This is a genomic window from Salinivibrio sp. SS2 (assembly GCF_001722075.1).
GTDB lineage: Bacteria > Pseudomonadota > Gammaproteobacteria > Enterobacterales > Vibrionaceae > Salinivibrio > Salinivibrio proteolyticus.
The window spans coordinates 57,672-115,342 of sequence record NZ_MEBP01000098.1 but is presented as its reverse complement, the minus strand read 5'-3'; the positions used below and the strand labels follow the sequence as shown (position 1 = coordinate 115,342).

At 51.5% G+C, this 57,671-nt stretch carries 51 protein-coding genes and 4 tRNA genes (2 of these 55 cut by a window edge); 41 read left to right on the top strand and 14 right to left on the bottom strand.

All coding sequences use genetic code 11. The features are described from left to right. Positions 1-756: the 3' portion of an elongation factor P--(R)-beta-lysine ligase gene (epmA, locus tag BGK46_RS12505; RefSeq protein ID WP_069589730.1), read on the top strand. Its footprint begins 222 nt before the window's first position; only the last 756 of its 978 coding nucleotides appear in the window; its start codon lies off the left edge, out of view; its stop codon occupies positions 754-756. Between the two features lie 54 nt (positions 757-810). On the opposite strand, the gene BGK46_RS12500 is transcribed toward epmA, so the two are convergent. The 5 genes from BGK46_RS12500 to rsgA all read right to left on the bottom strand — a co-directional run bounded on the left by BGK46_RS12500 (position 811) and on the right by rsgA (position 8,598). Continuing rightward, entirely contained in the window at positions 811-2,688 is a 1,878-nt protein-coding gene (locus BGK46_RS12500) for a methyl-accepting chemotaxis protein (protein WP_069589729.1), read from the bottom strand. Positions 2,689-2,867: 179 nt separating this feature from the next. Then, a complete protein-coding gene (locus BGK46_RS12495; RefSeq protein ID WP_069589727.1) occupies positions 2,868-4,754 on the bottom strand; it encodes a methyl-accepting chemotaxis protein in 1,887 nt (628 codons plus the stop codon). A gap of 236 nt (positions 4,755-4,990) precedes the next feature. Beyond that, entirely contained in the window at positions 4,991-6,397 is a 1,407-nt protein-coding gene (locus BGK46_RS12490) for an SLC13 family permease (RefSeq protein WP_069589726.1), read from the bottom strand. Between the two features lie 182 nt (positions 6,398-6,579). Beyond that, positions 6,580-7,443 (bottom strand): archaetidylserine decarboxylase, encoded by an 864-nt coding sequence (gene asd / locus BGK46_RS12485; RefSeq protein WP_069589725.1) that lies wholly within the window; start codon positions 7,441-7,443, stop codon positions 6,580-6,582. Positions 7,444-7,545: 102 nt separating this feature from the next. Next, on the bottom strand, positions 7,546-8,598 hold the full coding sequence (gene rsgA / locus BGK46_RS12480) for a small ribosomal subunit biogenesis GTPase RsgA (protein ID WP_069589723.1): 1,053 nt from the start codon (positions 8,596-8,598) through the stop codon (positions 7,546-7,548). A gap of 79 nt (positions 8,599-8,677) precedes the next feature. Here rsgA and orn point away from each other — a divergent pair, with 79 nt between their 5' ends. From orn to BGK46_RS12455, 5 genes are all read left to right on the top strand, one after another. After that, the gene (gene orn, locus BGK46_RS12475; RefSeq protein ID WP_069589722.1) at positions 8,678-9,223 is read left to right on the top strand and encodes an oligoribonuclease; all 546 of its coding nucleotides are present in this window, start codon (positions 8,678-8,680) and stop codon (positions 9,221-9,223) included. A 132-nt stretch (positions 9,224-9,355) separates the two neighbouring features. Beyond that, a tRNA-Gly gene (locus BGK46_RS12470) sits at positions 9,356-9,431 on the top strand. Positions 9,432-9,469: 38 nt separating this feature from the next. Further along, a tRNA-Gly gene (locus BGK46_RS12465) sits at positions 9,470-9,545 on the top strand. 30 nt (positions 9,546-9,575) lie between these two features. After that, positions 9,576-9,651: transfer RNA gene (locus BGK46_RS12460), tRNA-Gly, on the top strand. Between the two features lie 18 nt (positions 9,652-9,669). Further along, positions 9,670-9,745: transfer RNA gene (locus BGK46_RS12455), tRNA-Gly, on the top strand. 472 nt (positions 9,746-10,217) lie between these two features. Here the strand turns inward: BGK46_RS12455 and queG are convergent. Then, positions 10,218-11,345: a tRNA epoxyqueuosine(34) reductase QueG gene (queG, locus tag BGK46_RS12450; RefSeq protein WP_139130780.1), complete on the bottom strand. Its 1,128-nt coding sequence runs from the start codon at positions 11,343-11,345 to the stop codon at positions 10,218-10,220. A gap of 81 nt (positions 11,346-11,426) precedes the next feature. On the opposite strand from queG, the gene BGK46_RS12445 reads away from it, so the two are divergent. The 14 genes from BGK46_RS12445 (at position 11,427) to rlmB (ending at position 27,744) form a co-directional block, all read left to right on the top strand. Beyond that, a complete protein-coding gene (locus tag BGK46_RS12445; RefSeq protein WP_069589719.1) occupies positions 11,427-12,899 on the top strand; it encodes an NAD(P)H-hydrate dehydratase in 1,473 nt (490 codons plus the stop codon). Positions 12,900-12,929: 30 nt separating this feature from the next. Next, positions 12,930-13,400: a tRNA (adenosine(37)-N6)-threonylcarbamoyltransferase complex ATPase subunit type 1 TsaE gene (gene tsaE, locus BGK46_RS12440; RefSeq protein ID WP_069589718.1), complete on the top strand. Its 471-nt coding sequence runs from the start codon at positions 12,930-12,932 to the stop codon at positions 13,398-13,400. 1 nt (position 13,401) lies between these two features. After that, entirely contained in the window at positions 13,402-15,093 is a 1,692-nt protein-coding gene (locus BGK46_RS12435; protein WP_069589716.1) for a LysM peptidoglycan-binding domain-containing protein, read from the top strand. A 1-nt stretch (position 15,094) separates the two neighbouring features. Continuing rightward, a complete protein-coding gene (gene mutL, locus BGK46_RS12430; protein WP_069589715.1) occupies positions 15,095-17,053 on the top strand; it encodes a DNA mismatch repair endonuclease MutL in 1,959 nt (652 codons plus the stop codon). Then, positions 17,046-17,987 (top strand): tRNA (adenosine(37)-N6)-dimethylallyltransferase MiaA, encoded by a 942-nt coding sequence (gene miaA, locus BGK46_RS12425; protein WP_069589714.1) that lies wholly within the window; start codon positions 17,046-17,048, stop codon positions 17,985-17,987. Before mutL ends, miaA begins: the two co-directional genes overlap by 8 nt. Positions 17,988-18,064: 77 nt before the next feature. Next, positions 18,065-18,343 (top strand): RNA chaperone Hfq, encoded by a 279-nt coding sequence (gene hfq / locus BGK46_RS12420; RefSeq protein WP_069589712.1) that lies wholly within the window; start codon positions 18,065-18,067, stop codon positions 18,341-18,343. 27 nt (positions 18,344-18,370) lie between these two features. After that, positions 18,371-19,663: a ribosome rescue GTPase HflX gene (hflX, locus tag BGK46_RS12415; protein ID WP_069589711.1), complete on the top strand. Its 1,293-nt coding sequence runs from the start codon at positions 18,371-18,373 to the stop codon at positions 19,661-19,663. 49 nt (positions 19,664-19,712) lie between these two features. Next, the gene (hflK, locus tag BGK46_RS12410) at positions 19,713-20,879 is read left to right on the top strand and encodes an FtsH protease activity modulator HflK (RefSeq protein WP_069589710.1); all 1,167 of its coding nucleotides are present in this window, start codon (positions 19,713-19,715) and stop codon (positions 20,877-20,879) included. Between the two features lie 2 nt (positions 20,880-20,881). After that, positions 20,882-21,772: a protease modulator HflC gene (gene hflC / locus BGK46_RS12405; protein WP_069589708.1), complete on the top strand. Its 891-nt coding sequence runs from the start codon at positions 20,882-20,884 to the stop codon at positions 21,770-21,772. 98 nt (positions 21,773-21,870) lie between these two features. Further along, a complete protein-coding gene (locus BGK46_RS12400) occupies positions 21,871-22,056 on the top strand; it encodes a DUF2065 domain-containing protein (RefSeq protein ID WP_069589707.1) in 186 nt (61 codons plus the stop codon). A 125-nt stretch (positions 22,057-22,181) separates the two neighbouring features. Beyond that, positions 22,182-23,480: an adenylosuccinate synthase gene (locus tag BGK46_RS12395; RefSeq protein WP_069589706.1), complete on the top strand. Its 1,299-nt coding sequence runs from the start codon at positions 22,182-22,184 to the stop codon at positions 23,478-23,480. Between the two features lie 201 nt (positions 23,481-23,681). Next, positions 23,682-24,302, top strand: coding sequence for a flagellar protein MotX (motX, locus tag BGK46_RS12390; protein ID WP_069589705.1), 621 nt, complete (start codon positions 23,682-23,684; stop codon positions 24,300-24,302). A gap of 208 nt (positions 24,303-24,510) precedes the next feature. Further along, positions 24,511-27,006: a ribonuclease R gene (rnr, locus tag BGK46_RS12385; protein WP_069589703.1), complete on the top strand. Its 2,496-nt coding sequence runs from the start codon at positions 24,511-24,513 to the stop codon at positions 27,004-27,006. A gap of 3 nt (positions 27,007-27,009) precedes the next feature. Continuing rightward, positions 27,010-27,744 (top strand): 23S rRNA (guanosine(2251)-2'-O)-methyltransferase RlmB, encoded by a 735-nt coding sequence (rlmB, locus tag BGK46_RS12380; RefSeq protein ID WP_069589701.1) that lies wholly within the window; start codon positions 27,010-27,012, stop codon positions 27,742-27,744. Between the two features lie 77 nt (positions 27,745-27,821). On the opposite strand, the gene BGK46_RS12375 is transcribed toward rlmB, so the two are convergent. From BGK46_RS12375 to BGK46_RS12365, 3 genes are read right to left on the bottom strand one after another with little or no spacing between them, the layout of a single operon-like run. After that, complete coding sequence (locus BGK46_RS12375; RefSeq protein WP_069589700.1) at positions 27,822-30,452, bottom strand: glycosyl hydrolase family 18 protein; 2,631 nt, start codon at positions 30,450-30,452, stop codon at positions 27,822-27,824. A gap of 9 nt (positions 30,453-30,461) precedes the next feature. Then, positions 30,462-31,634 carry a lytic polysaccharide monooxygenase gene (locus BGK46_RS12370; protein ID WP_084781447.1) on the bottom strand — a complete coding sequence of 391 codons (1,173 nt, stop codon included), beginning with the start codon at positions 31,632-31,634 and terminating at the stop codon, positions 30,462-30,464. A 52-nt stretch (positions 31,635-31,686) separates the two neighbouring features. After that, positions 31,687-34,512: a glycosyl hydrolase family 18 protein gene (locus BGK46_RS12365; protein ID WP_069589699.1), complete on the bottom strand. Its 2,826-nt coding sequence runs from the start codon at positions 34,510-34,512 to the stop codon at positions 31,687-31,689. Between the two features lie 600 nt (positions 34,513-35,112). On the opposite strand from BGK46_RS12365, the gene rpsF reads away from it, so the two are divergent. From rpsF to rplI, 4 genes are read left to right on the top strand one after another with little or no spacing between them, the layout of a single operon-like run. Beyond that, on the top strand, positions 35,113-35,529 hold the full coding sequence (gene rpsF, locus BGK46_RS12360; protein WP_069589698.1) for a 30S ribosomal protein S6: 417 nt from the start codon (positions 35,113-35,115) through the stop codon (positions 35,527-35,529). A gap of 8 nt (positions 35,530-35,537) precedes the next feature. After that, on the top strand, positions 35,538-35,840 hold the full coding sequence (gene priB, locus BGK46_RS12355; protein ID WP_069589696.1) for a primosomal replication protein N: 303 nt from the start codon (positions 35,538-35,540) through the stop codon (positions 35,838-35,840). A gap of 16 nt (positions 35,841-35,856) precedes the next feature. Then, positions 35,857-36,084 carry a 30S ribosomal protein S18 gene (gene rpsR / locus BGK46_RS12350; protein WP_069589695.1) on the top strand — a complete coding sequence of 76 codons (228 nt, stop codon included), beginning with the start codon at positions 35,857-35,859 and terminating at the stop codon, positions 36,082-36,084. A 32-nt stretch (positions 36,085-36,116) separates the two neighbouring features. Beyond that, positions 36,117-36,566, top strand: coding sequence for a 50S ribosomal protein L9 (gene rplI, locus BGK46_RS12345; RefSeq protein WP_069589694.1), 450 nt, complete (start codon positions 36,117-36,119; stop codon positions 36,564-36,566). 72 nt (positions 36,567-36,638) lie between these two features. Here rplI and BGK46_RS12340 read toward each other — a convergent pair whose 3' ends face one another. Continuing rightward, the gene (locus BGK46_RS12340) at positions 36,639-37,400 is read right to left on the bottom strand and encodes a DUF481 domain-containing protein (RefSeq protein WP_069589692.1); all 762 of its coding nucleotides are present in this window, start codon (positions 37,398-37,400) and stop codon (positions 36,639-36,641) included. Positions 37,401-37,578: 178 nt separating this feature from the next. On the opposite strand from BGK46_RS12340, the gene BGK46_RS12335 reads away from it, so the two are divergent. Together BGK46_RS12335 and alr (BGK46_RS12330) are read left to right on the top strand one after the other, a co-directional pair. Next, entirely contained in the window at positions 37,579-38,970 is a 1,392-nt protein-coding gene (locus tag BGK46_RS12335) for a replicative DNA helicase (RefSeq protein WP_069589691.1), read from the top strand. Continuing rightward, entirely contained in the window at positions 38,960-40,090 is a 1,131-nt protein-coding gene (gene alr, locus BGK46_RS12330; protein WP_069589690.1) for an alanine racemase, read from the top strand. The genes BGK46_RS12335 and alr (BGK46_RS12330) overlap by 11 nt, the downstream gene beginning before the upstream one ends. 9 nt (positions 40,091-40,099) lie before the next feature. On the opposite strand, the gene BGK46_RS12325 is transcribed toward alr (BGK46_RS12330), so the two are convergent. After that, positions 40,100-40,531 (bottom strand): secondary thiamine-phosphate synthase enzyme YjbQ, encoded by a 432-nt coding sequence (locus BGK46_RS12325; protein ID WP_069589688.1) that lies wholly within the window; start codon positions 40,529-40,531, stop codon positions 40,100-40,102. Between the two features lie 230 nt (positions 40,532-40,761). Here BGK46_RS12325 and pgi point away from each other — a divergent pair, with 230 nt between their 5' ends. Continuing rightward, on the top strand, positions 40,762-42,417 hold the full coding sequence (gene pgi / locus BGK46_RS12320) for a glucose-6-phosphate isomerase (protein WP_069589742.1): 1,656 nt from the start codon (positions 40,762-40,764) through the stop codon (positions 42,415-42,417). A gap of 69 nt (positions 42,418-42,486) precedes the next feature. On the opposite strand, the gene BGK46_RS12315 is transcribed toward pgi, so the two are convergent. Beyond that, complete coding sequence (locus BGK46_RS12315) at positions 42,487-42,951, bottom strand: chemotaxis protein CheX (RefSeq protein ID WP_069589687.1); 465 nt, start codon at positions 42,949-42,951, stop codon at positions 42,487-42,489. A gap of 29 nt (positions 42,952-42,980) precedes the next feature. Continuing rightward, on the bottom strand, positions 42,981-43,424 hold the full coding sequence (gene zur, locus BGK46_RS12310) for a zinc uptake transcriptional repressor Zur (protein ID WP_069589686.1): 444 nt from the start codon (positions 43,422-43,424) through the stop codon (positions 42,981-42,983). 283 nt (positions 43,425-43,707) lie between these two features. Between zur and azu the strand changes: the two genes are divergently transcribed. The 13 genes from azu (at position 43,708) to BGK46_RS12245 (ending at position 56,430) form a co-directional block, all read left to right on the top strand. Then, positions 43,708-44,154 carry an azurin gene (gene azu / locus BGK46_RS12305; protein ID WP_069589685.1) on the top strand — a complete coding sequence of 149 codons (447 nt, stop codon included), beginning with the start codon at positions 43,708-43,710 and terminating at the stop codon, positions 44,152-44,154. A gap of 231 nt (positions 44,155-44,385) precedes the next feature. After that, entirely contained in the window at positions 44,386-44,706 is a 321-nt protein-coding gene (locus BGK46_RS12300) for a hypothetical protein (protein ID WP_069589683.1), read from the top strand. A 30-nt stretch (positions 44,707-44,736) separates the two neighbouring features. Beyond that, positions 44,737-44,865 carry a hypothetical protein gene (locus tag BGK46_RS17950; RefSeq protein WP_256388324.1) on the top strand — a complete coding sequence of 43 codons (129 nt, stop codon included), beginning with the start codon at positions 44,737-44,739 and terminating at the stop codon, positions 44,863-44,865. A 262-nt stretch (positions 44,866-45,127) separates the two neighbouring features. Next, entirely contained in the window at positions 45,128-46,156 is a 1,029-nt protein-coding gene (dusA, locus tag BGK46_RS12295) for a tRNA dihydrouridine(20/20a) synthase DusA (RefSeq protein ID WP_069589682.1), read from the top strand. A gap of 162 nt (positions 46,157-46,318) precedes the next feature. After that, a complete protein-coding gene (gene pspG, locus BGK46_RS12290) occupies positions 46,319-46,582 on the top strand; it encodes an envelope stress response protein PspG (protein WP_069589681.1) in 264 nt (87 codons plus the stop codon). Positions 46,583-46,751: 169 nt separating this feature from the next. After that, a complete protein-coding gene (locus tag BGK46_RS12285; protein WP_069589680.1) occupies positions 46,752-47,396 on the top strand; it encodes a TIGR04219 family outer membrane beta-barrel protein in 645 nt (214 codons plus the stop codon). Positions 47,397-47,608: 212 nt separating this feature from the next. Beyond that, positions 47,609-49,117 carry an acetaldehyde dehydrogenase ExaC gene (gene exaC, locus BGK46_RS12280; RefSeq protein WP_069589678.1) on the top strand — a complete coding sequence of 503 codons (1,509 nt, stop codon included), beginning with the start codon at positions 47,609-47,611 and terminating at the stop codon, positions 49,115-49,117. A gap of 122 nt (positions 49,118-49,239) precedes the next feature. Beyond that, positions 49,240-49,470 (top strand): thymidylate kinase, encoded by a 231-nt coding sequence (locus BGK46_RS12275; RefSeq protein ID WP_235608138.1) that lies wholly within the window; start codon positions 49,240-49,242, stop codon positions 49,468-49,470. Positions 49,471-49,625: 155 nt separating this feature from the next. Next, entirely contained in the window at positions 49,626-51,431 is a 1,806-nt protein-coding gene (locus tag BGK46_RS12270) for an assimilatory sulfite reductase (NADPH) flavoprotein subunit (protein ID WP_069589677.1), read from the top strand. Further along, positions 51,431-53,146 (top strand): assimilatory sulfite reductase (NADPH) hemoprotein subunit, encoded by a 1,716-nt coding sequence (cysI, locus tag BGK46_RS12265; RefSeq protein WP_069589676.1) that lies wholly within the window; start codon positions 51,431-51,433, stop codon positions 53,144-53,146. Before BGK46_RS12270 ends, cysI begins: the two co-directional genes overlap by 1 nt. After that, the gene (locus tag BGK46_RS12260) at positions 53,139-53,912 is read left to right on the top strand and encodes a phosphoadenylyl-sulfate reductase (RefSeq protein ID WP_069589674.1); all 774 of its coding nucleotides are present in this window, start codon (positions 53,139-53,141) and stop codon (positions 53,910-53,912) included. Before cysI ends, BGK46_RS12260 begins: the two co-directional genes overlap by 8 nt. 253 nt (positions 53,913-54,165) lie before the next feature. Beyond that, complete coding sequence (gene alr, locus BGK46_RS12250) at positions 54,166-55,404, top strand: alanine racemase (protein ID WP_069589669.1); 1,239 nt, start codon at positions 54,166-54,168, stop codon at positions 55,402-55,404. A 198-nt stretch (positions 55,405-55,602) separates the two neighbouring features. Beyond that, a complete protein-coding gene (locus tag BGK46_RS12245; RefSeq protein ID WP_069589739.1) occupies positions 55,603-56,430 on the top strand; it encodes a transporter substrate-binding domain-containing protein in 828 nt (275 codons plus the stop codon). 47 nt (positions 56,431-56,477) lie between these two features. On the opposite strand, the gene BGK46_RS12240 is transcribed toward BGK46_RS12245, so the two are convergent. Then, positions 56,478-57,098, bottom strand: coding sequence for an FKBP-type peptidyl-prolyl cis-trans isomerase (locus tag BGK46_RS12240; RefSeq protein WP_069589667.1), 621 nt, complete (start codon positions 57,096-57,098; stop codon positions 56,478-56,480). Between the two features lie 125 nt (positions 57,099-57,223). On the opposite strand from BGK46_RS12240, the gene BGK46_RS12235 reads away from it, so the two are divergent. Then, positions 57,224-57,671, top strand: partial view of a LysM-like peptidoglycan-binding domain-containing protein gene (locus BGK46_RS12235; RefSeq protein WP_175418659.1) — the 5' portion only. It continues 161 nt past the right edge of the window; only the first 448 of its 609 coding nucleotides appear in the window; it begins with the start codon at positions 57,224-57,226; its stop codon lies off the right edge, out of view.

The window sequence follows — 57,671 nt, the reverse complement described above, 5'->3', positions numbered from 1 at the left end:
ACCAGCCCAGAATTTCATATGAAACGATTACTGGCGGCGGGTAGCGGCGCCATTTATCAAATCAGTAAGGCATTTCGTAATGAAGAGGCGGGGCGTTATCACAATCCAGAATTTACCATGCTCGAGTGGTATCGACCGGATTTTGACCATCACCAGTTGATGGATGAAATGGATGCGCTGTTGCAAGCGGTACTCAGGTGCCAAGGTGCGACGCGAATGAGCTATCAAGCGGCTTTTCAATCATGCACTGGACTTTGTCCATTACGCGCGGATATTGACCAGCTACGAGCCCTTGCTGCCACCCAAGGGCTTGCTGATATCACTGAGGATGAAACCGACAAAGATACCTTGTTGCAACTGCTTTTCTCGGTGATGGTTGAGCCAAATATTGGTCAGCAGGCGCCGGCGTTTGTTTACGACTTTCCGGCATCTCAAGCCGCGTTAGCCAAAATCAGTGAGGCGGATCCACGTGTTGCACACCGTTTTGAGGTGTATTTTCAAGGCATTGAACTCGCCAATGGATTCTATGAGCTTCAAGATGCCCAGGAGCAGCGCCGCCGCTTTGAGGCGGACAATGCGATGCGAGTGGCAAGAGGTTTGCGCCCACAACCTATCGATCAACACTTACTCGCCGCCTTGGATGCGGGGCTGCCGGATTGTGCAGGGGTCGCGCTAGGGATCGATCGCCTTGTGATGCTCGCGCTCGGTTGTGATCACATTGATGCGGTGACCGCGTTTCCTGTCTCACGCGCGTAGCGCCGTAAGAAAAACGCCACCTTGCGGTGGCGTTTGAAAGGAAAGGGCATTCACCTAGACTTTAAATTTTGACAGGTCTTGGTGCATGTCACGTGCTGCTTGCGCCATGCTTTCGCCTTGGTCTCCGGTTGCACTTGCTTGTTGGTGGATCTCGTAGGAGAGATCTTTCACCGCTTGGGTGTTCCGGTTGATATCGTCAGTCACCGCACGTTGCTCTTCCGCGGCGCTGGCAATTTGGATCGCCATTTCAGAAATCGTACTGATTGCTGTGGTGATCTGATTGAGTCGCTCGCTGGCCGCTTCTGCCCGCTCAACACTCGATGTCGCCATATTATTACTTTGCATCATGTCATCCACCGCACGTTGGGTGGTGTGCTGCAAGGTCTCAATCATGTTGCGAATTTCTTCGGTCGAGTCATGGGTGCGCTGGCTGAGCACTCGCACTTCATCGGCCACAACGGCAAATCCACGCCCTTGCTCACCCGCGCGTGCTGCTTCGATGGCGGCATTCAATGCTAACAAGTTGGTCTGTTCTGCGACACCTTGAATGGTCGCAATGATTTGGTTGATGCTCTGAGCATTTTCATCCAATTCACGAATGACATTAGTGGCCCGCTCCACTTGATCGGCCAATTGGGTGATCGCATTTCGATTATCGCTTACCACACTTAACCCTTCTTGGCACGATTGTTCGGCTTGTTGGGCGGAGGTAGCGGTGTCTTCAGCGTGACTGGCCACTTCATTGGCGGTGGCGGACATCTCATGGATAGCCGTGGCAATCTGGTCAACATCATTTTGCTGCTTATCGACCAATTGGCTTGATTGCAGGGCATGCGTGCGACACTCTTCTGCGCTTTGCGACAGCGTCATGCTCTGATTGACCGCTTTACCGACCATTTGCTGAAGCTGGGCGAGAAAGGCGTTCATGTATTCGGCCAGTTCACCAATTTCGTCCTGACGAACAATATTAATGCGTTGGGTCAGATCGCCTTCACCCGCGGAAAGGGCATGGACGGCGCCGGTTAACTCGCTTAATGGCTTCAGGAGCTGTTTGATTAAGGCACCGGCAATAAAAGCGATCACGATAAAGAGGATCACGGAAGCGACCACCACAAAGGTGATTTGCTCCGATACGGAGGCATAGGCGTCGCTCTTATCTTCGACAATCCCCAAGGTCCAATCGGTATTCGGCACGTCAATGGCTGCGAGTAACTTGTCTTCACCTTTTAAATCAAAGGTCACCAACTTGCCCTGACGACTGGCACTGTCTATAAACGCTGGCGTCAGTTCCGCATCGAGCTCGGTGAGTGGCTGTCGACTGAGTTCGGTATCACGGTAAGCCACAATACTATTGCTGCCATCGACTAAAAACGCAAAGCCATTACTGAGCTTAAGGTTTAGGACCTGATCGACAATGTCGGTGACGGTCACGTCAGCGGCAATCACCCCTTGATAGCGGCCATTAAAGGATTTCGCTAAGCTGACCACCAGACTGCCATCAAAGTCTTGATAAGGCTCGGTAATAATCAGCTCGCTGCTCTGATTGGCGTTCTTATACCAAGGGCGAGTGCGAGGATCGTAATCTGCAGGCCAATCTTCGCTTTTGTCGCCATATGCGATACGACCATCACTGAACCCTGCATAGACAGACAAAAAGTGCCCAGCGCGCTTGGTGACGAGCAACTCACGGTCAACATTGGGTTGATTGGCAATCAAGGATTCATTGGCCAACAACATATCCGCACGGGTGCTTAGCCAGCTATCGATGAACTGTGCGGTAGCATCGCCGACGTCTTGCATCTGTTTAGTGATGCTGCTGGTGGTCTCGTTTTGTAATTGTCTGACTGAAATGGTGGCAAGCACCGCACTGACCAAGGCCACGATCAAGGCGATGGCCACAATGATTTTCAGTTTTATGGTTGGTTTGGGCATAGACACATTTCCACATCTAAGAGATTAGATTGATTGTAAACGTGTCATTTGCAGTAAAATCCGATCAGTTATGCAATTTGTGTCAGTGCGCAGTGAAAAGAAGCAGGGAGGTGTGGGATTTGTGATCTTACTGCCAGTGGATGGAGGAGGCAGCCTACGAGGATAGGCTGCCGTTTGGACTAGACTTTGAATTTGGACAAGTCGCCATGCATTTCTTGCGCGGCGTTGGCCATGTATTCCCCTTGCTCACCGGTGTCGGTCGATTTTTGATGGATCTCCAGTGACAAATCACGCACGGCTTGGGTATTCCGGTTGATATCTTCGGTAACGGCCCGCTGTTCCTCTGCAGCACTGGCAATTTGTGCTGCCATTTCGGAAATGTCCCCAATCGCACGGGTGATCTCGTTCAGTTTGTCACTGGCTGAAGCAGCCCGTTCGACACTGGAGGTCGCCATTTCGTTACTTTGTGTCATGCCATCTACCGCACGCTGTGTTGTACTTTGCAGCGTTTCAATCATGTTGCGGATCTCTTCGGTGGAGTCATGGGTACGCTGACTCAGCACGCGCACTTCATCGGCGACGACCGCAAAGCCTCGCCCTTGTTCACCGGCACGGGCGGCCTCAATCGCGGCGTTCAAGGCCAACAAGTTGGTTTGCTCGGCGATATCTTGAATGGTGGAGATAATTTGGTTGATGCTTTGTGAGTTGGTGTCTAGTTCGCGAATCACATTGGTGGCTTGATCAACGTGTTCAGCCAGCTGGGTGATCGCCTTACGGTTATCTTCCACCACGGAGAGCCCATCACGGCAGGCACTTTCTGCATCTTGTGCGGAGCGTGCCGTCAGCTCGGCATGGCTGGCGACTTCATTCGCGGTAGTGGACATTTCGTGAATGGCGGTGGCAATTTGATCCACATCGCCTTGCTGCTGACCGACTAAGTCGCTTGATTGGTGCGCCAGTTCTCGACATTGCTCAGCACGCTCTGAAAGCGCCACACTTTGCGAGACGCTACGACCAATCATGGATTGCAGTTGTTCTAGAAACGCGTTGACGTGACCAGCCAGTTCACCAATCTCATCATGACGCACAATATCGAGACGTTGAGTGAGGTCACCGCTCCCTTTCGACAGTGAGCTGACCGCGTGCGTCAACTGGGTTAGCGGCGCCAACATGCGATGGATAAGCGCACCGGCAATCAGGGCAATGATGATAAACAGAATCACAGACGTGATGAGGGTCGAAATAATTTGTTCAGACACGGATGCAAAGGCAAGCTCCCTGTCTTGCACCACCCCTAAACTCCAGTTGGCCCCTTCGACATGAGTGACGGCGACCAGTTTTTCGCGACCATCACCATCAAAATCGATGGTCTGTAGTGAATCGCTACTGCGCGCCTGTTGGATAAAAGCAGGCGTGAGTTCATTATCGACTTGGGTGAGTGGCTTATTACTGAGTGCGGTATCACGGTAGGCGACGACGTTATTGTTGCTGTCTACCAGAAACGCGAAACCGTTATTCGGCATTTTGACGTTGAGCACTTCTTCAACAATGGCATTGACTGATAGATCGGCTGCTATTACACCTTGGTAACGGTCGTTAAAGGCTTTGGCAAAGCTAATGACCATCCCTGCGCCATTGGCGTCCACATAGGGAGGCGTGATGATTAAGCCGTCCGCTGCGCTTGCTTGCTTATACCACGGGCGAGTCCGAGGGTCATAGTTAGCCGGCCAGGTTTCGGTTTTATCCCCGAATGCTACCGAACCGTCAGAGAAACCGGCGTAAACGGTTAGGAAGTTGCCCTGCCGTTTGGTCAAGAGCAGTTCGCGATCCACATTGGATTGGCTGGCAATGAGTGGCACATTGGCTAGAAGCATTTTACTGCGAATATCGAGCCACTCATCAATAAAGTTACTGGTGGATAAGGCGATGTCGCGCATTTGAGCGGTGACACTTTGTTGTGTCTCGTCTTTTAGCTGGCTCACGGAGAACCACGCTTGAACCGCGCTAACTAAAGCCACGACCAAAGCAACAGCAAGTAATATTTTGGTCTTAATGGTGAATTTCATGAAACGTCCCTCGTACTACCACGTTTATGACTCTTTTATTGAGTATTTGCTTAATTGTAGAAAGCTTGAGTCAGGGGTGATAATAAATTTATAAAAAAACTCCCTGTATAAAGCGACGCTTAAGGCCGCTGGTATACATATTGTTTTAGTTATCATATTTTTAACACTGACAAAACAGAGGGCTGTTTGTTTTGGGGGCAACACAAACAACTCTTGCTGATATTGAGGTGTTACGCCTATGTTAGTGCGAGGACCGCTGCATAGACCAAGCCTAAGCCACTGACTCCAAGAATCGTACCGACTTTGACCAAGTCACGGCTATCGATGAAACCAGTGGAATACGCCAAAGAGTTAGGTGGGGTAGAAACCGGTAGAATCATCCCTAATGAAGCGGAGAAAGCCACCACGACGAGCAATCCTTGCATGCCACCCACATTCACCAGTGATGGCATGGAAGCGGCAATGGCCGCCGCGATAGGCATCAATAAGTTAGCTGTCGCGGTATTCGACATAAAGTTTGCCATGAGCCAACAAATAATGGAGAGGGTGACCAATACTGTCATGGCCGTTAATACGCTGTAGTCCACGGCATGCGCTAATGCGGCAGCAAGGCCGGTTTCGTCTAGCGCAATGCCCATCGCAATCCCGCCGGCGACGAGCCAAAGGACATCCCAATTAATCAGTTTTAACTCGGCCTTGCCCATGATCCCTGTCAGGGTGAACAACGCGAGCGGGATCACCGCGACCACATAGGTATTCATGCCATGTAGGCTGGTGGTTAGCCACAGCGCAATGGTCAGCGCAAAGGTGGCATAGACGGTGTACGCTTGCCAGCCTCGCAGAAATTTGCCTTCCAGTGCCAGTGTGATTTCGGTTTGTGGACTGCGGAATAAGCGCTGTAGTAACCACCATGCAAACGCCAACTGGATCACCACAAAGGGTAGACCCATTTGCATCCATCCCAGAAATGAGATGCTGTATTCGCCGGTGAGATATTGTAGCGCAATGGCGTTGGGCGGCGTCCCGATTGGCGTGGCGATCCCACCGGTATTGGCGGCCACCGGAATACACAAAACCAAGGCTTTAATCGCAGGATCGCCTTTCGGGAGCACACTCAAAATCGGTGCCAGTAGCGCCAGCATCATCACCGTGGTGGCGGTATTGGACATGAACATCGAGAACACCGCGGTGATAAGCATCAAACCCAGCATGATAAATTTGGGATGCTTGCCAAAGGGTTTGAGTAATACGCGGGCAAGGTTGATATCTAACTCATATTTGGAAGCCGCAATAGCCAGTGAGAATCCGCCCATAAACAGAATAATGATGGGGGAAGAAAAGGCGCTGAGAATATCGGTATAAGGGATCAATTCGCCTCGCGGATGATGCGCAGTTTCGCCGCGAAACCAGTGTAAGCCTTTATCGGAGATCATCACCAATTGCAGGGTAATGATCAGCAACGAGGTTGAAAATACTGGCACAGGTTCAAGAACCCACAGCAAGGCCGCCATCAGGAAGATCGCCAATAAACGGTGTTGAATCAAAGTGAGGTTGGCGATAGGTAACCAGTCGGTTGGAAGTAGGAGCAGCAACAATGGCAGCCCGAGCGAGACAAGTAACTTAGTAAAACGAGCATTGACCACAAATACGCCTCATAAGGGTTGATGTTGTGAGTGCGGGCTGACCATGCGCCAGCACGCCGATGCATCACAGGTGTATTGATGGGATCAATGATACGGATTTAAGAGGGAATTAACGGGAAAAATCTCCGAATTTGGCGACAAAAAAGGGGCATAAATGCCCCTTATCTCACAATTTTCAGCTGTTATGCCTGACGGTGCGCGTAAGGCTGTCCCATTTGTGTTGGGGTGCCGGGGGCGACGTCATCGTGAAAACGGATTGCTCCTGCTGGGAACAGGTTAATCACGGTTGAGCCGAGTTTAAATAGACCCATTTCATCACCCTGAGCAAAGCGGATAGCTTGTTCACCTTCTGTCGGGTATTCCCAACGGCGAATGCTGCCACCGGTTGGCGGAGTGACTGTACCCGCCCATGTGGTGGCAATACTGCCTACAATGGTTGCGCCCACCAAAACTTGCACCATAGGCCCAAATTCAGTCTCAAATACGCACACTACACGCTCGTTACGGGCAAACAAGTTCGGCACGTTCTCTGCCGTTAGTGGATTGACGGAAAACAAATCGCCGGGGATGTAGACCATTTCACGTAACACGGCATCACATGGCATGTGCACACGGTGATAGTCACGCGGTGACAAGTAAAGGGTGGCAAAGTGACCCTCTTTAAACTGGTCGGCAAGGGCGTGATCGCCACCGACGAGTTCAGTGACATCAAACGAGTGGCCTTTGGCTTGGATAATACGTCCTTGCTCAATCAATCCGGCTTGACTGACGCACGCATCGGCGGGATAGACCAACGTCTCTGCATCGCCATCAATGGGGCGTAACGCGGGCTTGAGCTCTCGCACGAAAAAGTCGTTAAAGGTGCGATAGTAGGCAGGGTCACTGACTTTGGCCTCACTCATATCGACCTGATATTGCTTGATAAACCATTTGATCACAGCAGTGGTCAACCATCCACCTTTAAGGCTGGCTAGTTTCCCCATCATTCGGGTAAGGGCATGTTTCGGCGCTATATATTGCAGGCCGACTTTCAAATCGTCTCGCACGGTTATGTCCTGAATGGTTAAAGAATGTTTACGCGCCTTGCAGCGGCTAAGCCGCGCAGTGTAGCCAATCCGATGACGAAGTGACAGAGGCGCGTTGTTGGATCAGTTTTGCTTGTTACGTGAAAACTGACGGTTGTCTTTGGCTTCTTTCATGCTCTCGATAATACGGTGATAGCTATCAAACCGCTCGACGCTGATATGGCCATCTTCCACGGCTTGTCTCAACAAGCAACCTGGATCATCGCCGTGCTTACAATCACGGAATTTACAGCCACCCAGATAGTCACGAAATTCGACAAAGCCTTGTGCGATTTGTTCCGGTTCTAAATGCCATAAACCAAATTCTCGCACGCCAGGGGAGTCAATAAGATCGCCCCCTTGGTCAAAATGATACAAACGCGCGGCGGTGGTGGTATGTTGGCCCAACCCTGAGTTTTCAGAGACGTCACCAATTTGCGCATCCACATCCGGCAGTAGCGTATTGACCAAGCTTGATTTTCCCACGCCGGATTGGCCGACAAAGACACTCACATGTTGATCGAGATGGCGTTCTAGCGCCTCCATCCCTTCGCCGGTATCGGCACTCACCAACACGATGGGATAGCCAATATCGCGATAGATGTCGAGTAATTCGTCCACCATTTCACGCCCCTCGCTATCTAGCAAATCGACCTTGTTGATGACAATCAGAGGACGAATATTCAAGACTTCGCAGGCAATCAAATAACGATCAACAATATTCAGTGATAACTCGGGCAAAATCGCGGCCACAATGATCACTTGATCGATGTTAGCGGCAACGGGTTTTACGCCATCATAGTAGTCGGGACGGGTCAGAACCGATTGGCGTTCATGCACTGCCTCGACAACGCCGGCAATGCCATGCAGGGTTTCTTTTCCCGGACGCCAAACCACACGGTCGCCAGTTACCAAGCTTTGCACGGTACGACGCAGATTGCAGCGATGGATTAGCCCAGTTTGCGGATCCTCGATATCAGCGTGTTGGCCAAATCGCGTGATCACACGTCCCTCGCGTGCATTTTCTAGCAGCGCGTCATCCCATTGCACATCATTATCTTGCTGTTTGATCCGACGTTGTTGGTTGGATCGCACGCGCCGTAGTTGGCCTTTGGTAAGCTTTTTCTTTTTTGCCACGATGACTCTTATCGGTTAAGTTGGCTTTCATATCAAGCACAGTATGATACATGGTTTACGCATAAAAAAGGCAAGTTCAATGGCGTTCAGTGAAAACAATTTAATCTGGATTGATCTGGAAATGACTGGATTAGATCCTGACACCCACAAGATCATTGAGATCGCGACAATTGTCACCGATGCACAGCTCAATGTGTTGGCAGAAGGGCCGGTATTAGCGATTTCTCAGCCACAAAGCGAACTGGACAAAATGGATGACTGGTGTACCCGCACCCATACTCAATCGGGATTGGTGGCGCGCGTCGAGCAAAGCACCATTAGTGAGCAAGATGCCATCGATCAAACCCTCGCCTTTTTATCACAGTGGGTACCAGAAGGCGCTTCACCGATTTGTGGTAACAGCGTGGGGCAAGATCGACGCTTTCTGTATCGTCACATGCCAGCACTAGAGCGCTATTTCCACTATCGCACCGTGGATGTCAGTACTTTGAAGGAATTAGTCCGACGCTGGAAGCCTGAGATATTGAATGACTTTTCGAAGCAGGGAACGCACTTAGCGCTTGACGATATCCGTGAATCAATTGCAGAATTGCAGTTCTATCGCGAAAGGATCCTGACGATCTGATTTTATTTTCATCGATCTGGTGTTCTTTTGAGCGATCAAAAGAAAAAACCAAAATTTTGCTCGTCAGCACTTGCAACCCGGTTTTTTCTTCGTATAATTCGCAGCCCTAACGACGTGAAACGTCTGTTGAAAGCGACATTAGCTCAGCTGGTAGAGCGCAACCTTGCCAAGGTTGAGGTCACGAGTTCGAACCTCGTATGTCGCTCCAAATTAATGTTCGATCTGATGTGGATCAGGTCGATCTAAGCGACACTAGCTCAGCTGGTAGAGCGCAACCTTGCCAAGGTTGAGGTCACGAGTTCGAACCTCGTGTGTCGCTCCAATTTAAAATTCGATGTAACGCATCGACAATGCGACATTAGCTCAGCTGGTAGAGCGCAACCTTGCCAAGGTTGAGGTCACGAGTTCGAACCTCGTATGTCGCTCCAAATTACAACTCGGTATAAGCGACACTAGCTCAGCTGGTAGAGCGCAACCTTGCCAAGGTTGAGGTCACGAGTTCGAACCTCGTGTGTCGCTCCAATCACTTGGTTAAACACCAGTGCAACGTTTTTTATAACGTTCTCTTTAATGCTGTGAAGCATCATTCCTGATTTTTCGCTAACTATTTCGTCAAACCTTTCTCAAGGCGGCGTGATAGCGCGGTTTCGTCAGTTATTGCACAGAGTTATCCACAGATCTATGCTTGTGGATAAACTGGTTGATGAATTCTTTCCGGCGAGAGAGGGTGGTGAGATATTGATCAAGTGCCTTGTGTTTGTAGTACAGTGCTAATCGGCACAATTAAAGCCCAAAACCTTGATTTTAAGTGGTTTTTTATCTTTTTCTTCCAGTTTACTTAACGCTTTTCCACAATCTTATTCACTTCCGTGATCTTGCTCGCTTAATGCACCACCAATGTGTTTAACTATCAAGAAGTGCACCAAAACGGCGCTTACTTATGGACTTTTCCACATTGTGTGAATAGCGTCATCTTTCCGTGATAAGCCGCCGGTTAGGCGTCTCTAGGCAGGCCTTTTTCGATAATACGCACCAGCCGTTTGGTGCCAGTGGGTAAAAGCTGCACATCTATTTGTAGTCGCTTTTTCTCTTGTTCGCCAAGTGCCCACTGAATATGTTCATCGACTAAGTCATCTTCACCGAGTCGTGCAGATAGGCTGTTGACGATATCTTCATCGTAGGGGGCATTCCCCATCGCGATCGCGAGGTTACGCCGCCATTTACGTATGCCAATCCGTCGAATCGCTGACCCTTGGGTCAGGGATAAAAACGTGTCTTCATCCCAGTTAAAAAGGGTCGTGAGTGGCTGCTGCTCAAGGCTTGGGCGGCAATGAAAATCGGCCTCTAGGGTTAATTCTGCATCGCGGTTAAATGGACACACCAGTTGGCAGTCATCGCAGCCATAAATACGGTTACCGATGGCATGACGAAACTCTAGTGGGATCACGCCATCGTACTCAATCGTGAGATAAGAGATGCAGCGACGTGCATCGACCACGCCTTCGGCGACGATCGCTTGGGTTGGACAGCTGGTCATACAGGCTACACATTTACCGCACTGGTTTTCGACCGGTGTATCGACCGGCAAAGGAAGATCGACCAATAACTCGCCGAGAAAGAACCAAGATCCTGTCTCTTTGTTGAGGATCAGCGAGTGCTTGCCTGTCCAGCCTAGGCCGGCTTTTTCCGCGAGCGGGCGTTCTAAAACAGGGGCAGAGTCGACAAAAGGGCGATATCCGTATGGGCCTACTTCAGTCTCAATCTGCTGGCCCAACTTTTTGAGGCGGTTTCGGATCAGTTTGTGATAATCCCGCCCCAACGAATAGCGACTCACATACCCCAGCGTTGGATTGGCTAATGTGGTGGCAAAGCCCGCGTTAGGCGGCAAGTAGTTCATCCTTACACTGATCACGCGTACGGTGCCGGGCACCAACTCTTGTGGACGCGCGCGCATCATGCCGTGACGCGCCATCCAATCCATTTCACCGTGATATCCCAGATCTAACCAACGCTGCAGTTGCGCTTCATGTTGCGTAAGATCAACATCCGTGATCCCCACATGCTGGAAGCCTAGCGCTTGTCCCCATTGCTTGATACGTTGGGCTAATTGGTTGAAATCAATTGAAGCATCGGGCGTGGGGTGCGACATAGCGAGAAATCCTGGGCCGTGAAGTGGTGCAAGCACAATGAATGGAGGCATTCGATGGCAGCAAGTTTACCACAGAGTTTTTATCGTGCAGAGCAAGTCCGTGAGGGTGAGATTGCCGTGGCGAAGGCCCTTGAGATCCCGATGTACCAGTTAATGCTCCGCGCCGGACAAGCCGTTTTTGACACGTTAGCGCAGCGTTACCCGAATGCCGCACGGATATTGATTGTGTGTGGGGTGGGCAATAATGCGGGCGATGGTTATGTGATTGCTCGGCTGGCTAAATCGTCGGGATTGAACGTTACCGTGTGGGCGTTAGGCGATCCAGAGCGGCTGACCGGGGATGCGGCCACTGCGTTTCAGGAGTGGCGGGATTGCGGGGGTACCAATGTCTCCAGCGCACCGACCATGCAACAATTTGATGTGATTGTGGATGCGATCCTCGGCACAGGTCTCTCCCGTGCGGTGACGGGGGATTATGCCGAAGCGATCTCGCGCATCAATCAAAGCCAAGTGCCTGTGATTGCCGTCGATATTCCCTCGGGGTTGTGTGCAGACAGTGGCTGTGTCAAAGGATGTGCAATCAATGCGACCATCACGGTGACGCTGATCGCGCTCAAACAAGGGTTAGTGACCGGTAAAGCGATGTCACACCGAGGCGAGCTCGTTTTTGCAGGGTTGAATGTTGCCACCGCCTTTGGTCGTCAGACACAGGCTGCCGGCTGGCTGATGAGTGATGATCTTTGCCAACGGTATCTTCCCAAACGTGATCGCACTGCGCACAAAGGCCAGTTCGGTCGGGTGCTTTGTTTGGGCGGCGATCATGGTATGGCCGGTGCGGTGACTTTGTCAGCACAGGCGGCATTGCGGACGGGAGCGGGGTTAGTCAAAGTCGTGACCCAAGCGGATCACACTCTGATGTTGGTGACGCGTCAACCCGAATTAATGACCCAAGGTTGGGCTCCTGGGCAGTCACTGAGTGAGGCACTGGAATGGGCAACAAACTTGGTGATTGGCCCGGGGCTTGGTAGCAGTGCGTGGTCTGACGCGCTGTGGAAAATCGCGGTTAGTGCTCGTGGTACTAAAGTGATTGATGCCGATGGACTCAATAAACTCGCCCGCCATCCGCAACAGCGAGACGACTGGGTATTAACCCCCCATCCGGGAGAAGCTGCGCGTTTATTGGGCTGTGAAATAGCGGATGTGGAACTCGATCGCTTCGCCGCCGTCAAAGCTATCCAGACACGCTACGGCGGGGTAGTAGTACTTAAAGGCGCAGGCACGATCGTATATGATGGCACAGATTATGCTGTAGCCAATGTGGGGAATCCGGGCATGGCATCTGGCGGCATGGGCGATGTGTTATCTGGCGTTATTGGTAGCTTTATTGCTCAAGGCGTTGATTTATTTCATGCAGCGGCCATGGGCTGCTATCTTCATGGTAAAGCCGGTGACCAAGCGGCACTTGCCGGCGAACGTGGTTTGCTTGCCAGTGATTTATTACCCGAGTTACAGCGATTGATCGATTAATAAAGCCAACAGACGAGACGCAGTAGTAGCATGACCCAAACTTTTCATACCCAGTTGGCAGACGCCGACAGTACTGTTGCCCTTGGGGCAGCGTTGGCCCGTGCTTGTACGCAAAGCACAACCTGTTATTTACATGGCGATCTGGGCGCAGGAAAAACGACGTTTTGTCGCGGATTTGTTCAAGCAATGGGTCATACGGGTAACGTCAAAAGTCCGACGTATACCTTGGTCGAGCCTTACCAGCTCCCGCCTTGGCAGGTCTATCACTTTGACCTGTACCGCTTGGCAGACCCAGAAGAGTTGGAATTTATGGGGATTCGGGATTATTTCAATGAACAGGCACTGTGCCTGATTGAATGGCCGGAAAAAGGGCAGGGCTGGTTACCTCATGCGGATCTTGATATCACTTTGCAGTATGACGGCGAGCAACGCACGGTGGCGCTGACCGCAAATACCGAAGTCGGTGTGTCGGTTATCAATCGCTTAGAATGGGATGACTAGCATGATGTGGCAGCGGCTATGCACCTTGATGATCGCGGGTCTGTTCAGCGTAACAGGCTGGGCCAATCAGATTGAAAATATTCGCGTTTGGCCTGCGCCTAATGAAACACGGGTCGTGGTCGATTTAGCGGATGCGCCAGACTTTAGTTACTTTTCATTGACTCGACCTGACCGTTTGGTCATTGATTTAAAGCAGAGCTCACTGGCGACCTCGCTCCCAAAGCCGGTCAAGGGCAGCGATATACTGACTAAAATTCGCAAAAGTAGCCCGCCTGCCAAGTCCACCTATCGATTGGTGTTTGAGTTAAAAGACGCGGCCAAGCCGCACATCTTCGCTTTGGCCCCGGGCGGCGAGTATGGCCACCGCTTGGTGGTGGATTTGCCTCATCCTGATAAAGTCGATAAGAATAAACCCGACTTGAGTGCCGCGGAAAAGAAGCGTCGAGAAACGGTGGCCGCGTTGCCGTTTGGCACCGATGACATCGTCGTGGCGATCGATGCCGGTCATGGAGGCAACGACCCGGGTGCGGTTGGCCCGACACGAAAATTTGAAAAATACGTCACGTTGGCGATCGCCAAGCAAACCGCCGCCCGCATTAATGCGGTACCCGGGATGCGAGCGGTACTCACGCGCACCGGTGATTACTTTGTCGATTTGAATCGACGCTCAGAGATTGCTCGTCAGCACAAAGCCCACTTATTGGTTTCGATTCATGCCGATGGTTTCCACAAGCCTCAACCACGAGGGGCGTCGGTATGGGTGTTATCTCGTCGCCGCGCGAACAGTGAAATTGGTCGCTGGATTGAAAGGCACGAAGAGCAGTCCAATCTATTGGGTGGTGGGTCCTTATTGGCACAAAACAACGAAGATGAATACCTCAGTCGCGCGGTGCTGGATTTACAGTTCAGCAACTCGCAAAAAGAAGGCTATAACGTGGCGACCCGGGTGCTTAAAGAGTTGGGGAAAGTCACCAAGCTGCATAAATCAAGCCCTGAGCACGCCAGTTTGGCTGTCCTCAAATCGCCTGATATTCCCTCTTTGCTGATTGAAACTGGGTTTATCTCTAACCCACAAGAAGAACGACTCCTGTTCCAACGGGATCACCAGCGCCGGCTTGCCGATGCGGTCTATCACGGGATCCGTAATTATTTTGAACATTTCCCGCCCGATGGCACCTTATTCGCTGCCCGTAAAAATGGGGTAAAACATACTGTCACGGCGGGGCAGTCGTTGTCTTTGATCGCCAATAAATACCAAAGCTCGGTCGCGGCGATTAAATCAGCCAATGGGCTAAGCTCCAACACGTTGCGGGTTGGGCAAGTGCTGTCTATCCCTAATGTCGATGTCGCTAAACTCGCCGGTAAGGGGGATAACGCTGTCTCTTCGACGCGTACTGTTACCCATACCGTGAGCCGCGGCGAGTTTCTGGGCAAGATTGCCGAGCACTATCAGGTGTCGGTCAGTACCATTCGCCGAGCCAATAGTCTGAAATCGGATACGCTTTGGGTTGGGCAAAAACTGTCGATTCCCGGTGCCACGACGCCGGATCGCAAGCACAAAGTCAAACGTGGCGAGTACTTAGGAAAAATCGCCGCGAATTATGGCGTGACTATTGAAAGCTTGCGGCAAGCTAATTCGCTGCGCTCTGACACCTTGGCGGTGGGGCAGACGTTAATCATTCCGGGAAGTTGATATGGCCATTCAGATTTTACCGGCTCGCTTGGCCAACCAAATCGCCGCGGGCGAAGTGGTCGAAAGGCCAGCGTCTGTGGTCAAAGAGTTGGTCGAGAACAGTATTGATGCGGGCGCGACCCGTATCGATATCGATATTGAAAAAGGCGGCAGTAAGCTGATCCGTGTGCGTGATAACGGCAGCGGAATTAGTAAAGCAGACTTACAGTTGGCGTTGAGCCGGCATGCCACCTCAAAAATCCACACCTTGGATGATCTCGAAGCGATCATGAGTTTAGGCTTTCGCGGCGAGGCGCTGGCGAGTATCAGCTCCGTTTCTCGCCTGACCATTACCTCGCGTCCTGCCGAACAGCAAGAGGCGTGGTCAGCGTATGCCGAAGGCCGTGATATGGCCGTGAGTGTTAAGCCTGCGGCGCATCCGGTGGGGTGTACGGTGGAAGTGGTGGACTTGTTTTTCAATACACCCGCACGACGTAAGTTTTTACGTACCGAGAAAACGGAATTTGGCCATATTGATGAGCTATTGCGCCGTATTGCACTGAGCCGTTTCGATATCACCATTAACGTGCGTCACAACGGCACGCCTGTGCGTCAGTATCGGCGAGTACCTGAACAGGGCGATCCGGTACGTCGTCTCAAAGCGGTATGTGGGCAAAAGTTTGTTGACCATGCGTTGCGCGTGGAGCTGACCCATCATGATATGACGCTTCGGGGATGGATTTGTACGCCAGAAGGTGCGCGTCAGCAAAATGATATGCAGCACTGCTTTGTCAATCAGCGGATGATGAAAGACAAGCTGATTAACCATGCGATTCGTCAAGGCTACGAGCAAAGCCTTGCCCCTGACCAATATGCGGCGTTTGTTCTTTACATTGATGTGGAACCGCACCAAGTGGATGTGAATGTACACCCCGCGAAGCATGAAGTGCGATTCCATCAAGCCCGCTTGGTGCATGACTTTATTTTCCAAGCTATTTTTGATGCGTTACAGCAGGCCAGTTCTCCCGTCTTAGAGGGGGTGGACAATGAAACCGGTGAGGTCCGCGAACAGGCTAGCTATCAGACACGGCCATCTGCGGTGGCCAGTGATTACCAAACCGCGGTGAACCGTTTTCCGGATTATCCCGGCCAGCGCAAGGAGCCGGTCCGCGAGCGTGGGCAATCAGGTGAATGGTCGGGGAATCGCGCGTTTTCCTCGCAACCCGCGCCACCATCTAAAAAGGCGACACAAGCGTATCAGGCACTGATGACGCCTGACGCGTCAGAACAAAAGCCGCACGCGCAGACCGCCACACTCTCGGAAACATCAGCCCCAGCCGTGTCTGAGGCTGTGTCAACGGTCGAGGCGGCGGTCGCCGATGTCAGCGATCGGCCCGCTAGCGCAGAAACTGGGTTAGGCAAAGTGCTTGCCGTGACTCACGGTCACTATGTGCTGATCGCGCGCGGCGATGCATTGTGGTTGGCGGATTATCAAGCCTTGCAGACATGGCGTCAGCAGGGAGCGTTGCGACCCGCCCTTGATGAAGGGTTAGTGGCACAGCCGCTATTGATCCCGCAGCGGATGTCGGCGTCGCCTCAAGAATGTGAGGCGGTTGAGCACTATCAAACCTTATTAGGGCGCTTTGGGATCCATATAAAGGTAAAAGGACAACAGTTGATGGTCATGACAGTATGTCAGCCACTGCGCCAGTCCAACCTCCAAGCTTTTATTCCCGACTTGTTGGCATTTTTATTGTCATTAACCCCAGATCAACCCCATGAAGATCACAGCTCAAGCATGTGGAGTTGGCTGGCAAAGCAGTTGACAGTAGCATCGGATCACGTCAGCCTTGCGCAAGCGGTACAGACCGTTTCGGAAATTGAACAATATTGGCAGGGCGAGGCGTTACAGCATGGCTATCAGCGCGTGTTTAAACGTCTTGACTTGACCACAGCGATAGAAGCATTACAGCATGACTAATCCGTTGCCCAAGGCCATTTTTCTGATGGGGCCGACTGCCTCCGGAAAAACGGATCTGGCTATAGCGTTACGTAAAACATTGCCGGTGGAAATTATTAGTGTGGATTCGGCATTGATTTACCGCGGCATGGACATTGGTACTGCCAAACCAACGGCTGATGAATTGGCTCAGGCCCCGCATCGCCTAATTGATATTCGCGATCCGTCGCAAGCCTATTCGGCGGCCGACTTTCGTGACGATGCGCTCACCGCGATGGCAGAGATTGTTGCCCAAGGCAAAATCCCGCTGCTGGTGGGGGGCACAATGTTGTACTTTAAAGCGTTGCTCGAGGGATTATCACCGCTACCCAGTGCGGATCCTGAGGTGCGCGACGCGATTGAAAAAGAGGCGCAGCAGCACGGTTGGGAGGCATTGCATCAGCAGTTATGCCATATTGATCCTGTTGCGGGCGCGCGGATCCATCCCAATGATCCGCAGCGCATCATGCGTGCGTTAGAAGTATTCCGGGTTTCCGGACACACATTAACGGCGCTAACTGAGAAAAAAGGTGATCCTTTGCCGTATCAGGTTCACCAGTTCGCAATCACTCCTCAGGATCGAGGAGAGTTGCATCGCCGCATCGAACTTCGCTTTGCCAAGATGGTAGAGGCAGGGTTTGAACAGGAGGTACGCGCGCTATACGAAAGAGGTGATCTGCATCCGGATTTGCCGTCGATTCGTTGCGTGGGGTATCGCCAGATGTGGGATTATTTGGCCGGACGCTGCACCCATGAAGAAGCCGTTTATCGTGGGATTTGCGCGACGCGCCAGTTGGCCAAACGTCAGATTACTTGGCTTCGCGGCTGGGAAAATGTGACTTGGCTTGATAGTGACTCGCCGTCACTATCTTTACAAACGGTGACAAAAGCGTTGGCGGCAGAGACAGAGACTTAATGTATACTGTCCCTGACAAGGACGCTGCTTAACCGCTTAGATTGACTACAATTACAAACAAATAAGGAAAAGAAATAATGGCTAAGGGGCAATCATTACAAGACCCATTCTTAAATGCGCTACGTCGTGAGCGTATTCCCGTTTCCATTTACTTGGTGAATGGCATTAAGTTGCAAGGCCAGATTGAATCGTTTGATCAATTCGTGATTCTGCTGAAAAACACGGTTAACCAGATGGTGTATAAGCACGCGATCTCAACCGTCGTGCCTGCACGTCCAGTCAGCCACCATAACAATAACCAGGGTTCTGCCGAGCGTTCACACGGTGATCGTCAGCAGGATAAACCTGAGGAGTGAGCATTCATTTGCTAAGGAGCTGTTTGCTTGTTTGACCGTTACGAGGCCGGTGAACAGGCTGTACTCGTTCATATCAATTTTACCCATGATGGCGAGTGGGACGATCTCAGCGAGTTTCAAATGCTGGTGTCGTCCTCGGGTGTCGATGCCTTGCAAGTTGTTGTCGGCAGCCGTCAGTCACCACATCCCAAGTATTTTGTCGGTGAGGGTAAGGCGCAAGAAGTCGCTGACACCGTACGCCAAGTCGGTGCCGATGTCGTGATCTTCAATCACGCATTATCACCGGCGCAAGAGCGTAACTTGGAACAATTGTTTAAGTGTCGAGTGTTAGACCGAACCGGCTTGATCCTCGACATCTTTGCCCAACGTGCACGCACCCATGAGGGTAAGTTGCAGGTAGAGCTGGCCCAGCTACGCCACCTGTCAACGCGTTTGGTGCGAGGCTGGACTCACCTTGAGCGGCAAAAAGGTGGGATTGGTTTGCGCGGGCCGGGTGAAACCCAGTTGGAAACTGACCGTCGATTATTGCGAGATCGGGTAAAAGCGATTCTTCGTCGGTTGGAAAAAGTCGCCAAGCAGCGAGAGCAGGGGCGTCGAGCGCGAGCACGTGCGGAAGTGCCCACTATCTCACTCGTAGGCTATACCAACGCTGGGAAATCAACGTTATTTAACCGCATCACTGAAGCGGGTGTGTATGCCGCTGATCAGTTGTTTGCCACCCTCGATCCGACCTTACGCCGGATTGAAGTGGAGGATGTTGGTCCCTCAATTCTTGCCGACACGGTGGGCTTTATTCGCCACCTGCCGCATGACTTGGTGGCTGCATTTAAAGCAACCTTGCAAGAAACCCAAGAAGCGGACTTGCTGCTGCACGTGGTCGATGCCAGTGATGACAGGTACCGTGACAATATGGAAGCGGTCAACAGCGTGCTAGAAGAAATTGACGCCGCTGATGTGCCTCGTCTGATTGTCATGAATAAAATCGATAGTCTAGAACGCGCTGAACCTCGTATTGAACGAGACGACGAGGGGATCCCACAAGCGGTATGGGTCTCGGCGCTATCCGGACAAGGAATTTCGCTGATATTTGAAGCCCTCACCGAGCGTTTGGCTGGCACCATGGTGAAACACCGCCTCCGGTTGCCACCAAGCATGGCGGGCCGAATGCACAGTAAGTTTTGTCAGATGCGCTGCATTGTGCACGAGGAGTACCAAGACGATGGTCACTTACTCGTTGATGTGCGTTTGCCACAAACAGATTGGTATCGGCTGGAAAAAAGAGAAGGCAGTCACCTTGGCGACTTTATCGTCAGCGACTAGGCTGCTAAAGTAAAAAACTATCGTCAGATCAATTTGATGGAGAGCGCGAATGGCGTGGAATGAGCCAGGAAACAATGGCGGTCCCGATAAAGACCCCTGGGGCAATCGTGGTGGCCGGAATCAAGGCCCACCGGATCTTGATGAACTATTTAACAAGCTAAGCCGCAAACTCGGTGGCTTAGGCGGCGGAGGCCGTAAAGGCAAAGGCCCATCCTTTGGGGGAGGCGTCGCCGGTCTAGGTGTACTTGCACTGATTGGCGCGATTGTTTGGGGGATCTCTGGGTTCTACACCATCGGCGAAGCCGAGCGGGGTGTGGTGCTGCGTTTTGGACAATATGACCGGATCGTGCAGCCTGGTTTGAACTGGAAACCTACCTTTGTGGATACAGTCAGCACCGTCAACGTTGAATCTATCCGTTCTCTGAACAGCTCGGGCCTTATGCTGACTAAAGACGAGAACGTGGTGAACGTTGAAATGGACGTGCAATACCGCGTGATGGATCCACAGCAATATCTTTACAGCGTCACCAATGCTGACGATAGCTTACGTCAAGCCACAGATTCAGCGCTTCGTGCGGTGGTCGGTGACTCCTTGATGGACGATATCATCACCCGTGGTCGTCAAGAAGTGCGTGAGCGTACCCAAGTGGAACTCAACAAAATCATCGATAAGTACGACATGGGACTGTTGGTGGTGGATGTAAACTTCCAATATGCGCGCCCACCGGAGCAAGTGAAAGACGCGTTTGATGATGCGATTGCAGCACGAGAGGATGAAGCGCGTTTTATCCGTGAAGCTGAAGCCTATCGTAATGACGTATTGCCAAAAGCAACCGGTCGTGCGGAAACCTTGAAAAAAGCCGCATTGGGTTACAAAGAGCGCACGGTTAACGAAGCACAAGGTGAAGTGTCTCAATTTGAGAAACTCTTGCCTGAGTACCGTGAAGCCCCACGCGTAACGCGTAACCGTCTGTATATTCAGACCATGGAAGAAGTCTACAGCAACACCAGTAAGGTGATGGTGGATTCGCAAAGCGGCAACAGCAATCTGTTATATCTCCCACTCGATAAGCTAATGGGAGGCGCAGCCGTTGGACCGAACCAGCGTAAAGAGACGTCGAGCAGCCAATATGGTATTGAGCTTGAGCAAAGCGCACAGCCAACCCAGCAAGAGTCGGCGCCGCGTTCTGGTTCATCACGAGAAGGGAGATACTAAGCATGCGTAAGATGATGATCCCTGTTGTCGTCCTAGCCGTTGTTGTCTTTTTGATGTCGATCTTCGTGGTGAGTGAAGGCGAACGTAGCATCGTGGTCCGTTTTGGGCGCGTGCTTAAAACGGATAACGACGTGGCGAAAATCTATCAGCCGGGTCTGCATTTCAAACTGCCATTGTTTGATCGCGTCAACACACTCGATGCGCGTATCCAAACCATGGATGACCGTGCTGACCGTTTTGTTACCGCCGAGAAAAAAGACGTCATTATTGACTCTTACGTGAAGTGGCGTATCAAAGACTTTGGCCAGTATTACCTGTCCACTGGTGGTGGTAACAAACTGACTGCCGAGTCGTTGTTGCAGCGTCGTGTCGCGGATGGCTTGCGTGCCGAAATCGGTAGCAAAACCATTAAAGAAATCGTGTCTGAAAAGCGTGATGAGGTCATGAAAAGTGTCCTTGATCGTGCGGCGAGCGAAGGTTCACGTGATTTGGGTATTGAGTTGATTGACTTGCGTATCAAGCGTATCAACCTGCCGAGTGAAATCAGTGAGTCTATTTATGCACGTATGCGTGCTGAGCGTGAGGCGGTTGCCCGTCGTCATCGTGCACAAGGGCGTGAGCAAGCGGAAATTATTCGCGCGCAAGCTGAGCTAGAAGTGGCGACTATTCTGTCTAAAGCAGAGCGTCAAGCGCGGATCACCCGTGGTGAAGCTGACGCAGAAGTGGCGAAGCTGTTTGCTAATGCTTTTAAGAAAGAGCCTGAGTTTTATAGCTTTGTGCGCTCGCTACAAGCCTATCGTAAGAGCTTTAACAGCAAGAGCGATATGCTGGTGGTTGATCCGAAAAGTGACTTCTTCAAATACATGAAGCAGCCTGACGTGATCAATAAATAAACCGCAATAACCGCGAGAAAAGACAAGGCACTGCGCCTTGTCTTTTTTTTGTCTTTGGCTTATCACGCACAGCGAGATTCAATGTAGGAGGATGAATCATGACGACATTATGGGGAGCGCTTGCGCTGGTATTGGTGGTCGAAGGGCTAGGGCCCATGTTATTTCCTAAACAATGGCGACAAATGGTGACTGAACTGAGCCAACAGCCGGATAATCAGTTGCGACGTATCGGAGGCTGCTTGGTGGTGATCGGTGCGGTATTGGCCTATTACCTCTTGAGTTAACCAAGGGGCTGTCAGCTTGACGTGACAAGCCCATGGTAAGAAAACGACATTATGGTTAAAAAATAACTGCAACCGTTTTTTGAAGGTGCTAGAATCCATTTTTAACTAGCTGCATATCGAAAAAGATGGGTAATAACGTAGTAGTTCTCGGCACCCAATGGGGTGACGAAGGTAAGGGAAAGATCGTTGATCTTTTGACTGAAGACGCTAAATACGTGGTTCGCTACCAAGGCGGTCACAATGCTGGTCATACTCTTGTCATCGACGGCGAGAAAACCGTCCTACACTTGATTCCTTCTGGTATCCTTCGCAACAACGTTAAATGTATCATCGGTAACGGTGTTGTGCTGTCGCCGGATGCTCTGCTGAAAGAAATGGGTGAGCTGGAAGCGCGCGGTGTGCCGGTTCGTGAGCGCCTATTCCTGTCAGAAGCTTGTCCTCTGATCCTGCCATATCACATTGCGCTTGACGCAGCACGTGAGCAAGCACGCGGTAAGAAAGCCATCGGTACGACCGGTCGCGGTATCGGGCCTGCATACGAAGATAAAGTGGCACGTCGTGGTCTGCGTGTTGGCGATCTGTTCGACAAAGAAGCCTTTGCTGAAAAGCTAAAAGAAGTGATGGAATTCCATAACTTCCAGCTTGAGCATTTCTACAAGGCTGAGCCTGTGAGCTATGAAGAGACCTTGGCGACAGTCATGGAGCAAGCGGACATCCTTACCGGTATGGTGATGGACGTGACTCAAGAGCTTGATGATGCCCGCAAACGTGGTGACAAAATCATGTTTGAAGGCGCACAAGGCACCTTGCTAGACATCGACCACGGTACTTATCCGTACGTTACTTCGTCGAACACCACTGCCGGCGGTGTTGCTGCAGGCTCTGGTTTTGGTCCGCGTCACCTTGGCTATATCTTGGGTATTGCTAAAGCGTATTGTACGCGTGTTGGTGCGGGTCCATTCCCGACTGAGTTGGATGATGAGATTGGCATGCACCTTGGTACTAAAGGTGCCGAATTTGGTGCGACCACCGGCCGTAAACGTCGTTGTGGTTGGTTTGATGCGGTTGCGATGCGTCGTGCAGTACAAATCAACTCAGTGTCAGGTTTCTGTCTGACCAAGCTTGACGTGATGGACGGCTTGGAAGAAATCAAAATTTGTACCGGTTACAAGATGGCAGACGGTTCAACCGTTGAGGTGTCTCCTCTGGCCGCTGACGCGTACGAAAACATCGAGCCTATCTATGAAAGCATGCCTGGTTGGAGCGAGAACACCTTTGGGGTGAAATCTCTCGACGAACTGCCGCAAGCGGCGCTCGATTACATCAAGCGTATCGAAGAGCTGACCGGTGTGCCGATTGATATTATTTCAACCGGTCCTGACCGTAACGAAACCATCATCAAAGTACATCCGTTTGCTGAATAAGCAATTGCTTTGAATGATAAAAGCCAGCGCCTTGTCGCTGGCTTTTTTAATGCTTTTTTCGCCCAGCTTGGAATCGAGATCGCGCGATAGCGGAAAAAACTTGCCGCCTTTGCTAAAGTCATTTCACATAGCGCCGATACAAAAAAGGCACAGGTAGCCCTGACGCTGCTGCTTAGTTTTTTGTTTTGATAGCGAGTAGGCATGAAGTTTCGAACGCTAGTTTTTTCTCTTTTGTTGTCAACAGCAGCGGCCAAAGCGGACGTCGGCCCCGCTGTGCCTGTGTATGAAGAGAGCGAATTGATTGCCTTGTTCGAAACTAACTCTCACCTTGAACGGGTGAAGCAGGACGAGTGCCAATTGATCCAAGATATTGAAGCCCGTGCCACCCGTGTTGGATCGCCCGCCTATGAGTTTTTATACGGTGATATGCTGGCGTGGGGCGTGTGTGTGGATCAGGATGCGGAGCTGGGTGTTTACTACATGAAGCTGGCGGCACAACAAGGCTTGCCTGCGGCACTCGAGCAACTAGGACGCTATTATGCCAATGGCACGCTCGTCCAGCAGGACCAGCGCCGAGCCATTCCTTATCTGCGTGAAGCGGCTTCGCTGGGGGATACGCGTGCACGCATCTTACTGGCTGAGCTGCTAGTGGATGATGTCGGCTCGCCGCTCGATTATGAAGATGCTTACCGTTGGTTGTACCAAACTATTACCGCGGACACCCAAACTCGCAATCGGATTGCTCAGCTGCGTGCTGCGCTAGAAGCGCGTATGCCACAAAACATTATTGCGCGCGCCAAACGTCGCACCAGTTATTGGTAAGCACAATAAGCGATTTTGTCACACAAATTCGTTATACTCGTTACCACTCATCTGTTTCCAATCTGATTCGATATGGTGCCTGCGCCATATTCCTCTCGTTGTTTACAAGCAAGACGCTGAAACAAAACGTCAAACTGCGATCATCGCGGCGCATTAGCGTCAGTTAACAGATATAATGAAATCAACATACGCCAATAGGAAAAGGTCTATGTCGCAAGACACAGGTTCGACAAAAAATACGCCCACAGGCATTGCGGCCGATCCGCACCAAGCTCGTGAAGCAGAAAAATATGACAATCCCGTCCCTAGCCGTGAACACCTGCTCGAGGTCGTACGCAGCTTTAAAGCGCCGGTAAGTCGAGACAATCTGTTCGCACACTTGGGGCTCGCTGGTGATGAACAGTATGAAGGCTTACGTCGACGCCTGCGCGCTATGGAGCGTGATGGCCAATTGGTGTTTACCCGTCGCCAGTGCTACGCCTTACCCGAGCGATTAGACTTGGTTAAAGGCACTGTCATCGGTCACCGAGACGGCTTTGGCTTTCTGCGCCCAGAAGGCAAAGGCAATCACGATGATTGGATGTTACCGCACCATCAAATGCGTAGCGTGATGCACGGTGATGTGATTTTAGCCCAAGGTGTCGGCACCGATAAGCGAGGCCGCAAAGAAGCCCGTGTAGTACGGGTGCTCGAGGCACGCCAAGGTCAGATCGTGGGCCGTTACTTTGTGGAAGATGGCATGGGCTTTGTCGTGCCCGATGATAGCCGTCTTGGTCAAGACATCGTGATCGACAAAGAGCAAACCCAAGGTGCGCGTATGGGCAATGTGGTGGTGGTCGAGATCATGCAGCGCCCGACTCGACAAACCAATCCTGTCGGTAAGATTGTTGAAGTGCTGGGCGAGAACATGGCGCCCGGCATGGAAATCGAAATTGCGATGCGCACCCACGATATTCCCCACCAATGGCCGGATGCGGTCCTCAAGCAAGTCAAAAGCTTGAGTGAAGAGGTACCAGAAAAAGCCAAAGAAGGCCGCGTCGATCTACGTGATTTGCCACTGGTGACCATCGATGGTGAAGATGCCCGCGACTTTGATGATGCGGTCTATTGCGAGCGTAAACGCTCGGGCGGCTGGCGTCTGTGGGTAGCGATTGCCGATGTCAGCTACTATGTGCGACCTGATTCGGCGTTGGATAAAGAAGCGCAAAACCGCGGTAACTCGGTGTACTTCCCGAATCAAGTGGTGCCCATGTTGCCGGAAGTGCTTTCCAATGGTTTATGCTCGCTGAACCCGCAAGTCGATCGCTTGTGTATGGTGTGTGAGATGACGATTTCTGAGTCAGGTGCGTTATCTGGCTACAAGCATTACGAAGCGGTGATGAATTCCCACGCGCGTCTGACCTATACCAAGGTGTCTCACATCCTTGAAGGCGATGAGGAGTTGCGTGAGCGCTACCGTTCTCTGGTACCGCACTTAGAGACTTTGCACGATATGTACAAAGTGCTCAGTGAGGCTCGCCAACAACGGGGGGCGATTGAGTTCGAGACGGTGGAAACTCAGTTTATTTTCAACGCACAGCGTAAAATCGACCGTATTGTGCCGGTGGAGCGCAACGATGCGCACAAGATCATCGAAGAGTGTATGATCTTGGCCAATATCGCGTCGGCGCGTTTTGTGGAAAAACACAAAGAGCCAGCACTCTATCGTGTCCACGAAGCGCCGGGCGAAGAGCGCCTCAGTGGCTTTAAAGATTTCTTAGGCGAGTTAGGCTTGAGTCTCAGCGGCGGCCTTGAGCCGACGCCGAAAGACTACGCGGCACTGATGCATGTGGTGCATGGTCGCGCTGACAGTGAACTGATCCAAACCATGTTGCTCCGCTCGATGAAGCAAGCGGTGTATCAAGCGGATAACCAAGGCCACTTTGGTTTGGCACTCAAGCAATACGCACACTTTACCTCGCCTATTCGTCGCTATCCGGATTTGCTGTTGCACCGTGCACTCAAATACTTGATTGCCAAACAAGCGGGTAAAAACCAAGATCGTTGGACCCCGACCGGTGGCTACCACTACTCATTTGACGATATGGATGTGCTCGGCGAGCAGTGTTCGAAAACCGAACGCCGTGCTGATGATGCTACTCGTGATGTGGCTGATTGGCTTAAGTGCGAATACATGCAAGATCACGTTGGTGATGAGTTGGAAGGCGTGATTGCCAATGTCACTGGTTTTGGCTTCTTTGTTCGCCTCAATGAGCTACATATCGATGGTTTGGTCCATATTTCCAACCTCGATAATGATTACTATCGCTTTGATATGGTGGGTCAACGCTTGGTCGGTGAAGGCTCGGGACGTGTGTTCCGACTCGGTGATCAGGTGACCGTGAAAGTCTTAGCCGTTAACTTGGATGAGCGACAAATCGACTTTGAGCTGGTAGGCTCTGAGCGCAAAGCCCGTCGCCCGGGGAAAACAGCCCGTGACAAACGCAAGAAAGGCCGTGCGGAGTCGAATAAAGACCCACAAGCCCGTCGCGAGCGAATGTCCGTGCGTCAGCAACTGAAACGTGGCGCCGTGCCGAGCGTTGAAGAAGACAAGGCCCCTGCAGAGAAAAAAGGCAAGAAGGGCAAAGGTAAGTCGCCTGCGGAAAAAGCACGCAAGAAAAAGGCGAAGAAGCAAAAACCTAAAGCGGTCAAGAAAAAGAAGTAACCCATGAGTAATGAAACCATTTACGGCATTCATGCCGTCCAAGCCGTGCTTGCGACTGATCCATCTCGCTTTATTGACGTGATGGTGCTAAAAGGCCGTCAAGACGAACGCTTGGTGCCTGTACTAAACGAATTAGCGATGCTGGGGATCAGTATTCAGCAAGTCGGCCGCAAAGCGTTAGACGACAAAACCCAAGGTGCGTCGCACCAAGGGATTGTGGCACGTGTCAAAGCGGGCCGTCAGTATAACGAAAATGACTTGGAGGCGATCCTCGCCAATACCGAGAACCCCTTGTTGCTGGTGCTTGATGGGGTAACTGACCCCCACAACTTGGGGGCGTGCTTGCGTACCGCGGATGCGGCCGGAGTCAGTGCGGTGATTGTCCCGAAAGACAAATCCGCTCAGCTCAATGCTACGGCGCGAAAAGTCGCCTGTGGCGCCGCTGAAGTCGTGCCTTTAGTGCGCGTCACCAACTTAGCGCGAACCATGCGAGCGCTCAAAGAGCAGGGCGTGTGGTTTGTGGGCACGGCGGGTGAGGCCGATCATGATGTTTACGACACCAAATTGGTGGGGCCGCTCGCCTTAGTGATGGGCGCAGAAGGAGATGGCATGCGCCGTTTGACGCGTGAAACCTGTGATGAGCTGATTCGGATCCCAATGGCGGGTAGCGTGTCGAGCTTGAACGTGTCCGTGGCAACTGGCGTCTGTTTGTATGAAGCGGTGCGTCAGCGTCGTTAAGTGCCTTGTCTATTGTCCACCGCTGAAGAAAAACGCCCCTGTTGGGGCGTTTTGTCATTGAGGGAAGTGAAAAACCGTTACAGCAATTGCCAGACCGCGGCGCTACCCGGCTTTTCGCCTTGCGTCCACCACTTGGCTTGGTAGCGTTGGTTGTTATATTCAACTTCATCGCCACCGGAATAAGCAACGGTCGCTTGCCATTCACTGCTTTGGTTGGCTTGGCTATCCCCGACGCGCTCCCATGGATCGCCTTGGTCTGGGCGCTGGCCTTTGGTCCACCACTTGGCGCGATACTCAACCCCTTGATACAGGACGCGATCGCCGCCGACATACACGGTGTTTTCATCCCACGTTGGTAAGCCACTGGCCGCCGTCACGGTTACCGTGAATTGCGCTTGCGTGGTTTTGTCGCCATCGCTGACCTCGACCGTGACCACATAGTCGCGATTCTCCGTCACGGTGGGCGCGGTCAGCGTCACCTGATCACCGCTGCCAGCAACGGCCAGATCGCCGGATGCACGGTAGGTGTAGCTGAGTGTATCGCCATCTGGGTCGTTTGCCTCAATCGTCACGCGGGTTTGCTCACCGCTTTTCAGGCTAACAGGGGCGATAGGTGCCACGGTGGGGGCTTGGTTTTCACCCGGTACCACCACCTTAATAGTAGTGCTGGCCTCGGCATTGGCTTGACCATCCGATACCGTCACCGACAGGGAATAATCGGTGCTGGTACTCACATCGGGGGCGGTCACGGTGACCGAATCCGTGTCGCTATTAGTCAGGGTCAGCGCCGTATCGCCTTGCCAGCGATAGGTCAGGGTATCGCCATCCCGATCACGCCCATTGGCGGCAATAGTTAACGATGCTCCGGGCGCCAGCGTATAGCTTTGCTGCGCAAGGGTGACGGTAGGAGCACTATTGACAGGTGGTTGATCATCCTGTGCTAAGCCCTCGTGCATCGCATTAAGGATATCGCCATTGTCGGCATCGATTTCCCAAGCAAACAAACCGGCGAAGTTGTGGTTGCGTACATACTGGCCTTTGGCTTTGACCGAGCGCTGGTTGTCATAAGTGACTAGCTTGCCGTTGTCTGGGTTCCAAACGTAGGCCGCTTCAGCTTGCTCATCATAACCGGGTTGGAAGCCATTGATACCGTTCCCCGCGCTGCCGAGCATTGATTTGACGACGCCTTTGTAGTCAATCACGCCCGCTTCCCAAATACCATCAGCGGTACTGCCTTTGATTGGGCCGTTACCGGGGGCGGTCATCGGGTTGTTAGGATCGGTTGCATTGGCAGGGAAAACGCCTTCCCAGCCGCGGCCGTACATCGCGGTACCGATCACCATTTTCTCCGGTGGCACGCCGCTTTCGAGCAGTAATTGCACGCCATTATCGAGCGTGTAGGCAGGACCTTTACGGGGCTCGCCGTTGTCATCGACGCCAGTACCATCACACTCATCGGCGCTCATATGGCTGCCGCAGTAAATCGCGGTTTGGTGACCGGTGACATTATTCCACGCGCCGAAAAAGTCGTAGGTCATGGCAAAGATGTAGTCCATGTACGGCGCGCTGGCGCTGTAATCGACGTTGGCGATTTTGTCATAACCGGCCCCGACGGCCGAGGTGAGTTGGTACTCACGGCCCGTGTCGGCCTCGAGCTCATCCAACATCGCGCGCAGCTCACGCATTAAGGCCGCGTAGGCTTGGCTGTCTTTATCGGGATTGCCTAAATCTGGATTGGCACCGCCACCGCCTGGGTATTCCCAGTCAATGTCGACCCCATCATAGAACTTCCAGGTTTGTAGGAACTCTTTCATCGAGGCAACAAAGACATCACGGTTGGCTTTGTCGGTGAAATCATAGAAGGGGTCTGATAGGGTCCAGCCGCCAACGGATGGGAGAATTTTCAGATCCGGGTAGCGCTGCTTGAGCGCCATCATTTGCGCGTAAGTGCCACCAATTGGATCTTTAGCTGGTGTGCCGGGCAGTTTTTTCTGAATCGCTGCCCAAGGGTCATGGATCACCACTTCATAGTCTTTTGAGCCTTGGCAGGCAAGCTCCAGCGCGCGCAAGCTGTTGCCATTTTCGATGTCGCCTAATGACTCATTGGGGCCACAAATGGGGATAAAGCCATATAAGATGTGGGTGAGATTCCCCGCGGGCACCTGACTGACATCGAAGTTACGGCCATAAATGCCCCATTCGACAAAGTATGCCCCCACCACGGTATCAGGCTGTTTGGGGTAGTCATTGTTGTTCGGATCGACATTCATCGGCAGTGGGTCAAGGTGCACTCCGTCGGTGTCTGCGATCACAATGGGTTTGGCGGCACTGGTCGCACACTGGCCATCCACGCCGCCTTCACACAAGGCGAGTTTAAGCTGGTGGCGGCCGCCTTTGTCATAGGGAAAAGTGACAATGCCGGATTTGGTTCCTGCCGGTAAGGTGCCTTGATTGACGACTTGATCGTCAAAGTACACCTTGTAGCTGTCACCGCCATCACCGGACCACGCATTCCATTTAATTTCAATTTGGACTTCATCCACGCGTTGCACCAGATCTTTGTACGATCCGCGACCATATTCGTCGACTTCAACAAAAGAATAGTTCTGTGGCTTCCAGTCCAAACTTGGGGTTGAGGGGGCCGCCACGGCGTGGCTGGCACCCAGTGCCCCAGCAATCGCCAGAGAGAGTAGGGTCATTGGCTTCATGTTTGCTCCTTATTGTGTCACGCGTTGCCAAACAAGGGCAGCGCCGGGTTGCTCGTTGCGTGTCCACCATTTTGCTTGGTAGATGTTGTCGCCATAGCGCACGCGATCCTTGGCCACATAGACGTCAGATGCACTCCAAGCGGGCAGGTTGCTGGTGGGTTCGTCGGTAGCCGGGATCACCGACAGGTTGAAGCTATAGCTATCGTGATGGCTAAAGACTTGGTTTTGCACCACGTCATCGGCATTAAACTGGATCTCGCCGTGGCGCATCACCCCGATACGTAAGGGCTCGTTAGCCTGTTGCTCGATAAGGCTGGCCAGTGCGTGTGGCCAATTCGCCACATTTTGGTCCGTCAGGGTGAGTGTGACATCCACGACTTCTTGGCCTTGGCGATTGTGCAAGCGGGCCCGCACGCGATCGCCCAATGCTGCCATTTGTGGATGTGGGACAAAGTAGCCCAGCTCGTGCCATTGGGCGGGGGCGGTCTGACTAGGGGTGATGGTGATGTCGGCACAGTTGTAGAAGCCTTCTCCGGCCGGATCAATACGTTGCCAACGGCTATAGAGAATGGCATCACCTTGACGATCGGCGGGCAGGGTCACGGTCATCTCGTAATACCGGTTACCGTTATCGCCAACCACAATGGGCAGGTCGCCAAAGGTGTCGATCTTTTCGAGATCGTCCCACGTCAGCGTATCGGTCGCGCCGTTATAGTCTGGCTTGGTCAGATAAATTTCCCAAAAGCTTGGGTTGTGCGGTGTGGTGGCGCGAAAACGCACGTCAATTTGCCCATTGCCATCTGGGGTGACTTCGGTCCGTTGCCAATCCGGTGAGGGCAAACTGATCCCGGCTTTATTGGGATCACCGGCACCACATAAGTTGCCATCGGTAACGGCCGCTTTCACCGCATCCATATTGCGATAATCCGCCACCAATTGGGCTGATTCGTGGTGTTGCACAAACGGGTAGTGCCCCGATTCTAAGAACGCAGCGCGACAGGCAGCGTTAGGGATACGTGATCCATCTGAAGGCCACCAATAGCCTCCTTGTTCATGGCAAATCGCTTGGCGTGCTTTGGGGCTTTCTAAATAGCCATGTGCCATCACTTGTGAACTGCTTGCGACCAGCGCAAGGGCCACGGCGCTGCGGCAGGAAAACTGTGAGAGCGAAGACTTGAACATAACGACTCCTTAACGGGGGCACGCAGCCCCCGCATTCAAGATCAGAAATGGATTAGAGGCTGCAGACTTGGCGCCAAGCTTGACCACCGGGTGCCGCTTGGGTCCACCATTTGGCTTCCCATACCGCATCTTGGTAGATAAGTTGGTCGCCACCGCTGGCATGGTTGCCACCATTGGGCCAGTTAGGGTAGGTACTCAGGCTCGTGATATCGACGCCGGGACACTGAGTGTCGCCACCACTTTGACCGGTGCTACCGGGTAGCGCAGGCGGAAGGCTTGGATATTCCTGCTTTACCGCATAGCGCTGGCCATCTTTTTCGATGGTGATATTGGTCGGGTTAGTGATCGGCATGTAGTACATCACCTGAGCGTCCAAGGTTTCACCCGGCTTAAAGCTTTGCTCTATGCCACCCCATTCGTTGATCAAGGTGATGGCAAAGCGATGATGCGTGGCATCAAACCCGCCGATGTTGTTACCACTGGCGTTGCTGCTATCACGCACGACTTCCATGCGCAGCTTTTTCTGGGCGTTCCAGTCAGATTTAAAAATGGCCGAGGTTGAAACCGGCACATCAAAGCTGATGGTGGCGCCCGATAAGTCCAGATCCGAGTGGTTGGTAAAGCGGAACTTGGGGCGGATAGGGTAGTTGTCATCGCCCACTGGGAAGTTCAGTGCATCAAACGTGACATCCACTTGCTCGCTTGGCACTTGGAAGTTGGCGTCGCCACGTTGTAGCGAGTAGTCGCTGCCGGATTGCTTAAAGGTTTGGTACGCCAGCGAGGTCAGGGTGTCACCCATAAAATAGGCTTGACGCTGATCATCATAGCGATAATCCCCCGCCAGCTCCCAGAACATCACCCCGCCTAGGCCTTTGTTGACGACGTAGTCCACTTTCTCGGCCATCGAGGTTTCGTCTTCCATCGACAGGAATACGCGTTTTTCCTCGTTCCAAACCCATGGCGCTTTGGCGATGTCATCGTAATAACGCTGATAACTACCAGTAAGGCGATCAGTGGGGTCTTGCTCAGGGTCGAGTCCGTATTCCGCCGCATAGGCCGGGAGTTTGCCGTCGAGCAGGTTTTTCACATGCCACAATGGGTTAGAGCCAGCAGGCACTTCATTGCCGAGCTCGTCCACATCATGCCAAAGGTTATCTATCCCGACGGCACCGTTGCCGCATTTGTTTTTCTCACCGACACCGGTGCCGGCTGGGCACTCACTTTGGTTTGGCAGTGGCGCGCGTCCCCAAAGGCCTTTATCGCCACCTTGCACGTCTTTAAAGCCGCGGGTGTAATACGGGATACCAATATTGATGCGGCCGGGAGACATACCGCCCATAAAGTAGGTCGCAGCCCAGTCGGTATTTAAATAACCAATCCCGCCAAACTCAGGGGTTTGGTAGACATTCCACTGTTTAAGCTCCGAGTCTTCGCCGGTGTCGTACAGCGGCGCCTGATGGCCAACATGATCGTTCCATGCCCCGTGCAGGTCATAGCTCATAATGTTGACGTAATCTAAGTATTGGGTGGTTTGGAAGGTTTCCATCCCGCGCAATAAGTAACCCGACGACGGTGCGGCAATGGTCAGCATATAGTGCTTGCCATCTTGTGCACTGGCTTTATCGAGCGCTTCACGCAGCGACTTCATCAATACTTGATAGGATTTATTCAAGTGCGCACGACGTGGGTTGGAGTACTCGAAATCGTCAGGGTGGCCTGAGTCTTTCATTGACGATGGGTATTCATAATCAATGTCTAGACCATCAAAGCCATACTGGCGTAAGAAGGCGACGGCACTGTCGGTGAAAGCTTTAATGCCAGCTTGGTTGACGCTGCCATCGGCATTGGTAGTCATGGTATAGAAGCCGCCACTGTCGATGCGCTCGCCGTTTTCACCGAAGTAGCCCCCGGTTTCGGCCCAGCCACCCACGGAGATCAGCGTTTTCACGTCGGGGTGCTGCTTTTTATACTTGTTGAGTAAGTTAAAGTGGCCTTTGTACGGCAGGGTTGGATCCATCTCTGCGCCGGCCACGCCTGGCCAGGTCATCTGGGTCGCTGGGTTATCGGGGGCATTGGGATCGCCGATAGACAATTGGTTGTCCGCGTTAACATGGGCAAAGGCGTAGTTAATGTGGGTGATCTTGTCCCAAGGAATATCGCTGACTAAATAAGCTGGCTGGCCGTTGGCACCGTTTCGCCAGCTGGTGAAATAGCCAATGACACGGCGAGGGTGATCGGCGCCCATGTCTTCAAGACCGTTTTCGTCATACACCGAGCAATACGGCACGTCGACATCTGGGGTGGTGTATAAACCAGCAGGGCGACAGGCATACTCATCGCCGCCGGTTTGGTCATCCCCCACCACCTGTTGCAATGTTTGGGTATCGGTCGCGCCTTTGTCGTCGGTCACGGTGAGACTAAACGTAAAGCGCCCCGTTTGTTCGGCTTGCCAGTCAATGCTGGTCGCTTCTGCACCTTCATATAAGACAGTCTCGCCTTGTGAGAGTACGAATGAGGTCACTGTGCCATCCGTGTCGGTTCCGGCGAGGGTGAAGGTGAGTGTGTCGCCAACCTTAACGGGTCCAGACGGGGAGACGGTTAAGGTTGCGGTAGGGGCTTGGTTGACGCTGCCCGCGCACTGGCCGAGGATTTTCCACGCTTTCCACTCCCCTGATTGGGTGGCAGGATCGGCTTGCGTCCACCACCTTGCCTCATAGGCGGTATCGTCCGCTTTAACTTGATCCCCTTGGGTGTAGGTATTGCCACTTTGCCAATTGGGCAGGGGCTGGCAATCAACCGCAGCATGTACGCTGGGGCTACTTAACGCGAGTCCCGCCAAACCTAGCGCGACGGCACGTGATGGCGTCATCAGTTTCATATTTTGCTCCCAAAATTTTTGAAGCGAATTTCATCAATGCAGGTAGCGTTTGATGTGTCCTTTTCCTTACTTTTTTGCCTATATAGGTGACTTAAATATCAACAATAGGCAATAAAACCGCTATGTTGGGCAATTGATGCCAAGAAATGGAGGCGGAAGTGCAATAATTTGAGCGCGGGTTCAGAAATTAATTATTGGTAAAAAAGAAGTACATCAATAGCGTGATGTTGGTTGAAACTTAAACAAACTTGACAATTTGCAGGGTTGATTTCCTGATTTTTTTGCTATGCGTCATGTTTTTTGGCGCAATATCACACCAATTGTTATCAGTAAGTTGTTGTTTTTCGCAAATTAAGTGGTTGTGTCGTGCGAGTGAACACGAATGGAAATGACCATAATCGAACAGGTTGCGAGGCGTTTTGGTTTGGTTGTGACAGGGTGACAGCAAGGTGAGCCGATGAAGAGAAAATCTGTTTGCTAATGGCGCTGCAATTCTGTACTATCTCGCGCCTGATTCTCGGTCTTTTATTTTTCGTTCCTTGCTTCCGCTGGACGACCGGGCCAATTGTGGAAGCTGATTAATCCGTAAGGAGCAACTCAATGCGTCATTACGAAATCGTATTCATGGTGCACCCTGATCAGAGCGAGCAAGTTGCTGGCATGATCGAGCGTTACACTGCGTCTATCAAAGATGCGGGTGGTCAAATCCACCGTCTAGAAGACTGGGGCCGTCGTCAACTGGCTTACCCAATCAACAAACTGCACAAAGCACACTATGTTCTGATGAACGTAGAAGCTGAGCAATCTGTGATTGACGAGCTAGAAAGCACGTTCCGCTTCAACGACGCTGTGATCCGTAACATGATCATGCGTACCAAAGACGCTATCACTGAGCCATCTGTCATGATGAAGGCTAAAGAAGAGCGTACTGCTAAGCGTGAAGATCGCCCTGAGCGCGAAGAGCGTGCAGAAGCGAAACCAGAAGCGAAAGCTGAAGGCGAGAGCGCTGCTGAGTAATTGCTGTGATGACCAATCGATTGGAACTTGCTGGTGTTATCAGTAAAGCTCCGGTCCACCGCCAGAGCCCTGCAGGGATCCCGCACTGCCACTTTGTGTTAGAGCATCGTTCCACGCAACTCGAAGCGAACCTTCCCCGTCAGGTGTATTGTCGTCTGCCGGTGGTGGTAAGCGGGCAAGGGTCAACACAACAGACTCACGATTTAGCTTTAGGCAGCCATATCAAGGTAAGCGGTTTTCTCGCTTACCAGACCAGCCGACAAGGCGAGGGAAAATTGGTATTGCATGCCGACCACATTATAGACATTTAGATCAGGAGATAAGCCCATGGCACGTTTCTTCCGTCGTCGTAAATTCTGCCGTTTCACTGCAGAAGGCGTACAAGAGATCGACTACAAAGATGTAGCGACTCTAAAAAACTACATTACCGAATCTGGTAAGATTGTACCTAGCCGTATCACTGGTACTCGTGCTAAGTACCAGCGTCAACTGGCTCGTGCTATCAAGCGCGCTCGTTACCTGGCCCTGCTGCCGTACACTGACAAGCATCAGTAATCGGAACTGTCCACGTTAGAGAGGATTGAAGAATGCAAGTTATTCTACTTGATAAAATCGGTAACCTGGGTGGCCTAGGTGATCAGGTAACTGTTAAGTCTGGTTACGCGCGTAACTTCCTTATCCCACAAGGTAAGGCTGTTATGGCAACCAAATCAAACATCGAACACTTCGAAGCACGTCGTGCTGAGCTAGAAGCAAAAGTTGCTGAGCAACTGGCTGCTGCTCAAGCGCGTGCTGAGAAAGTTGAAGCGCTAGAAGCGGTTGAGATCGCATCTAAAGCGGGCGACGAAGGCAAGCTGTTCGGTTCTATCGGTACTCGTGACATCGCTGACGCTGTAACTGCAGCAGGCGTTGAAATCGCGAAGAGCGAAGTTCGTCTACCAGAAGGCGCGCTGCGCAACACTGGTGAGTACGAAATCAGCGTGCAACTGCACTCTGACGTGTTCGCAACCGTAAAAGTGAACGTTGTTGCCGCGTAATTGCCAAGACAATGTTTGTGAAAAAGCCAGCCGATAAGGCTGGCTTTTTTTATGCTTGTGAACAGATAATCGCTAAAGCCACTGATACCGTAATCCGACCGTGAACACACTGTCTTGGTGCTTCAGCCCCGGCGGCACTTCACTCATGTAGTTTTGTTTTCCCGTCAGCTTAATCGAGAGCTTTTCGGTAATGGTGGTAGCTAGCGACAACACGCCTTCCACACTGGTATTGCTTTCTCCAGACACCACCTGTGTGCGTCCCTCGATATTGGCATTATCTAAAAAACGCCACTGCCATTTGGCTTGAGCGCGGACGACAGGCTCACTGACCGAGTAGGGCATGATCAGATCATCGTCATCAATTTCGTCCAAATTTGGACGTTGGTAACGAAAACCGGGACCTATCTCTGTGCTGACACTTAATGCGTCACGCTCTATCCATTGGTAGCCAAGACCGGTTGCGAGCATAAAGTCGTCAAAGTAAGGGCCATAACGGTCAGCGACGTACGTGGCGTTCAGCAGCGCATAGCTTTGCGCGCTAAGCTTCATATTGGCTTGGGATTCGAACTCCGTTTTGCGTTTGTCCTCTTCGCCATCTTTTTCAACTTGCAGCAGACTGACGCTGGCTTGATAACTGTATTGTTCGACTTGGTATTGGCCGTTTAACTCACTGTTGATCGTTTGTGAATCGGCATTGCCGCCCAGACGTTGATAACCGATGGAAATATCGGATGACCAAGGTGACCTTGGCGTGTCGTCTTGCTCGGTTGCATAGGCAGGACTGATACACGCGACACATAGTGAGATCCAAAGCGGCGTATAAACAGATTTCATGGCTTTACCCTCACACTGTCTCAGGCGCGCTATGATAGGGATCGTCAGCATTGAAGCGGTCAAATTTGGGTTAAAATCCGCGGTGATTATTCAGCGTTTGGAAAAAAATGGCTGACAGGGCAGCGTCTCGCTAGGACAGCGGGTATAATGGCGCCCATCAGTAATAGGTGAGTTCGTTATGGCAGACAATCGTAAACCCGCAAAAGATCAACAAGTCGCTAACCTCAAAGTGCCGCCACATTCCATTGAAGCCGAGCAGTCCGTGCTGGGTGGCTTGATGTTGGATAACGAGCGCTGGGATGCGGTTGCGGAAAAAGTCGTCAGCCATGACTTTTACAGTCGCCCCCATCGATTAATTTTCGATGCGACCAAGACCTTGCTCGATGAAGGCAAGCCACTAGATTTGATCACCCTCTCTGAGCACCTTGAAAAAGCGGGTACGCTCGACGATGTGGGCGGTTTTGCTTACTTGGCGGAGTTGGCGAAAAACACCCCAAGTGCGGCCAACATTATTGCTTACGCCGATATTGTGCGAGAGCGTGCCATGGTACGTAATCTGATTGGGGTGGCCAATGAAATCGCCGATGCGGGCTATGACACGCAAGGGCGTAGCTCGGAAGATCTGCTCGATATGGCCGAGAGCAAGGTGTTTGCGATTGCCGAATCTCGAACCAGTGAAAACGAAGGGCCGCAGCATATTGACTCGGTGCTGAGCAAAACACTGGAGCGCATTGAAGAGCTCTTTAAGTCACCACAAGATGGTGTCACGGGCGTATCGACAGGCTTTACTGACCTGAACAAAAAAACTGCCGGCCTACAGCCGTCTGATTTAATCATTGTCGCAGCACGTCCATCGATGGGTAAAACCACCTTTGCGATGAACTTGTGTGAAAACGCGGCGATGGATCAAGAAAAACCCGTGTTGATCTTCTCGCTCGAGATGCCGGCTGAACAGCTGATGATGCGTATGCTGGCCTCGCTCTCGCGCGTCGACCAAACTAAGATCCGGACCGGTCAGCTTGATGATGAAGACTGGGCGCGCATCTCCTCATCGATGGGGATCTTGATGCAGAAAAAGAACATGTACATCGATGACAGCTCCGGTCTGACACCGACCGATGTGCGCTCGCGAGCCCGTCGCGTTGCACGTGAACATGGCGGTCTGAGCATGATCATGGTCGACTACCTGCAATTGATGCGTGTACCGGGTTTACAAGAAAACCGAACTCTTGAAATCGCCGAAATTTCTCGCTCGCTCAAAGCGCTCGCGAAAGAGCTGAACGTGCCTGTAGTGGCGCTATCGCAGCTGAACCGCTCGTTGGAGCAACGGGCGGATAAGCGCCCAGTTAACTCGGACTTACGTGAATCGGGCGCCATTGAGCAGGATGCCGACTTGATCATGTTTATTTACCGAGACGAAGTCTACAACCCAGAAAGTGCGATGAAAGGGATTGCGGAAATCCTGATTGGTAAACAGCGTAACGGTCCGATTGGTAGTGTGCGTCTCACCTTCCAAGGGCAGTATTCGCGATTTGATAACTATGCAGGACCCGCGTTTGATGATGAGTGATCTGTCTACCATGACCAATGCAGCTCGTGCCTTGATTGATCCCGAGGCGATGGTGCACAACATCCAAGTGATGCGCCGTAAAGCGCCTCACAGTAAAGTGATGACGGTGGTGAAGTCCGATGGTTACGGGCATGGGCTCGCGTCTGTTGCCACCACCTTGGCCCCGTTTAGCGATGCCTTCGGTGTGGCACGGGTTGAAGAAGCATTGACGTTACGTCGTGCCGGGATCCAATTGCCCATCGTCTTGCTGGAAGGATTTTATGAAGCGGATGAACTGCCGTTATTAGTCACTCATCAATTGACGGCAACCGTGCATTGTAAAGAGCAAGTAGCGATGCTGACCCAAGCCTCATTAAGTGAGCCGTTACCCGTGTGGTTAAAAGTTGACTCAGGCATGCACCGCTTAGGTTTCCAGCCTGAGCAAGTGCCGGAAGCACTCGCCGCTCTTAATGCTTGTGACAATGTGGCCGCTGACATTGGCTTTCTCAGTCACTTTGGCTGTGCGGACGAACTGGATAATCCGATTACGCAAGCACAGATAGACACCTTCATACAGGTGACGGAAGGGCTAAGCGGAGAGCGGTCGCTGGCAGCCTCCTCAGGGACCTTGTTTTGGCCGCAAAGTCATTTTGACTGGGTGCGTCCCGGCATTTGTCTATATGGCATTTCGTCGCGAATTGAACTCACCGGCGAACAGCTGGGCCTAAAACCGGCAATGCGATTGACTTCCCGGGTGATGGCGGTTCGCGAACTGAAAGCGGGCGAGCCGGTAGGCTATGGCGCGCGTTGGCGCAGTTCGCGCGATACCTTGATTGGCGTGATTGCGATCGGTTATGGCGATGGCTATCCACGCTCTGCACCTGACGGCACCCCTGTTTGGCTAAATGGCCGCGAAGTGCCCCTGGCTGGGCGCGTATCGATGGATATGATCACCGTTGATCTGGGCCCAGATGCGACCGATAAAGTGGGTGACGAAGCGGTACTGTGGGGGCCTGAGCTTCCCGTCGAGCGCATTGCCCGCTTGGTCGATACCATTGGCTATGAATTAGTGTGCCAAGTCACTGGTCGCGTGCCTCGTCAATATCTTCCCTTGAACGCGGCCGATGACGCCGCGGTGTAGCTTTTCATGTTAAGCGGTACGGGGCGCACCTTGCACAGTGACCACCAAGGTGCGTGTACCGCCATGATCGCGATGCTCACCCAGATAAATCCCTTGCCATGTACCGAGATTAAGTCGACCTTGGCTGATGGGAACCGTGACGCTTGCGCCTAGCAATGATGCTTTAAGGTGCGCCGGCATGTCATCATCGCCTTCATAGGTATGCTGATAATAGGGCGCGCGTTCTGGCACTGAGTGGTTAAAGTGCGCTTCCATATCTTGGCGCACCGTGGGGTCCGCATTTTCATTCAAGGTCAAACTCGCCGACGTATGCTTGATAAACACCTGTACCATCCCGATATCAATCTCATCGAGGATAGGCAGTGCCGAGACAATGTCGTCGGTAATCAGGTGAAAGCCCCGCGGGCGTGGGCGCAATTGAATTTCGGTTTGATACCACATAAGCAGTCCTTGTTGTGATCCTCGTCGTGAGCGAAAAGCTCAAGGCTTATCCAACTATTCTATGATTAATCGCAACCCTCTCACAGCAATTGCATGTGAGAATCTGGCTGTGATTATGTAATATTACTCCAATTGCCACCGCGAACAGCGTGGTGACGCTGAGAAAATACAGGATCCTTGCCGGCTGTTACGCTAACAGCGGCATTCACAACGCGATTTGGATGACCATGATGCTAAAGACAACTAATCCCACTCAAACCGTGGCGTGGCAATCACTGACCGCCCACTTTGAAGAAGCACAGGACTACACACTGGCGGATCTTTTTGCCGACAACCCACAGCGATTCGCCCATTTCTCGACCCAATTCGAAGACAGCATTCTGTTGGATTATTCCAAAAACCTGATCAGTGAAGAAACACTGACCAAGTTGCTGGCACTGGCGGATGAAACCGGTGTGGCGGACGCGATCAGCGCGATGTTTGACGGTGAGAAGATCAACCGCACCGAAGATCGTGCCGTGCTCCATACAGCACTGCGTAACCGCAGCAATTCACCCATCATGGTGGATGGCGAAGATGTGATGCCAAAAGTGAACGCGGTACTGGCGCAAATGCAGTCGTTTTCCGAGCGTGTGATCAGCGGTGAATGGAAAGGCTATACCGGCAAAGCGATTACAGATGTGGTTAACATTGGTATCGGTGGCTCAGATCTTGGTCCTTATATGGTGACCGAAGCGCTCGCCGCGTACAAAAACCATTTGAACCTGCACTTTGTCTCTAACGTGGATGGCACGCATATCGCCGAAACGTTAAAAGAGCTAAATCCAGAAACCACCTTGTTCTTGGTGGCATCAAAAACCTTCACCACCCAAGAAACCATGACCAACGCCCATACAGCGCGTGATTGGTTTATGAACGCAGCAGGGGATGAAAGCCAAGTGGCGAAGCACTTTGCCGCGCTTTCTACTAACGCAAAGGCGGTGTCTGAGTTTGGTATTGATACGGCCAACATGTTCGAATTCTGGGACTGGGTGGGTGGTCGTTACTCATTGTGGTCGGCGATTGGTCTTTCTATCTGTTTGGGCGTAGGTTACGACAACTTTGTTGCACTGCTTGACGGTGCGCATCAAATGGATAACCACTTCAAAACCGCACCGATGGCGCAGAACATGCCGGTGCTGTTGGCACTGATTGGTATTTGGTACAACAACTTCCACGGCGCAGAATCAGAAGCCATTTTACCTTACGATCAATACATGCACCGTTTTGCTGCCTATTTCCAACAAGGCAATATGGAATCAAACGGTAAGTATGTGGACCGCAACGGTAATCCGGTTGACTATCAAACCGGCCCAATCATTTGGGGTGAGCCGGGTACCAATGGTCAGCATGCGTTCTATCAGCTGATCCACCAAGGCACCAAATTAATCCCGTGTGACTTTATTGCCCCAGTGCATAGTCATAACGCGATTGGCGATCATCACGCTAAATTGATGGCTAACTTCTTCGCTCAGACTGAAGCATTGGCATTTGGTAAAGATCGAGAGCAAGTGGAAGCCGAGCTAGCAAAAGCGGGTAAATCAGCCGATGAAGTTGCTGCGATCGCACCGTTTAAAGTGTTTGAGGGCAACCGCCCGACGAACTCGATTCTGGTCAATCAAATCACGCCATATACTTTGGGCGCGTTGATTGCGATGTACGAGCACAAAATCTTCACTCAGGGTGTGATTTGGAATATCTACAGCTTTGATCAGTGGGGCGTTGAGCTAGGTAAACAGCTTGCAAACAACATCCTGCCAGAGCTGAGCGATAATAACGAAATCGACAGCCATGACAGCTCGACCAATGGCTTGATCAACACCTTTAAGCAATGGCGCCAAGCGTAATCGCTTAACCGGTGAAACGAAAAAAACGCCGCGCAATTGCGCGGCGTTTGTGTATCGAGCCGTGCTGTCTTAGTGATCAAAGCAGATTTCAATGAAGGCAGTACCGTGAGGCGATTTAAACGGCATAATAATCACAGGCCCATCGCTTTTGTGATTGATGGTATGACCTTTACCAGACACCACCACTGGGGTTGCCATCTCAAACTCAAAGCCTTTTTCTGACAGAATACGCTTGGCACCCCCGGTCACCATATTGGTGATTTCACCCACCATGTCAGTGACTTCCTCGTTGATCGAGTCTGCGCGCTCACCGAGCATGCGAAACATGATCTCCAGCGCCATATCTTCATCAAAGGTCACTGAGAACGACCCTTTGGTTTGTGGGCCAACCATACCGATTAACCCAGAAACATCCCCTTTAGCGATCTCGGATTTCTTTAGGTGAGGCTTCTCAGGCTGAATATCTAACTGTGCCATGGTTTGCAGCACGTTAATCAGCGAGGTCAGGAATGGGTTGACGAATTGTGCTTCCATAAAGAATGTCCGTCCTAATCAATTCAATGTTATTGAGCCAAGCACTGTGCACATGTGCCATGCGTTTCAATCACATGGTGTTGTACGTGAAAGCCCACTTGCTGCGCCTTTTCACGCAATGCATCCGACAGCTCCTCGGTGTGGCACTCTTCGACCGTACCGCATTGATCGCAAATCAACAGTTGCGAGCAGTGTCCTTGGTGCCCCAAATGGCAACAAGCGATGTAGCTGTTGGTTGACTCCACTTTGTGTACAAACCCCTGCGCTAATAGAAAGTCTAGCGCACGATAGACAGTTGGGGGTTTGGCTTGTGGTTCTGTTTCGCGCAACACATCAAGCAACTCATAGGCACTGATGGCGCGTGAGTAGTTGGCAATAATTTCGTAAACGCGCGTACGTTGTGGAGTAAGCCTTACTCCTCGCTGCTCACAAAGCTGCTGTGCGCGGTGCAGTAACCCAGTGGTATTGGTCATAGCGCCTCAAAGTGCTGACAGTCAGTTTGTTATCTTATCATAGCCACTGGTCAGCGCACCCTGTCTGTCTTTAATCCTATGCGTTATCACACACCTGTAAACACCTTTACGTGTATCGCTTGATCGCGATCAGGCCTCTCACAGTATTGAGCAAAATAAAAACAGTTAACAATCTGCTGATCTTTGAATCGGCTAACTGTTTTCTTGTAGTGAGTCCGTATGATGACACCGTGCCACAAGCATAAAAAACATACCTTTACATCCATAATAGGAGTATGTACCGATGAAAAAACTGTTAGCCCTCGCCGCACTGGCGTTCGCGTCTGTTTCTACGCAAGCGGCTGCCAACGAGTGTGAGTTAACTGTCACCACCGGTGATAAAATGGCCTACGATCAAACATCGCTATCCGTGCCAGCAAGCTGCAGTGAAGTGACGCTAACCCTAGAGCACCAAGGCTCCATGCCTGTGACCTCGATGGGCCACAACTGGGTGCTGTCAGAAACGTCTAACCTGCAAGACATTGCCATGAAAGGCGCGGGTGCCGGCCCAAATAACGATTACCTGCCACAAGGCGATGATCGCATCTTGGCGCATACTAAATTGATTGGCGGCGGCGAAAGCACCACGATTACCTTCTCAACCGAAGGACTGAAAGGCAAAGACTTAACCTATTTCTGCTCTTTCCCAGGCCACTGGACTGTGATGAAAGGCAAATTCACCATCGAATAAGTCTTGTCGCGAGAGAGCGAGCAACAGGCTCTCTCGCCATTTCATTTGCTCGTCATCTTGCATCGTGTACTTGTTACTACTCGAGTTTCTAGGCTAGAGTACAAAGACTATAGAGAGACCTTTTTCGAAATACCAAAGGCAAAAATCGATCAAAATTTGTGCTAAAATTATTGTAGCTTTAGAAAATTGTATGTAGGATACGTGGCCCAAGATAATAAAGGGAAATGTATCATGGAAGAACAACTTCTCGAGTTTTATCAACGCCTTTTTCAAGTGGCAAAAAAATTTCTTGATCAGTCAAAACTATTTACAGTTCAGCAGCTTAGCTGCCATGATGATCCTACTTTTGAAGATTTAGCAAAGTATGCCGATATGATGGCAAAGACTATGGAAACAATTGCTGATGTTGGTGGGTGGAATGAGGAAAGAATTTCACTTAATGCAAAGCAAGCCGCTTTAACTATGAAAGAAATGGCTATTGCAATCGCTCAGCATGACCAAGATGCTTTGACTGATGCTGCTGATAGGCTGGAAAAGATTACATTTATTTAGAAGCAATACAACCCAACTGAGGATAAAGACATGGAGAAACAGTATGATGAGCTCGTTATGCAAAAGCTCATAAACGAAGCGAATGCTTATCTCGACAAGTTTGAGGCCTTGCTGACATCTGTCGAGCGACGGTTGGTAGTCGATAGCAAAGCCGCTTAGTAGATACTAAAAGGAGCCTATGTGCTCCTTTTTTATTTGTTAGAAAAAGCAATTCTATGCTTAGGCCCTTGATACTAAAAATTTTAACGCTGGCAATAAAGTGCTTTATAGTCAAAAATAAGTGTTAATGAGTCTGCTCTCTTCCTTCCTGTAACCGGCCACATACCTGTTCTGCTTAAATCTTGCCGATGCAATGTGTATAATCCGCGTCCGCCTGTCGAAAATGACTGTCGTTCAACGTAATTTGCAGAGATTCGAGACCATGACTAACCCCAGCAAAACCGCCGCCAGCCCTGATGTGACGCCAAAAACGGTGATGCAGCGTTTCTCTGTTGCGCCCATGTTGGATTGGACGGATCGTCACTGCCGTTATTTTCATCGCTTACTATCAGAACACACTTTGTTGTTTACCGAGATGGTGACCACGGGCGCGATCATTCATGGTAAAGCGGACTATCTTGCTTACAACGAGCAGGAGCATCCGGTGGCGTTGCAGCTGGGGGGCTCGGATCCGGTGGATTTGGCAACGTGCGCCAAGCTGGCGGCCGAGCGTGGCTATGATGAAATTAACCTCAACGTTGGTTGCCCGTCGGATCGGGTGCAAAACGGGCGGTTTGGTGCGTGCCTAATGGCTGAACCTGAGCTGGTGGCGCAGTGTGTGTCTGCGATGCGTGAAGTGACTGATGTGCCCATCACGGTGAAAACTCGCATTGGTATAGATGAGCAAGATAGCTACGAATTTTTGACCGACTTTGTGGGCATCGTCAGTGAAAAAGGCGGCTGTGATATGTTCACGATTCATGCGCGTAAAGCGTGGCTGAAAGGCCTGAGCCCCAAAGAAAATCGTGAAATTCCACCGCTGGATTACCCGCGTGTGTATCAGCTTAAAAAAGACTTTCCACATCTGGTCATGGCTATTAATGGTGGCGTGAAAACCCTTGAAGAAGCCGAGCAGCACCTTGCGCATCTGGACGGAGTGATGGTCGGTCGTGAGGCGTATCAAAATCCTTTCTTATTGGCGGATGTCGATCAGCGTTTGTTTGGCAGCGCGCAGGCACGTGTGAGTCGCCGCCAAGTGGTTGAAGGCATGTTCCCCTATATCGAGCAACAATTACGCCAAGGTGCGCAGCTTAATCACATTAGCCGCCACATGTTAGGGTTATTCCAAAACATGCCGGGCGCGCGCCAGTGGCGCCGTTATATCAGTGAGAATGCGCATAAACCGGGAGCCGGTATTGAGGTACTGACTACCGCCATGAGTCATATTCCTGACGATTGGTTGGACGCGTAAAACGTGGCCAAAATAACTACTTATTAGTGATAAATTTGACGAAATGCGTGGTAAGGCACGGAGCATGCTGAGCAACTCATTGAATAAATGGATAAAAAACCAAGTGACAAACTGGCCTGAAACCTGCAAAGTCTGTCTCGCTATCAAGACAAGGAGATCGTAATGATCGAAATTCTATTCCTCATTGGCTTTGCGGCTGTGTTATTTATGACGGGTGTGAGCATCATGGGAATGGTGCTGGCTATGTTGGCTGGCTTCGCGGTCATGATGGTCGCGGGCATGATTGGCACCTTGCTTAAACTGTTGCCTTGGTTGTTGGTGATCGCCGCGATTGTCTGGTTGCTCAAGCGTAACCGTCGCCAACGCAAAGGCGAGCCAGAAGTGATTGTTCGTGAACGTCGTTGGGCGCGTTATCGTCGTCGCTAAGCCTTTTCGGTGAAAAAATGTGGCCTGCTGCACGAGAAACCAGCAGGTAAACATGCGAATAGCGCCATCCGGGCATAAAGCTTGCTATCATTCATATCTACCGGCGACAAGGCATGGCTTTGCCGCCTCCGCGTGACGACACTTTTTTATCGACAATGTGGAGAGTTTCATGAAAACGACTTCAATGACGCTTGCCGCCGCAGCGCTAACCGCGTTGATGGCCATGCCTTCTCAGGCTGCGACCCTTGCGGGCGGTAAAGTAGGGGCGGATGCCTGGTTCATGGATGCGGATGTCAACAATGTTGAAGCCGATGATGCGAGTACCTCTGGATCGTATTACGCCGCGATTGAACATCCTTTACCACTGATCCCCAATGCGAAGATCCGCCATACCTCAGTTAGCGTGGATAACCCTGACGTCAGTTTTGATCAAATTGACTTTGTGGCGTATTACGAGCTGCTAGACAACGATCTTGTCTCGGTTGACGCGGGCATCAATATGCAGCGTTTCCAATCGGGCAAATTTGGTGGCCAAAGCTTTGATGAGTGGCAACCTAATGTGTATGCCGATGCGCGTCTCGGGTTAGTGGGCACACCACTATTCGTATTTGCGACCGTGAGCAAAGGTGAGTTTGATGGCACCAGCACCTTGGATGCCGAAGCCGGCGTTCAGTATCAGTTGGGCCTTGTTGCTGCTGATCTTAACGTACGTGGTGGCTATCGAATGATCGAGCATGACTTTGATTACTTTGATAACAACGACGGCAAACTGGATCTGACGGGCTTCTTTGTCGGTGCAGAACTCGACTTTTAATGGATGGTTGCGTTATCCGGACATTGAAACCGCGCTTAGGCGCGGTTTTTTTATACTTAAAATCAAGCGCATAGCGATTGTGGGATGGCTCTCACTTCGACTTTCGGCCAATACCCAGTGCGGAAAAACGTTGGCATGCTGCCTGTGTGACTCGGCAAGGAGATAGCAGTGATTGCTCCGCCATCCACTCTGACATGGAATAAGGAATCGCTATGATTTACGCAAAGCCCGGCACCGAAGGCGCTGTAGTGCAGTTTAAACCGCGTTACGATAACTATATTGGTGGTGAATGGGTGCCACCCGTGAAGGGGCAGTATTTTGCCAACACATCGCCGTGTACCGGTGAAACGGTGGCTGAAGTGCCGCGTTCAAGCGCAGAAGACATCGACCTTGCGCTGGATGCTGCCCACCAAGCAAAAACAGCGTGGGGGCAAACCTCGGTAACCGATCGCGCCAATATCTTGTTAAAAATTGCTGATCGCATTGAAGCGAATCTGGAAATGCTGGCGGTGGCAGAAACGTGGGAAAACGGCAAAGCCGTGCGCGAAACCTTGGCCGCCGATATTCCCCTTTGTGCGGATCATTTCCGTTACTTTGCCGGTTGTATTCGTGCCCAAGAGGGCACCGCGGCAGAGTTGGATGCAGGTACGGTTGCGTACCACATTTATGAGCCACTAGGCGTGGTAGGACAAATCATACCGTGGAACTTTCCGTTGCTGATGGCATCGTGGAAGCTAGCCCCCGCGCTGGCGGCAGGGAACTGCGTGGTGCTAAAACCGGCTGAGCAAACCCCGACCACCATTTTGCTATTGATGGAGTTAATTGGCGACCTTCTGCCCGCTGGTGTGGTGAACGTCGTCAATGGTTATGGCGCCGAAGCTGGACAAGCGCTTGCTACATCGCCACGGATTGCCAAACTGGCATTCACCGGTTCTACCCCTGTGGGGCATCATATTCTGCGCTGCGCAGCAGAAAACCTCATTCCTTCCACCGTAGAGCTGGGGGGCAAATCGCCCAACATTTATTTTGAAGACGTGATGCAGCAAGAGGATGCCTATATCGATAAGGCGGTAGAAGGCTTGTTGCTGGGCTTTTTCAACCAAGGCGAAGTGTGTACCTGTCCGTCACGCGCACTGATCCAAGAAAGTATCTATGAGGATTTTATTGCCCGCGTGATTGAGCGCGCAGGCAAGATCAAACAAGGCAATCCACTCGACACCGAGACCCAAGTGGGGGCGCAAGCGTCTGATGAACAGTTTGATAAGATCATGAGCTACTTGAAAGTGGGTCAAGAAGAGGGCGCGCAGGTATTAATTGGTGGCAGCCACCAAGACTTGGGCGGCGGCTATTACGTGCAGCCGACGCTATTAAAAGGGCACAACAATATGCGGGTGTTCCAAGAGGAGATCTTTGGCCCCGTGATTGGAGTGACCACCTTTAAAGATGAGGCGGAAGCTTTAGCGATTGCCAACCACACCGAATACGGGCTAGGCGCAGGGTTGTGGACCCGCGATATGAACCGTGCGTATCGGATGGGGAGAGCGATCCAAGCGGGTCGTGTCTGGACCAATTGCTATCACCTTTATCCGGCGCATGCCGCGTTTGGAGGCTACAAAAAGTCCGGTATCGGACGAGAGACCCATAAAATGATGCTTGGCCACTATCAGCAAACCAAGAACTTGCTGGTCAGTTACGACATCAATCCACTGGGTTTTTTCTGATCGAATCGACCAGTGCGGCAGTAAGCCGCACTGGTTACATCCCCAAGGCTGTCTGGCTGGATCTGGCGAGCCTGCTTATCTGATACTAAGCTCAGTAAGTGAACAAGTAGGTAGGCAGAATAATGATGACAGCCGAGCAATTACGTGCCTTATACCACCAAAAGCTGCTGGTTGAGGTGATGGTGGAGCCTTCATTAGACAGTGAAGGTTGGGTCGTGGAATGTCGCCACACGGGTGGCAGTATTATGGCGTTGACCGATGCGGAAGGCATTGAGCAGTGCTTTACCGATATTGACCAAGCCACGCTAAACGCATTACAAATCGGGTTTGACCAAGTTCGCATCGCGGATTGACCCGTCACACCTCTGTGTTGAAGCGCATCAACACCCGCCTTTGTGCGCCCCTCCTCTTACTAAAAGTTATAAAACATTCGTATCTATTCTTTCTTGTTATTAATTGGTGCGGTTACGCTAGCATTCACGCAATGTAAGCAAGGAATGTCGTCACCATGTTACTTAAGGAACTCTCTGGGCTGACTAGCCCGCTGAACGATCAGCAGATCGGCCAGTTGCAGCAAGCGGTGGCTGAGCTGTCACCTCAGCAGCTGGCCTGGATCAGTGGCTATTTTTGGGGACTGAGCCAATCACCCACCACCACGGCTGCGTCTCCCAGCGCCGGTGCCCAAGCCAGCCCGAATCATACCTTAACCATTATTTACGCCTCGCAAACCGGCAATGCCAAGGGCGTGGCAGAAGCGCTGCATCACGATGCACAAGCGGCAGGGATCCCTGCAAAGCTGGTGGCTGCTGATAACTATAAAGGCAAGCAGCTTAGCAAAGAGAGCCATGTGGTGATCGTGGCATCAACCAATGGCGAGGGCGAGCCGCCTGATAACGCCATTGCCTTGCATGAGTTTTTGCAATCGAAAAAGGCGCCCAAGCTCGACCATCTTCATTATGCCGTGTTGAGTCTAGGCGACTCGAGTTATGAGTACTTTTGCCAAACCGGAAAAGACTTTGACACCTTTTTGCAAAAGCTGGGTGCTAAGCCGATGGTGGCGCGCCTTGATTGTGATGTGGATTATGAAGCCACCGCGAGCGCGTGGCGAGAGCAAACCCTAGCGGAAGTGAAGCAGCACTTTCAGGCCAGTGGCGATGCGCAAGTGGTGCCGATTCGTCAAACAGCAGCGGCAACCAGCGCATATACCAAACAATCGCCTTATGAGGCTGAACTACTCGCCTGCCAGCGAATTACTGGTCGAGGCTCAGATAAAGCCGTTTATCACCTTGAATTCGATCTAGGGGATTCAGGGATCCAGTATCAGCCCGGCGATGCATTCGGTGTGTGGTATCAAAACGACCCAGAGTTGGCGGATGCGATTTTGGCGCGTGTCGGCTTGAACGGTGACGAGACCATTGAGATTGACGGTCGTGCTATCTCAATTCGTGAGGCCTTGATTGAGCATTATGAAATTACCGTCTCTAACCCGCAACAAATCGTAGCGCTCGCGGCGTTGACTGAAAATGAGGCATTGACCGCGCTCACCGAAGACAAAGCCTCGCTGCGTGATTATGCCAATCAAACCCAAGTGATTGATGTACTTAGCCTTGCTGACGTGCAGCTACATGCCGAGCAACTGCAGTCGGTGTTACGTCGTCTGACGCCACGGCTGTATTCCATCGCGTCAAGCCAAGCGGAAGTGGAAGACGAAGTTCACCTGACTGTCGGCTTGGTGGCCTATGAACAGGAGCAAGGTGCGTTGCGTCAAGGTGGCGCCTCGGGCTTTTTAACCCAAAGGGCTGAAGCGATTGGCTCAGTCAAAGTGTTTGTTGAGCACAACGATAACTTCAAACTTCCCGACAATGACGATACGCCCATCATCATGATTGGCCCTGGCACGGGCATTGCGCCATTCCGAGCTTTCTTGCAAGAGCGAGAGCAGCGAGAAGCCAGCGGCGATAATTGGCTGTTCTTTGGCGATCGCACTTTCACCGATGATTTCCTCTATCAAGTTGAATGGCAGCAGTACCTGAAATCCGGTCTGCTGACTCGCATGGATGTGGCATTTAGCCGTGACCAAGCAGAAAAAGTGTATGTGCAGCACCGATTACTCGAGCGCGCCAGTGAGGTATGGCAGTGGCTGTCAAACGGCGCGTATGTGTATGTCTGTGGGGATGCGAATCGCATGGCAAAAGATGTGCATGATGCCCTGATTCACATTGCCCAGCACCAAGGTCAGTTGAGCCGAGAAGACGCTGAGACCTTTATTAATGAATTGCGCAAAGATAAGCGCTATCAAAGGGATGTGTACTAATGAGTGAGCAAAAATTTACGGGCGACACACTGGGGCCCCTCGCCGATAACGAGCGATTAAAAGATGACAGTAACTTTTTACGTGGCACCATCAGTGAGGATCTTACCAACCCGATCACTGGCGGTTTTACGGATGACAACTTTCAGTTGATCCGTTTCCACGGCATGTATCAGCAAGACGATCGCGATATTCGAGCTGAGCGACAAAAACAAAAGCTTGAGCCTTTACACAATGTGATGTTGCGTGCCCGAATGCCGGGGGGGATCATCTCGCCCGAGCAGTGGCTGGCTATCGACCGATTTGCCAAAGAAAATACCCTGTACGGCAGTATCCGTTTGACCACCCGTCAAACGTTTCAGTTTCATGGTGTATTGAAACCCAACATCAAAATGATGCATCAAACCTTGAACAAATATGGGATTGATGCGATTGCCACCGCGGGGGATGTAAACCGTAACGTCCTGTGTACCTCGAACCCTGTTGAGTCTGAACTTCATCAGCAAGCGTACGATTGGGCCAAGCGGATCAGTGAACATTTACTGCCAAAAACACGCGCTTACGCGGAGATTTGGCTGGATGGTGAAAAAGTGGAAGGTAAGCAAGATGATGAGCCGATTTTAGGTAAGCGTTATCTACCGCGTAAGTTTAAGACCACTGTGGTGATCCCTCCGCAAAATGATGTGGATGTGCACGCCAATGACCTGAACTTTGTTGCCATTGCTGAGAAGGGTCAACTGGTTGGGTTTAATGTTCTGGTCGGTGGCGGGCTTGCCATGACCCATGGTGACACCAGCACCTATCCACGCCGCGCGGATGATTTCGGTTTTATACCCCTTGAGCACACGTTAAAGATTGCAGAGGCTGTGGTGACGACCCAACGAGACTGGGGGAACCGCTCGAACCGTAAGAATGCCAAAACCAAGTATACCCTTGACCGCGTCGGTGTGGAGACGTTTAAAGCGGAAGTGGAAAAGCGTGCTAGCGTTAGCTTTGCACCAAGCCGGCCTTATACTTTTACCGGGCGTGGCGATCGCCTAGGCTGGACCAAAGGCATTGATGGTAAATACCATTTGGCGCTGTTTATTGAAAATGGCCGTTTACGTGATACGCCAGAAAAGCCGCTAAAAACCGGGATGGCTGAGATTGCTAAGGTGCACCAAGGCGACTTTCGGATGACAGCCAACCAGAATCTGATTATTGCTGGGATCCCTGAAGCGCAAAAAGACCAAATAGAGGCGCTCGCTCGCCGCTACCGTTTGATTGATGATGCGCACAGTGTACAGCGCACCAATTCGATGGCCTGTGTTTCTTTCCCAACCTGTCCGCTGGCGATGGCCGAAGCGGAGCGCTTTTTGCCGGATTTTGTTACGCAAGTAGAGAAAATTCAGCAAAAGCATCAAGTGCAAGATGATCCGATTGTTCTGCGTGTCACCGGTTGCCCGAACGGTTGTGGTCGCGCCATGTTGTCGGAAGTAGGGTTAGTTGGCAAAGCGCCCGGCCGCTATAACCTGCACTTGGGAGGCAACTGGGAAGGCACACGTATTCCCAAAATGTACAAAGAAAATATCACCGACCAAGAAATCTTGGCCGAGTTAGATACCTTGATTGGCCGCTGGGCACGCGAACGTCAAGAAGGCGAGCATTTTGGTGATTTTTTGATTCGTACCGACGTGATTGCACCTGTGCATGTATCGAAGAGGGACTTCTATGCCTGATACGGTTTATTCTGCGCTGATCCGCGCCGATCTGGTGGCGATGAATAAAAGTCAGCAGACGCTTGCACTGGCTGAAATTAACGCTGATCTCGAGCAGTACACCGCGCAGCAGCGCATTCGCTGGGCGTTGGAACATCTGGACGGACAGTTTGTGCTGTCCTCCAGCTTCGGGATACAAGCGGCATTGATGCTGCATATGGTCAGTCAGGTAAAGCCGGACATTCCGGTGATCCTGACCGACACTGGCTACTTATTCCAAGAAACCTACCAATTTATTGATCACCTGCAGGCACGTTTAAAGCTCAATCTCAACGTCTACCGTTCTGAATTGAGCCCTGCATGGCAAGAAGCCCGCTATGGCAAATTGTGGGAGCAGGGGGTTGAGGGGATCACTCGCTATAACCAGATCAATAAAGTGGTGCCGATGAAGCGAGCATTGACCGAGCTTAATGCCGGTACATGGTTCTCAGGGTTGCGTCACGGACAATCGCAATCGCGTGCGCATTTACCCATTTTAAGCGTGCAGCATGGTGTATTTAAGTTTTTGCCTGTGGTGGATTGGAGCAATAAACAGGTGCACGCTTATTTGACCGAGCATGACTTGCCTTACCATCCTTTGTGGGAGCAAGGTTATGTCTCCGTGGGTGATGTGCATACCACTCAGCGGTTAGAGCCCGGCATGAGCGAGGAGCAAACCCGCTTTTTCGGTCTGAAACGAGAATGTGGTCTGCACGAAGATGATGTCAACGATGGGGCAGGTATTTAGCCGTATTGCTCTGTGTGACGGACAGGCGTCACTTACAGGCGTCCCTTACATGCGTCACTTACAGGCGTCACGAATTAAAGTGGCGCTTTTTTTTGTTCAAACGACGGTGTTTGTCTATCTTTTTATTGAGTTATCCATCAACCGTGATGCTTTCTGTGATATAAATTGCGCGCGCAATCAGGAAGCGAAGGAAGGATTATGTCCCTCCACACACGTCACGGACGCCGAACCCACGTGACAAACAGTGAAGCTTATGAACAAAAAACTCTCTTTAGTCGCCCTTGCCGTAGCGGGTGTCGTTGCGGTTGGTGCACCAGCCTTTCTTGATTATTCCTCGTCAACCACACCGACCACAGACACCAGCAGCTCGCGTTATATGGGCCATGGCAATGGTTGGCTGGAAGTGAACACCGCCACTTTTAATGACAATATTCAACGTGTTCAGCAACAGCTTTCTGATGGCACCAAAATGTGTGTGGTGATGAAGGCGGATGCTTATGGCAATGGGATTGCGGGTCTCTTGCCTGTGGTTATCGCTAATGGCATTGATTGTATTGCGATTGCCAGTAACGAAGAAGCACGTACCGTTCGTGACGGTGGCTTCACCGGTGAAATCATGCGAGTGCGCTCCGCCACATTGCAAGAAATTGAAAGTGGTCTGGCACTCAATATCCAAGAGCTTGTGGGATCGGCCGAGCAAGCAGAGCAACTGCGTGAACTTGCCGACAAGCACGATATTGTCATCCCTGTACATATGGCCTTTAACGCCGGTGGCATGGGCCGAAACGGTATTGAGATGGAATCAGACTACGGCAAGCAAACTGCACTGGATATTGCTTCAGACGCACGCTTTGACGTTGTGGGCATCATGACGCACTTCCCGAATTACAGTGCGAAAGACGTGCGTAGTAAGCTGGGGCAGTTTAAGTCCAACAGCGATTGGTTGATTGAACAGGCCAACTTAAAGCGTGAAGAGGTGCTAATCCATGCCGCCAACTCTTTCGTGACCTTGAACGTGCCAGAAGGCCATTTTGATATGGTCCGTCCCGGCGGCGTGCTTTACGGCGATCAACCAACCAATCGTGAGTTCCCGCCGATCATGAGCTTCAAGACCAAGGTCGCGTCTTTACACCATTTACCAGCGGGCAGTACTGTGGGGTATGACAGCACCTATACGGTCGAGCGTGATTCTATTCTTGCCAATTTGCCGGTCGGCTACTCAGATGGGTTCCCGCGTAAAATGGGGAACAATGCCGATGTGTTGATCAAAGGCCATCGTGTGCCTGTGGTTGGTGTTTCATCGATGAACACCATTATGGTGGATGTCACAGATATTGCTGATCAAGTAACACCGAATGATGAAGTGGTGCTATTCGGCCAGCAAGGCGATGAAACCATTGGGGCGGTGGAGTACGAAAGCAACGCGGATGTGATCTTCCCAGAAATCTACAGCTGGTGGGGCGCAGTTAACCCACGTGAGTACGTGCAATAATCTCAACCTAAGCCCGGCCCGAGCCGGGCTTTTTTATCCCTGAATTCATGTTGCGAACCTGCGACGTGTTGTCGCAATCGTGGGGACGGATAGGTTGGCGTTTTTAGCTATTGTGTGCTTAGTTTTTAAGGCGAGGTGTTGGTTTTTACTAACATTACATCATCACTGATTGACCGTGAAGGGTCTCAAGGACGCACCATGCGCCAAATCGTCATTATCATCGCCAGTCTGCTTTTGATTAGCTCTGTGTCTGCAGAGACGCTAAACGCACGTATCGAAGCGGGGAAACCTGTGCGGTTAGGATTTGCGAATGAAAAGCCTTGGGCTTACTTGGACAGTGATGGCAAACCTACTGGGCTGATTAATGACTATACCATCGATATATTGAATCGCATGGGGATCAACCATATCGAGCCTGTTTTCACTGAATGGGGCGGATTAATTCCCGGTTTGCGCGCGAAGCGATTCGATATCATCACCGGCGGGATGTATATCCTTAGCAGTCGTTGTCAGAAAATTGCATTTTCTGAGCCTATAGGGCGCTTTCGCGACGCCTTTATTGTGCCGAAAGGTAACCCTAAAGACATTCATGACTACCCCGACATTGTACGTGAAAGTGTGCGTTTGGTGACGGGGGTGGGATACAACATGGCCACCTCGGCGCGTGATGCAGGACTCAGCGAGTCTTTGATTATTCAAGTACCCGGGCCTGCTGAAATTCTTTCCGCCGTGAAAGAGGGGCGTGCTGAGGTAGGAGCGGTACCATATTTCACGGCGTTATACCTTGCTAAACAGGCACCCGATAGTATCTCTGTGAGTGATCCGGCGAGAGCGACGAGCCAAACAGGGCACTATATCGGTATTGGTTTTCGTAAAGAAGATAATGCGTTTTTGGAGCAATTTGATGAGGCGCAAGCCAAGTATATGGGGAGCCAACAGATGTTAGAGCGGGTAAAAAAATATGGTTACCGTGAAGCGCAATATCCAGATGGGATCGCTACATCACAACTGTGCCAACGCCAGTAAAAAAGCGATGCCAGAGGCATCGCTTTGCAATAGAAACCGCCCTATCCTTACAGGATATCTAGCAGCTCGACTTCAAATACCAGTGCCGCAAATGGTGGGATAGCGGCGCCAGCACCACGCTCACCGTAGGCAAGGTCTTGTGGGATGTAGAGTTTCCACTTTGAGCCCACAGGCATCATTTGTAGAGCTTCAACCCAACCTTTGATCACGCCAGTCACAGGGAACTCAACAGGTTCGCCACGCGTTACTGAGCTATCAAATACAGTGCCATCGATCAATTGACCGTGATAGTGAACACGCACTTGTTTATCGCTGGTTGGGATCTCACCGTCACCTTTTACTAGCACTTCGTACTGGAGGCCAGATTCGGTCACAGTCACTTCATCACGCTTTGCGTTATCCGCTAAGAAGGCATCGCCTTCAGCCGCTTGTGCTTTTGCAGCTTCTTGACGAACTTCTTCTGCTTTTGTGTGAAGCTCGCGTAGGGCGTTATTGATGTCGTCAATTTCGATTTCTGGCATTTCGCCAGCCAGTGCCGTGCTGATGCCTTTAGCAATCGCATCAACTTGTAGGCCTTCAAGGCCACTGCCTGCCAGTTGTTGACCCATTTGTAGGCCGATGCCATAGCTTGCTTTTTGCTCGACGGTTTCTAGTTGTACGTCAGACATAACGTCTCTCTTTTTTGCGTGAATAAAGTGTGAAAGGATAACAGGTGATGGTTTCGTGGGTAAACTTTTGTACGCAAAAGGCGTCCAATATGAGGGTAAAACATCAAAATATGCGCGGAGTGGCAATGAAGTTAACAGCAATGCGTACACAATTTAAAGATTGGTGCGTGAGATGGGGACGAATGCTCGCTTCTTCATCCAATAGAAAAGGGCAGTGGCAAGACATGGTAGGGGTACGCACAGTGCGCCACGCTTGGCTTCGCCTACCTCGTTTGCACCAACGATTATTAGTGGTGTTGGTCCCTTTGGTGTTAGTACTAAGCCTATTGCCTGCACCGTCCTCGACTGAAACGACCGCGCAGCCTCAGGAGCGGCGTTCTGTGGCGATTGATACTCAGGCACAACCCAAACGCAGTGCTACGTCGACAGACAGCCCACAGCCGGAGGCATCACAACCTTCCACGCCGGAAAATGACTGGGTCAGTCACCAAATTGAGCAAGGAGATACGCTTGCTAAGGTGTTTCGCGATAATGACTTGGCGCTGACCGATCTTTACGCGATTGCCAATATCG

What these genes read in the sequence shown, in the direction of transcription:
- BGK46_RS12500 (WP_069589729.1), bottom strand. Translation starts at nt 2,688, where the DNA reads ATGCCCAAACCAACCATAAAACTGAAAATCATTGTGGCCATCGCCTTG.
- BGK46_RS12495 (WP_069589727.1), bottom strand. Translation starts at nt 4,754, where the DNA reads ATGAAATTCACCATTAAGACCAAAATATTACTTGCTGTTGCTTTGGTC.
- orn (WP_069589722.1), top strand. Translation starts at nt 8,678, where the DNA reads ATGGCGTTCAGTGAAAACAATTTAATCTGGATTGATCTGGAAATGACT.
- BGK46_RS12445 (WP_069589719.1), top strand. Translation starts at nt 11,427, where the DNA reads ATGGCAGCAAGTTTACCACAGAGTTTTTATCGTGCAGAGCAAGTCCGT.
- tsaE (WP_069589718.1), top strand. Translation starts at nt 12,930, where the DNA reads ATGACCCAAACTTTTCATACCCAGTTGGCAGACGCCGACAGTACTGTT.
- BGK46_RS12435 (WP_069589716.1), top strand. Translation starts at nt 13,402, where the DNA reads ATGATGTGGCAGCGGCTATGCACCTTGATGATCGCGGGTCTGTTCAGC.
- mutL (WP_069589715.1), top strand. Translation starts at nt 15,095, where the DNA reads ATGGCCATTCAGATTTTACCGGCTCGCTTGGCCAACCAAATCGCCGCG.
- miaA (WP_069589714.1), top strand. Translation starts at nt 17,046, where the DNA reads ATGACTAATCCGTTGCCCAAGGCCATTTTTCTGATGGGGCCGACTGCC.
- hfq (WP_069589712.1), top strand. Translation starts at nt 18,065, where the DNA reads ATGGCTAAGGGGCAATCATTACAAGACCCATTCTTAAATGCGCTACGT.
- hflK (WP_069589710.1), top strand. Translation starts at nt 19,713, where the DNA reads ATGGCGTGGAATGAGCCAGGAAACAATGGCGGTCCCGATAAAGACCCC.
- hflC (WP_069589708.1), top strand. Translation starts at nt 20,882, where the DNA reads ATGCGTAAGATGATGATCCCTGTTGTCGTCCTAGCCGTTGTTGTCTTT.
- BGK46_RS12400 (WP_069589707.1), top strand. Translation starts at nt 21,871, where the DNA reads ATGACGACATTATGGGGAGCGCTTGCGCTGGTATTGGTGGTCGAAGGG.
- BGK46_RS12395 (WP_069589706.1), top strand. Translation starts at nt 22,182, where the DNA reads ATGGGTAATAACGTAGTAGTTCTCGGCACCCAATGGGGTGACGAAGGT.
- motX (WP_069589705.1), top strand. Translation starts at nt 23,682, where the DNA reads ATGAAGTTTCGAACGCTAGTTTTTTCTCTTTTGTTGTCAACAGCAGCG.
- rnr (WP_069589703.1), top strand. Translation starts at nt 24,511, where the DNA reads ATGTCGCAAGACACAGGTTCGACAAAAAATACGCCCACAGGCATTGCG.
- rlmB (WP_069589701.1), top strand. Translation starts at nt 27,010, where the DNA reads ATGAGTAATGAAACCATTTACGGCATTCATGCCGTCCAAGCCGTGCTT.
- BGK46_RS12375 (WP_069589700.1), bottom strand. Translation starts at nt 30,452, where the DNA reads ATGAAGCCAATGACCCTACTCTCTCTGGCGATTGCTGGGGCACTGGGT.
- BGK46_RS12370 (WP_084781447.1), bottom strand. Translation starts at nt 31,634, where the DNA reads ATGTTCAAGTCTTCGCTCTCACAGTTTTCCTGCCGCAGCGCCGTGGCC.
- BGK46_RS12365 (WP_069589699.1), bottom strand. Translation starts at nt 34,512, where the DNA reads ATGAAACTGATGACGCCATCACGTGCCGTCGCGCTAGGTTTGGCGGGA.
- rpsF (WP_069589698.1), top strand. Translation starts at nt 35,113, where the DNA reads ATGCGTCATTACGAAATCGTATTCATGGTGCACCCTGATCAGAGCGAG.
- priB (WP_069589696.1), top strand. Translation starts at nt 35,538, where the DNA reads ATGACCAATCGATTGGAACTTGCTGGTGTTATCAGTAAAGCTCCGGTC.
- rpsR (WP_069589695.1), top strand. Translation starts at nt 35,857, where the DNA reads ATGGCACGTTTCTTCCGTCGTCGTAAATTCTGCCGTTTCACTGCAGAA.
- rplI (WP_069589694.1), top strand. Translation starts at nt 36,117, where the DNA reads ATGCAAGTTATTCTACTTGATAAAATCGGTAACCTGGGTGGCCTAGGT.
- BGK46_RS12340 (WP_069589692.1), bottom strand. Translation starts at nt 37,400, where the DNA reads ATGAAATCTGTTTATACGCCGCTTTGGATCTCACTATGTGTCGCGTGT.
- BGK46_RS12335 (WP_069589691.1), top strand. Translation starts at nt 37,579, where the DNA reads ATGGCAGACAATCGTAAACCCGCAAAAGATCAACAAGTCGCTAACCTC.
- alr (WP_069589690.1), top strand. Translation starts at nt 38,960, where the DNA reads ATGATGAGTGATCTGTCTACCATGACCAATGCAGCTCGTGCCTTGATT.
- BGK46_RS12325 (WP_069589688.1), bottom strand. Translation starts at nt 40,531, where the DNA reads ATGTGGTATCAAACCGAAATTCAATTGCGCCCACGCCCGCGGGGCTTT.
- pgi (WP_069589742.1), top strand. Translation starts at nt 40,762, where the DNA reads ATGCTAAAGACAACTAATCCCACTCAAACCGTGGCGTGGCAATCACTG.
- BGK46_RS12315 (WP_069589687.1), bottom strand. Translation starts at nt 42,951, where the DNA reads ATGGAAGCACAATTCGTCAACCCATTCCTGACCTCGCTGATTAACGTG.
- zur (WP_069589686.1), bottom strand. Translation starts at nt 43,424, where the DNA reads ATGACCAATACCACTGGGTTACTGCACCGCGCACAGCAGCTTTGTGAG.
- azu (WP_069589685.1), top strand. Translation starts at nt 43,708, where the DNA reads ATGAAAAAACTGTTAGCCCTCGCCGCACTGGCGTTCGCGTCTGTTTCT.
- BGK46_RS12300 (WP_069589683.1), top strand. Translation starts at nt 44,386, where the DNA reads ATGGAAGAACAACTTCTCGAGTTTTATCAACGCCTTTTTCAAGTGGCA.
- BGK46_RS17950 (WP_256388324.1), top strand. Translation starts at nt 44,737, where the DNA reads ATGGAGAAACAGTATGATGAGCTCGTTATGCAAAAGCTCATAAACGAA.
- dusA (WP_069589682.1), top strand. Translation starts at nt 45,128, where the DNA reads ATGACTAACCCCAGCAAAACCGCCGCCAGCCCTGATGTGACGCCAAAA.
- pspG (WP_069589681.1), top strand. Translation starts at nt 46,319, where the DNA reads ATGATCGAAATTCTATTCCTCATTGGCTTTGCGGCTGTGTTATTTATG.
- BGK46_RS12285 (WP_069589680.1), top strand. Translation starts at nt 46,752, where the DNA reads ATGAAAACGACTTCAATGACGCTTGCCGCCGCAGCGCTAACCGCGTTG.
- exaC (WP_069589678.1), top strand. Translation starts at nt 47,609, where the DNA reads ATGATTTACGCAAAGCCCGGCACCGAAGGCGCTGTAGTGCAGTTTAAA.
- BGK46_RS12275 (WP_235608138.1), top strand. Translation starts at nt 49,240, where the DNA reads ATGATGACAGCCGAGCAATTACGTGCCTTATACCACCAAAAGCTGCTG.
- BGK46_RS12270 (WP_069589677.1), top strand. Translation starts at nt 49,626, where the DNA reads ATGTTACTTAAGGAACTCTCTGGGCTGACTAGCCCGCTGAACGATCAG.
- cysI (WP_069589676.1), top strand. Translation starts at nt 51,431, where the DNA reads ATGAGTGAGCAAAAATTTACGGGCGACACACTGGGGCCCCTCGCCGAT.
- BGK46_RS12260 (WP_069589674.1), top strand. Translation starts at nt 53,139, where the DNA reads ATGCCTGATACGGTTTATTCTGCGCTGATCCGCGCCGATCTGGTGGCG.
- alr (WP_069589669.1), top strand. Translation starts at nt 54,166, where the DNA reads ATGAACAAAAAACTCTCTTTAGTCGCCCTTGCCGTAGCGGGTGTCGTT.
- BGK46_RS12245 (WP_069589739.1), top strand. Translation starts at nt 55,603, where the DNA reads ATGCGCCAAATCGTCATTATCATCGCCAGTCTGCTTTTGATTAGCTCT.
- BGK46_RS12240 (WP_069589667.1), bottom strand. Translation starts at nt 57,098, where the DNA reads ATGTCTGACGTACAACTAGAAACCGTCGAGCAAAAAGCAAGCTATGGC.